This window comes from Isoptericola sp. NPDC019693, from assembly GCF_044389085.1.
Classification (GTDB): Bacteria; Actinomycetota; Actinomycetes; order Actinomycetales; family Cellulomonadaceae; genus Isoptericola.
The window spans coordinates 227,798-273,323 of sequence record NZ_JBIRXP010000005.1 but is presented as its reverse complement, the minus strand read 5'-3'; the positions used below and the strand labels follow the sequence as shown (position 1 = coordinate 273,323).

The window sequence follows — 45,526 nt, the reverse complement described above, 5'->3', positions numbered from 1 at the left end:
GGGGTGCGGGGTAACGTTACCCCACCCCGAGTTCGCCCACCCGCCCCCGCGAGATTGCGGGGGGGGGGGGCCGCGAACGTTCGCGGCCCGCCCCCTCTTGATCTCGGCAGATCAGGCCTTCGGCTTGCGGGCCGGGGGCTCGCCCAGCTCGGACGCGGTGACGACGATGCCGCCCTGCACGTCCGGGTTGCCCTGCCCGTCGGTGGCCTCGACGACGTCGAGGGTGCCCGTGGCACGACCGGCGCCGCGCACGTCGTCCAGGGCCGACCGCACGCCGTCGAGCAGCGTGGCCGGCACGGCCATGGTGGCCGACAGGATCGGCGTGCGCATGGAGACCTTGGCCTCCGACTTGATCTTGCGCAGGGCGGCGAGCGCGTGCCCGGCGGCGGTGAGCTGGACCGGGTCCGCGTCGCCGGCGGCGCCGCGCAGCGGGGCGGCGACGGGCCACTCGGCGTGGTGCACCGACCCGGTGCGCCACCACGACCAGACCTCCTCCGTCGCGAACGGCAGGAACGGGGCCAGCAGGCGCAGCAGCGTGTCCACCGCGAGGGCGAGCGCCGTGCGGGCCGACTCGGTCTCGGCGGTCACCTCGGTGGCCGCGGCGCCGGCGCCGTACGCGCGGTCCTTGACCAGCTCGAGGTAGTCGTCGCAGAAGGTCCAGAAGAACGTCTCCGTGACCTCGAGCGCGCGCGTGTGGTCGTACGCCTCGAACGCGGCGGTGGCCTGCTCGACCACGTCCGCCAGACCGGCGAGCATCGCGCGGTCCAGGGCGACGGTGACGCGCGCCGGGTCGAGCACGATCTCGCCGGCGCCGGACTCCGGGTCGACACCGAAGGTCAGCGCGAACTTCGAGGCGTTGAGCACCTTGATCGCGAGGCGGCGGCCGATCTTCATCTGGCCGACCTCGAAGGCGGCGTCCGTGCCGAGGCGTGCCGCGGCGGCCCAGTAGCGCACCGCGTCGGCGCCGTGCTCCTCGAGCAGCGCCATCGGCGTGACGACGTTGCCCTTCGACTTCGACATCTTCTTGCGGTCCGGGTCGAGGATCCAGCCGCTGATGGCGGCGTGCTTCCACGGCAGCACCCCGCACTCGAGGTGCGAGCGGACGACCGAGGAGAACAGCCACGTGCGGATGATGTCCTGGCCCTGGGGGCGCAGGTCCATCGGGTACACGCGCGAGAACAGGTCGGCGTCGCGCTCCCAGCCCGACACGATGAGCGGCGAGAGGGACGACGTCGCCCAGGTGTCCATGACGTCGGCGTCGCCGACGAAGCCGCCGGGCACGCCGCGCTGCGACTCGTCGTAACCGGCCGGGGCCTGCGACGTCGGGTCGACGGGCAGCTCGGCCTCGGACGGCGCGATCGGGTGGTCATAGTCGACGCTGCCGACCTCGTCCACGCGATACCAGAGCGGCACGGCCACGCCGAAGAAGCGCTGACGGGAGATCAGCCAGTCGCCGTTGAGGCCGTTGACCCAGTTCTCGTAGCGCACGCGCATGAAGTCGGGGTGGAAGTCGAGCTCCTTGCCGCGCGCGAGCAGCTCGGCCTTCAGGTCGTGCTTCTCCCAGTCGCGCCCGCCGTTGCGGATGTACCACTGGCGGGAGGTGACGATCTCGAGGGGCTTGTCGCCCTTCTCGTAGAAGTTCGTCATGCGCTGGGTGGCGGTGGGCTCACCGTCCAGGTCGCCCGAGGCGCGCAGGGCGTCGACGACCGCCTTGCGGGCGCTGAACGTGGTCCTGCCCGCGAGCTCCTCGGCGTACAGGGCCTCGCCCGGTCCGCCGGCGATCCAGGCCGGCGTCTCGCGGGACAGGCGGCCGTCGCGCTGGATGACGGAGCGGGTGGCGAGCTGCAGCTCGCGCCACCACTGCACGTCGGTGAGGTCGCCGAAGGTGCAGCACATGGCGATGCCGGCGCCCTTGTCCATCGCGGCGGCCGGGTGCGCGAGCACCGGGACCTCGACGCCGAACAGGGGGGACGTGACGGTGGTGCCGAACAGGCCCTGGTACCGCTCGTCGTCCGGGTGGGCGATGAGCGCCACCACGGCGGGGATCAGCTCCGGGCGGGTGGTCTCGATGTACAGCGGGCTGCCGTCGGGGCGGTGGAACGCGACCCGGTGGTAGAAGCCGGGGTACTCGCGCGCCTCGAGCTCGGCCTGGGCGACGGCGGTCTGGAACGTCACGTCCCACAGGCCCGGCGCCTCCGCCTGGTAGGCCTCGCCGCGGTCGAGGTTGCGCAGGAAGGCTCGCTGGGAGGCCGCGCGCGAGGTGGCGTCGATGGTCTGGTAGTTCTGCGCCCAGTCCACGGACAGGCCGAGGCGGCGCCACAGCTCCTCGAACTGGCGCTCGTCGTCCGCGGTGAGCCGCTCGCACAGCTCGATGAAGTTGCGGCGGCTGACCGGCACCTGGTCGGCGGGCTTGACGTTCTTGCCGTCAGTGCCCTCGTGCGGCGGCTCGAAGCCCTCGACGTACGGCAGGGACGGGTCGCAGCGCACGCCGTAGTAGTTCTGCACGCGGCGCTCGGTGGGCAGGCCGTTGTCGTCCCAGCCCATCGGGTAGAAGACCTTCTTGCCGCGCATCCGCTGGAAGCGCGCGACCGTGTCCGTGTGGGTGTAGCTGAACACGTGGCCCACGTGCAGCGAGCCGGAGACCGTGGGCGGCGGGGTGTCGATCGAGTACACCTGCTCGCGCGTGGCGCTGCGGTCGAACGCGTACGTGCCCTCGGCCGACCAGCGCTCGTCGAAGCGCTGCTCCAGGCCGTCCAGGCTGACCTTGTCCGGTACCTCCCGGACCACCGCGCGCACGACGTCGCCGGCTACCGTGCCGGCGGGCGGGGTCGCTGCGGGGGTCTGCGCGGGCGCGGTCGGCGCCTCGGGGGTCGGGAAGTCGCTCATGGTCGGTCATTCTCCCAGATCTGCGGGCCTCACCGGGCATGCCTGTCTCGATCGGCGGACGGCTCGGGGACGCGCCCCGAAGTCTCTGACTAAAGTCAGAGGTGTGACGGTATCGAGGGGTGCGGGCGACGTGGGAACGGACCGGCAGGTCGAGGTCGTGCGGCGCTTCAACCGCGGCTACACGCAGCGGGTGGGAGCGCTCGAGGACTCGTTCCTCGGGACGGGGATGCCGCTCGGCACCGCGCGGCTCCTCTTCGAGATCGGCACCGAGCCGGGCACCACGCGCGACCTGCGCGACCGGCTCGGGCTGGACTCCGGCTACCTCAGCCGCCTGTTGCGCCGGCTCGAGTCCGACGGCCTGGTCGTCGTCGTGCCCGACGACGACGACCGACGTCGCCGGCGGGTCGACCTCACCGCCGCGGGACGCCGCGCCTGGGACGACCTGGAGCGCCGGTCGGTGGACCGGGCCCGCGACCTCGTCGCGCCCCTCACGGCGCGCCAGCGCGCCCGGCTCGCCGCCGCCCTCGCGGAGGCCGACCTCCTGGTGCGGGCCGCGACGGTCACCCTCGAGCGCGTGGACCCGGAGTCGCCGCTCGCCCGGCGGGCCGTCGCGGCCTACGTGGCGGAGCTCGACGAGCGGTTCCCCGGCGGCTTCGACCCCGGCCCGCCGCCGGCGGTCGGCGTGCGCGACGCCGAGGACGCGCGTCTCGTGCCGCCGTCGGGCGCGTTCGTGGTGGCGACCAGCGACGGCGAGCCGGTCGCGTGCGGGGGCGTGCGCACGCTGTCCGGGGGCGCCGACGGCTCAGGAAGCACCGAGAACGCCGAGAGCGCCGAGAGCCCGGCCGGCGGCGTGGGGGAGATCAAGCGCATGTGGGTGCACCCCGGCTGGCGCGGGGCCGGGCTCGGCTCCCGGCTGCTGCGCCACCTCGAGGGCGTCAGCCGCGACCTCGGCCACGGCGAGGTGCGGCTCGACACGAACGGGTCGCTCACCGAGGCGGTCGCGATGTACGAGCGGGCCGGCTACCGGCGCGTCACGCGGTACAACGACAACCCGTACGCCGAGCACTTCTTCGCCAAGCGCCTGGCCTGAGCGGGGCGGGCCGGGAGGGTGGCCCGGTATCACGTACCCGGTCGCCGGCCGGGGATAGGGTCGAGGCATGGCTGCGAACCCCGACCTGACCATCGGCTATGCCGCGATGCTGGAGCAGTTCCACCCCACCGACGTCGTCGAGTACTCGGCCTACGCGGAGGAGCACGGCTTCTCCGGCGTCATGGCCGCCGACCACTTCCAGCCGTGGGTGCCGCAGCAGGGCGAGGCGGCCTTCGTCTGGAACGTGCTGACGGCGCTCGGCGAGCGCACCCGCGGCGACCTGGGCCCCGGCGTCACCGCGCCGACGTTCCGCTGGCACCCCGCGATGGTCGCGCAGGCGTCGGCCACGCTCGCCGCCATGTACCCGGGCCGGCACTGGCTCGGCCTGGGCTCCGGCGAGGCGCTCAACGAGCACGTCGTCGCCGGCTACTGGCCCGAGGCCCCGGAGCGGATCAACCGCATGTTCGAGGCCATCGACATCATCAAGAAGCTGTTCGCGTCCGGCATCGACGGCAAGGACGTCAAGCACTCCGGGCAGTACTACAAGATGGAGTCCACGCGGCTGTGGACCATGCCCGAGGTGCCGCCCGAGATCCTCGTCGCCACGGCCGGCCCGATCACCGCGAAGCGCGCCGGCAAGCACGCCGACGGCCTCATCACCGTCGGGGCGCCGCTGGAGAAGATCGAGATGCTGTTCGGCAAGTTCGACGACGGCGTGCGGGAGTCCGGTCGGGACCCGCAGGGGATGCCCAAGGTGCTGCAGGTGCACATGTCGTGGGCGGAGACCGACGAGGAGGCGCTCGCGAACGCGATGACCGAGTGGCCCAACGGCGGCATGAAGTTCCCCAAGGCCGACATCCGCTCGCCGCACGACTTTGCGCAGATGGCCAAGCTGGTGCGCCCGGAGGACTTCGAGGGGCGCATGGTCATCAGCGCCGACCCGGACGAGCACCGCGCGGCCATCCAGAAGTACGTCGACCTCGGCTTCGACCGCATCTACCTGCACAACGTCGGGCGCAACCAGAAGGAGTGGATCGAGGTCTTCGGCCGCGAGGTGCTCCCGAAGCTGGTGCGGTGAGCGCTCGGCTCACGCTCTGGGCGCCCCCTGGGTTCCCGGAGGTGCGGCCCGGCGACGACCTGGCCCGGCTGGTGGGGGACGCCCTCGCCGCCGACGGCGCGGCGTCGGGTGACCCGCTCGCCGAGGGCGACGTCGTCGTCGTCACCTCCAAGATCGTGTCGAAGGCCGAGGGGCGCGTGGTGCGCGCCGCGGACCGCGAGCAGGCGATCACCGACGAGACGGTGCGCGTGGTCGCCACGCGCGAGCGGCCGGGCGGCCAGTCGCCCCTGCGCATCGTCGAGAACCGGCTCGGGCTGGTGATGGCCGCGGCGGGGGTGGACGCCTCCAACACCCCCGAGGGCACCGTGCTCCTGCTGCCCGAGGACCCCGACGCCTCGGCGCGCGCCCTGCGCGCCGCCCTGCGTGCGCGGTTCGGGCTGGACCGAGTCGGCGTCGTCGTCACCGACACCGCCGGGCGGACGTGGCGCGACGGGCTCACCGACATCGCGATCGGCGCGGCCGGGGTGGACGTCGTCGACGACCTGCGCGGCGGCGTCGACGCGCACGGGCGCCCGCTGTCCGTGACCGTCACCGCCGTCGTGGACGAGGTCGCCGCCGCGTCGGAGCTGGTGCGCGGCAAGGCGGAGGGGCGCCCGGTCGCGGTCGTGCGGGGCCTGGCCCGGCACGTGCGCGCGGGGGAGGGCCCCGAGGCGGACGGACCGGGGGCGCGCGCGCTGGTGCGACCCAGCGCCGACGACCTGTTCCGCGAGGGGAGCGCCGAGGCGTACGCCCGCGGGCTCGCCGACGGGGCGCGTACCGGTCCCGCGAGGACGTGAGAGCGCTCGCGAGGCCGCGCGCGTCCGGGTGAGCCGGCGCCGACCCCGCGCCTGCCGGGCGGTCGCGCGGGACGCTCCGGGAGATTCCGCTCGCACGGGCCCGACGCCGTCGCCTACGGTGCCGACATGCCCCCGCCCGAGACGTCCCTGCCCGCCGACTGGATCGAGCACCGCCGCCCCGAGGACCGCGAGGCGCTCGGGTGGCTGCGCCCCGACGGTGACTCCTGGGTCGCCGTCTCCCTGCTCGGCCGCGACGTGAGCGGTCCCCTCGACTGGACGGACGCCGAGGAGGCGCTCGAGGCGACCGGCCTGTCGTGGATGGCCGACGTCTGGACGCTCGAGCGCGACGCCGGCGGGCCGCTGCGGGTGCGGCTCGTCGAGGTCACGCCCGACCACGTCGTCGTGCAGACGGACGACTTCGGCGCGATCGACGCCGCCGTCGAGCGGTTCGAGCTGCCCTGGCCCGCGCCGGCCGCGCTGCGCCCGCGGCGCGAGGGCGACCCCGACGGCCGGGTGCTGTTCGCCCGCTAGGCGGGCCGACGGCGGTCATGGGGGTCAGCCGGCGTCGGTCGTGCCCTCGTAGAGGCCGATCCGGTTGCCGTCCGGGTCCTCGAGCACCGCGAACCAGCTTGTCGGGCTGATCTCGGACTTCGCCATGAGCACGGTGCCGCCCAGCGTGGTCACCTTGGCGAGCGTGTCGTCGATCGAGTCGACCTCGACGTAGCTGCGCGGCTGCTCGAAGCCCTCCCCGCGCGGAGCGAGCCCGCCACCGCTGACCTGGTTGGGGGCCTGCCACATCGGATAGTCCTCGAAGCCGGGCGGTGCGTCGATCTGCCAGCCGAACAGGCCGGAGTAGAAGCCCTTCGCGCGCTCCTTGTCCGTCACCGGGATGTCGAGGTGCGTGATGTCGCCGTGAGCCATCGTCGTGCTCCTGGTCGTCGGGATCGGTCGTCGGGGTGGGTCGGGTCCGGCCCGTCTCCACGCTAGTCGCGCGGCCCGGTCCGGCACGGCGGGTGCCGGGGGCAAGGTTTCTCGGCGCGTCGTCTGGTAGACGCCGTCGCACGTCGTGATACTCGGTCTCGGCGTTCAGCGTCGAACGCCTGCGGACACAACAAGGGAGTTGTCATGCACCTCGCTCGTCGCACTCGTCGTACCGTCCGGGCCGCCCTCGCCGCGGCGTCGGCCGTCGCGGTCGCGACCGCCGGCCTCGTCGCCGTCGCCGCGCCCGCCTCGGCAGCACCGGACCCGCAGAAGTACGTCGCCCTCGGCGACTCGTACTCCGCGGGGTCGGGCATCCTGCCGCCGGACCCCGACGCCCCGCTGGCCTGCCTGCGCACCACCCTCAACTACCCGAGCTTCCTCGCCGACCGCCTCGACGCCGACCTCGTCGACGTCACCTGCGGCGCGGCCCAGACCAAGGACCTCACGAGGGCCCAGTACCCGGGCGTCCCGGCGCAGCTCGACGCCGTCACCGAGGACGCGGACCTCGTCACCCTCACCATCGGGGGCAACGACAACAGCACGTTCATCGGCGCGCTGCTGGCCTGCGGCTCCGCCGGCGCCCTCACGGGCGGGCGTGGCAACCCGTGCGAGCGCACGTACGGCGACCGGTTCACCAGCCAGGTCGAGGAGTCCACCTACCCCGCCGTGCGGCAGGCGCTCGAGGACATCCAGGCCCGGGCCCCGCACGCGCGCGTGGCGATCCTCGGCTACCCGTGGATCCTGCCCGCGGAGAAGGGATGCTTCGCCAAGCTCCCCGTCGCGGCGGGCGACGTGCCGTACCTGCGTGACCTGCAGACCACCCTCAACGACGTGATCGAGCGGGCCGCCGACGAGACCGGCGCGACGTTCGTCGACCTCGCCGAGCGCAGCGAGGGCCGCGACGCCTGCGCGCCCGCGGGCGAGCGCTGGGTGGAGCCGCTGCTGTTCGGCAGCAACGTGGTGCCGGTGCACCCGAACGCGCGCGGCGAGAGCGCCATGGCCGACGCCGTCCTCGACGCGCTGGGCCACTGATCCGGGCGGCGGACGGGCCGCGCCCCGGCCGTCACTCCGCGGGCGGCACGACCGGCGTCGGCGTGCCGCCCGTGATCCGCACGAGCTCGTCGTAGGACGTGGGGAACACGGTCCTCGCGTGCCCGGCCGCGGCCCACACCACGTCGTGCCCCCGCAGGTCGACGTCCACGAGGGTCCGCACCGGGGCGGGGTGCCCCACGGGCGCGACGCCGCCGATCACCTGACCGGTGGCGTCGCGCACCGTCTCCTTGCTCGCCCTCGCGAGCCGGCCGCCGAGACGGGAGCCCAGGAAGTCGGTGTCGACGCGGTGGGCGCCGCTCGTCAGGACGAGCACGGGCTCGTCGTCGAGCGTGAAGACCAGGGAGTTCGCGATCGCGCCGACCGGGGCGCCGAGCGCCTCGGCGGCGCGCGCGGCCGTGGTGGCGTGGTCGTCGAGCCAGCGGACCTCGCCGCCCGCCCCGGCGGTCGCCAACGCCTCCCGGACCCGGTCGACGGCCGGGTGGGACGGCGCGCGGTCCGGCCCGGCCGGGCCGCCGGACGGCGAAGGCGTGTCCGCCACGGCGGCCGTGGTGGCCGTGCTGATCGTGGCGGACGTGGCGGGTCGCTCGTCCTCGGGGGTGACGTCGTCGCCGGAGAGCCACCGCAGCCAGACGGTGCGCGGGTCGCCCTCGAGGACGAGCGCCCGCACCAGCAGGGTCAGCGGGATCGCGAGGATGGCGCCGAGCGGGCCGATGACGAACGTCCAGAAGACCACGGACATGAAGCTGAGCGTGAGGCTGAGGCTCACGGCGTCGGAGACGAACTTGGGCTGCACGAGCACCTGGAGCACCACGTTGACGACGCAGTACACGGCGACGACGCCGAGGGCCAGGGGCCACCCGCCGACCACGAACGCCATGATGACGGGCGGGATGAGGCCGAGCACGAACCCGATGTTCGGGATGAAGTTGGTGACGAAGGCGAGGATCGCCCACACGACGGGAGCGGGGACGCTGAGCAGCGCGAGGGCGAAGCCGTCGATGATCGCGACGATCGCGCCGAACGTCGCGTTGACCACGAAGTAGCGGCGCACCCCGGTGCTGAACCGCGTCGCACGAGCGATCTGCGGCGCGTGGGTGGAGCCGAAGACGCGGGACGCGGTGGCGTACCGGGCGGCGTCGGCGGCCATGAAGATCGCGTACGCGAGCACGAAGAAGAAGGCCGTCGCGACCGACAGGACGCTGCTGCTCACGCTGCCCGCGAGCGACAGCAGGCGGGAGGGCTCCAGGAACGACGTCGCGGCGTCGGTCACCTGTGTGTCCAGGCCGAGCTCGGCCAGCTGCGCGGCGATCAGCGACACCGACTGCTCGAGGTCGCGGAAGTACTCCGTCACGAGGTCGGCGAACTGGAAGCCGGCGAAGACGAGCATCGCGAGCAGGGCCGCGAGGATGAGGTACGCGACCACGATCACGGCCGTGGTCGCCGCCCAGCGGGGCCAACCCCGGGCCTCGAGGGGCCGGCGCACCGGGTGGCAGATGATGACGATCACGGCGGCGAGGAACATCGGCGCCAGGACGTCCGACGCCCAGTGCACCCCCGCGAGCACGAGGACGGCCGCGCCGAGGGACAGGAGCGTGCGGGTGGCGGGGTTGAGGCCGCCGGGATCGGTGGTCGGTCCGCCGGGCGCGGCCGTCACGGTCGAGGTCACCCCGTGACCCTAGCGACCGCGACCGGCCTCGGCGCGCGCGACCACGCGGCGGCGGACGCTGCGGGACGGCTCAGATCCAGCGCTTCCACCGGAAGACGGCGAAGAGCGCCACGCTCACGCTGAGCATGGCCACCAGCGCCGCGGGGTAGCCCCACGCCCAGTGCAGCTCGGGCATGTCGTCGAAGTTCATCCCGTACACGGTGCCGACCAGCGTCGGGGCGAACAGGATGGCCGCCCAGCCGGAGATCTTCTTGACCTCCTCGCCCTGCCGGATGCTCACCTCGGTGAGGTGCGTCATCTCCTCGTTCTGCCGCTGGGCCACGAGCGTCGCGTTCACGGTGAGGATGTCGCGCAGGGCCGCGCGGAACGACTCGACCCGGTCCGCGACCTCGGTGAGGTGGTCGGCGACGTCGCGCAGGTAGGCCTGCATCTCCTCGGTGACGCCGTACTTCTCCGCGCCCTTGGCCAGCGACCCGCACACGCGCTGCAGCGGTCGCACCGCTCGCTGGAACTCGACGACCTCGCGCGAGAGCTCGTAGATGCGCCGCGACACCGCCGCGTCGCCGCCGAACACCTCGGACTCGATCTCGTCGATGTCGCCGTCGAGGCCGGCGACGACCGGGGCGTAGTCGTCGACGACGCGGTCCACGATCGCGTACAGGACCGACTCGGGGCCGCGGGCGAGCATGGCGGGGTGGGCCTCGAGGTGGGTGCGCACGCCCGACAGGTCGGGGCACGCGCCGTGGCGGACCGTGACGACGAAGTCGGGGCCGACGAAGACGTGCAGCTCGGAGAACTCGACCTCCTCCGCCTGGTCGAGGTAGCGGGCGGCGTGCAGGACGACGAACAGCGTGTCGCCGTAGCGCTCGATCTTGGGCCGCTGGTGCGCCACGATCGCGTCCTCGACAGCGAGCGGGTGCAGGTCGAACTCGCGGGCGAGCTGGGCGAGCTCCGTCTCGTCGGGGCGCTCGAGGCCGATCCACGCCATGCCGCCCGGGTGGGCGCGCAGCTCGCGGAAGGTGTCGGCGAGACGCGTGAAGCTCGCGACCCGGCGGCCGTCGGCGTCGTACAGGGCCGACTCGACGATCGAGGAGCGGCCGGTCACGTCGCGCCGGGCCGGCGCGGCGTCGGGGCGGGCGCTGCTGCCGATGCGGCCGCTCGCGCCGGAGGCGGGCGTGGCGCGGCGGGGGCGCAGCGCGCCGAGCAGGGGACGGGTGCGGACCGTGCGGGAACCGGTGGCGCGGGGCGAGGTGACGGACATGGCGGACTCCGAGCGTGCAGGCGCGCAGGCACGTGCAGGGGTGGGCACGGCGGTGCGGGCACAGGTGTGTGCGTGGACGAGGACGTCGGTCCCGCGACTGCGGCTGGGGGCGCCCCTGGTACGTCGGGGTGCTCGGAGATCGGCGGCGCCCGGCAGGGCCGGCACGCCGCGGCCGCCCGGCGCCGCCGGGCGGGGAGCCGTCAGTCGCGGCTCGGACTACTGGGAGGCTCGCTACGGGTCATGTGGCGTGCACCTCCCTCGTCGTCCTGCGGCGTCCGCCGCTGCTGCTCAGGCCGTCCGCCAGCATAGCCCCGCGGGTGCGTCCCGGCCACGGCGCCGGGCACGGCGGCGGGGTGATCTCCGCGACGTCGCGCCCAGGGACCGCGGCTCCTGGCTCAGCGGCGCGGGTCGACGACCACCATGCCGGAGCGCGGCGTGCCCGCGAGGCCCGGCAGGAGGGACGCGCCCTCGTCCAGGCCGACGACGCGGTCGACGAGGTCGGCCGGGCGCAGCGTGCCGTCGGCCACCAGCGCCAGCATCTCCGGATAGTCGGCCGCCGCCATCCCGTGGCTGCCCAGCACGTCCAGCTCCCAGCCGATCACGCGGGACATCGGCACGCGGGGGTGGCCGTCGACGGGCGGCAGCAGACCGACCTGCACGTGCCGCCCGCGGCGCCGCAGGCTGCCGATCGCGTCGGCGCAGGTGCGCTCGCTGCCGACGGCGTCGACGCTCACGTGGCAGCCGCCGGTGAGGTCCTGCACCGCGGCGGCGACCTCGACGTCATCGTCGGCGCGGAGGGTGTGCGCCGCCCCGGCCCGGCGCGCGGCCGCGAGCGCGCCGTCGTGCCGGTCGACCGCCACCACCTCGGCGCCGAGCGCCGCCGCGACCATCACGGCGCTCAGCCCCACGCCGCCCGCGCCCACCACGACCACCCGTTCGCCCGGACGCACGCGGGCACGGCCGGCGACCGCGCGGTAGGCCGTGGCGAAGCGGCACCCGAGGCTCGCCGCCGTCGCGTCGTCCACCCCGTCGGGCAGCGCGACGAGGTTCGTGTCGGCGGCGTGCAGCACCACGAGCTCCGCGAACGAGCCCGCGTGCGTGAACCCCGGCTGCGTCTGCTCAGGGCATACCTGCGCCTGCCCGGAGCGGCACCAGTCGCAGCGTCCGCAGCCGCACACGAACGGCGAGGTCACACGGTCGCCGACGCGCCAGCGCCCGACCCCCTCGCCCACCGCGGCGACGACGCCCGCGAGCTCGTGGCCCGGGACGTGGGGGAGGGAGGTGATGTCCGTGTCGTGGCCTGCCCAGGCGTGCCAGTCGCTCAGGCACAGGCCGCTCGCGTGGACGCGGACGACGACGCCTCCGGGCGGCGGCGCGGGATCGGGCACCTCGCGGACCGTGACAGGGCCGCCGAACCGGTCGAACGTCATCGCACGCACGGGGCGATCCAACCACGGCCGGCGACCACGTGGTGGACCTGTCGGCAGGTGGAGAGGGCGGCCCATACTGTCCTCAACCGATGGATTTACTCGGGAATTGTTCCGGGGTCTGGCCGGAGGAATTCCGTCGGCCTACGGTCTCGCTCCGACGTGACGGACGGGCGGGGCCGAGAGTGTCGGGCCGAGGGCAAGCGGAGGGGCGTGCTGTGACGGATTCTGCCAAGGACGAGGTCGGTTGCGACCGTCTTTTTGCCAGACCGTTGACGGAAAAATCCGGTGTTCGTAGCGTCGCCGCCATGTCGACGACGACAGGGGTGCACGCACTGGTGCGGCGCACCCACGAGGAGCGGGTCCTCGCCACGCTGCGTGCCGGAGGGGCGCTGAGCCGCGCCGATCTCGCGCGCCGGGTGGGGCTCTCGCGCACCACCCTGTCGGAGATCACGACGCGGCTGCTGCAGCGCGGGGCGCTGGTCGTGGTCGACACCGATGCGGGCACCCGCGTCGGCAGCGGCAGGCCGGCCGAGCGCCTCGCGCTGGACCCGGGGGCCGGGCAGTACCTCGGCGTCGACTTCGGGCACCGCCGGGTCCACGTGGCCGTCGCCGACGCGTCGCACGAGATCGTCGCCTCCGGGGTGCAGCCCTACGACGACGAACCGTGGCCGGCGCGGCTCGACCTGGCGTTCGCGCTGGTGGACCGGCTGACCCGGGAGCACGGGCTGCACCTCGGCGCGCTGCAGGCCGTCGGCATCGGCGTGCCGGGCCCGCACACCGGCGCCCCGGGCGGGTCGCGGGTGGCGTGGAACAGGCACGCGACCCCCGACGGCGTGGAGGAGTCGTTCGCCGAGCGCTTCGGCACTCCCGTGGTGATCGACAACAACACGCGGCTCGCGGCGCTCGCGGAGGCCGTGTCGCTCCCGGACGGGCCGAGCGACCTCGTCTACGTCCGGCTGTCCGACGGCGTGGGCGGCGGCCTCGTGGTGGCGGGACGGCTGGTCCGCGGCGCGCGGGGCTTCTCCGGCGAGCTCGGCCACGTCACGGCCGACCCGGTCGGCGCGCCCTGCCGGTGCGGCAAGCGTGGGTGCCTCGAGACGGTGGCCTCCGTCCCGGCCGTCCTGGCCGCCTGCCGTCGCCGCGGCGCGGCCGTGCGGGACCTCGACGACCTCGCCGCCGCCGTCGAGAAGCGCGACCCTGTCGTCGACGCCGTCCTGCGCGAGGCTGGCACGGCGCTGGGGAGGGTGCTCGGCGCGGCGGCCATGCTGCTGGACCCGGTGGACGTCGTCGTCGGCGGGGAGATCGCGCACGTGGCGCCGGTGATCGTCGAGCAGGCCGCCGCCACCCTGCGCTACGAGCTGTCCTCCGTGCCGACCGAGACGTCCCACGTGGTGAGCGCGAGCCGCCTCGGCGACCGTGGCGGCGCTCTCGGTGCCCTCGCCGCCGTCTTCCATCGTTCGCCCGTGCTCGCCGGGTACCCCGAGCCCTCGGGGGCCGGCCGTTCGTCGTCGAGCCGGGTCTCGAGCCCCACGTCCAGAAGGAGCGCACCGTGACCGTGTCGAGCACGGACCTGAACCGCGGCGACCCGCCACCGGGCGTCGCCACCCCCGCAGCAGAGGCGCCGCCCCGGCGTCCCGGGCGCCGGCGGACGTCGCGCCGGTCGATGCTGCGGCTGCTGAACGCCGTCTCGATCGTGGGCGGGATCGGCATCTGGTGGCTGCTGGCCCTGAGCGGCCTCCAGCTCCCCACCCCGCCGGAGGTGGCGAGCAAGGCCGTCGAGCTGTGGTCGAACGGCACCCTCGGCGAGGACGTGCTCGCGAGCCTGGGCCGGGTCCTGACGGGCTTCCTCCTCGGGTCGCTCGTGGCCGTCCCGGTCGGGTTCCTCATGGGCTGGTACACGGTGGCGCGCGGGCTGCTCGAGCCCTGGATCCAGTTCTTCCGGACGATCCCGCCGCTGGCGCTGCTGCCGCTCGTGCTGGTGCTGATGGGGATCGGCGAGCTGCCCAAGGTGTTCGTCATCTTCCTCGCGGCGTTCCTCGCCTGCGTGATCTCGACCTACCAGGGTGTGGTCGGCGTCGACCGCACCCTGATCAACGCCGCCCGGGTGCTGGGGGCGAAGGACGGCACGATCTTCCTCAAGGTGGTCGTGCCGGCCTCGACCCCGTTCATCCTCGTCGGCATGCGGGTGGGCCTCGGGTCCGCCTGGGCGACGCTCGTCGCCGCCGAGCTGCTGGCCGCGCAGGCCGGGCTCGGGTACCGGATGCAGCAGGCGCAGCTCTACTACGACATCGCGACGATCTTCGTCGGGATCGTCGCCATCGGGATCCTCGGGCTCGTGATGGACCGCCTGCTGCTGCTCGCGGAGACCAGGCTCACCGGATGGCAGGAGCGGCGATGACCACCACGACCCCCAGCACCCACGGCGCGTCTCCGACGTCGACCGCGAAGATCTCCGTCCGCGACGTCCGCAAGACGTTCGCGCTGCGGAACGAGGAGTTCGTCGCGCTCGACGGGGTCTCGCTGGACATCGCGGACAACGAGTTCGTCACGGTGGTCGGGCCCTCCGGGTGCGGCAAGTCCACGCTGATGAACATCCTCGCCGGGCTGGAGGAGCCGACGTCGGGGCACGCGCTCGTCGACGGCGCCGAGGTCTCCGGCCCCGGCCCGGAGCGCGGCGTCATCTTCCAGCAGTACGCCCTGTTCCCGTGGCTCACGGTGCGCAAGAACATCGAGTTCGGGCTCAAGGTCGCGGGGCTCGGCCGGGCGCAGCGGCGCGAGCGCGCCGACCACTTCATCCGCCTCGTCGGCCTCGAGCAGTTCGCGGACGCCCTGCCCAAGATGCTGTCGGGCGGCATGAAGCAGCGGTGTGCGATCGCCCGCGCCTACGCGGTGAACCCGTCGATCCTGCTGATGGACGAGCCGTTCGGAGCCCTCGACGCCCTCACCCGCGTCAACCTCCAGGAACAGCTCCTGGACACGTGGAGCCGCGAGCGGCGCACCGTCATGTTCATCACGCACGACGTCGACGAGGCGGTCTTCCTGGCCCGGCGCGTCGTGGTGATGGCGGCGCGACCGGGACGCATCTACGACGTCGTCGACGTCGACCTGCCGTACCCGCGCACCGAGGACGTGCGCCTCAGCCCCGAGTTCGCCGCGCTGCGCAACCGGGTGTGGCACTCCGTCTACCACCAGGACCCGGCGTCAGCCCGGCCCTGACCTCACCTCCACGCCCCCGAGCTGGCCCCGACCAGAAGGAACCCCCATGCGACTCTTCCGACCCTCCCGACGAGCGGCATCGCTGTCCGTCGTCCTCGCCGCCACGCTCCTCGCCACCGCCGCCTGTTCGGGCGACGACGCCGCGGGCGGCTCCGGCGACGACGTCGTCGAGGTGAACTTCGGCTACATCCCCGACTTCAACGGCACGAGCCTGCTCGCCGTCGCCCAGGACCAGGGGCTGTGGGAGAAGCACGGTGTCGAGGTGGAGGCGACGTCCTTCACCAACGGCCCGCTGCAGATCCAGGCCCTGGGCACCGGCGACCTCGACTTCGGCTACATCGGGCCGGGCGCCTTCTGGCTGCCGGCGTCGGGCCAGGCCAAGATCGTCGCGATGAACACGCTGGGCCAGGCGGACCGGGTGGTCGCCCAGCCCGGCATCGACTCGATCGAGGACCTCGAGGGCAAGAAGGTGGCCATCCCGGAGGGCACCTCCGGGGACATGATCCTCACCCTCGCGCTCCAGGACGCGGGGATGACCAAGGACGACGTCGAGATCGTCCCGATGGAGCCCGCGGCGATCGTCGCCGCCCTGTCCTCGGGCAAGGTCGACGGCGCGGGCTTCTGGTACCCCGCCCTCGCGACCGTGAAGAAGCAGGTCCCCGACCTGGTGGAGCTGGCGGAGAACGGCGACTTCGAGGACACGGTCGCGTTCCCGACGGCGTTCGTCGCGGGCAACGACGTCGTCGCCGACGACGAGGAGAAGGTGGACCGGGTGCTGGCCGCGCTGCGCGACGCCATCGCCTACCGGGCCGACCACATGGACGAGACGATCGAGCTCACCGCGGAGTTCAACGACCTGCCGGTCGCGGACGTGCGGGCGGACGCCGAGAACGTCCAGGTGCTCGACCTGGAGGAGATCGACGGGTACACGCAGGACGGCACGTTCGACACGTGGCTGTCCGGCATGCAGGACTACTTCGTGCAGTCCGGGCAGCTCCCGGAGGCGGTGGAGCCGAGCGAGTTCTACACCGGCGACCTGTTCCTCGGAGCCGGGGAGTGACGCCCGGGGGCCGGACCAACGTCCTGTTCCTCATGACGGACCAGCACCGGGCGGACACGCTCGGCGCGTACGGGAACGCGCTCGCACGCACGCCGGTGCTCGACGCCCTCGCCGCCACGGGCACCCGGTTCGACCGCTGGTACACCCCGACGGCGATCTGCACGCCGGCGCGCGCCAGCCTGCTCACCGGGCAGGCGCCGTTCCGCCACCGGGTGCTGGCGAACCACGAGCGCAACGTGGGGTACCTGGAGGACCTGGCGCCGGGCACCTTCACGTTCGTGGAGGCGCTGCGTGGCGCCGGGTACAACACGGGACTGCTCGGCAAGTGGCACGCGGGCACCACGCGGGACGCGGTCGCGTTCGGCTTCGAGGGGCCGGACCTGCCCGGCTCGGCGTGGCACAACCCGGTGGAGGCGCCGGACTACCTGGCGTACCTGGCCGAGCACGACCTGCCGCCGTACGTGATCAGCGACCGGGTCCGGGGCACGCTGCCCAACGGGGGGCCGGGCAACCTGTTGGCCGCGCGGCTGCACCAGCCGGTCGAGGCGACGTTCGAGCACTACCTCGCCACGCGCACGATCGAGCTGCTGGAGCGGTACGCCGACGACTTCCGGTCCGGGGCGCGCCCGTTCTTCCTGCAGCTGAACTTCTTCGGGCCGCACCTGCCGTACATCCTCCCGGACGAGTACTTCGACCTGGTCGACCCGGCGGACGTCGAGCTGCCACGGTCGATCGCGGAGACCTTCGCGGGCAAGCCGCCGGTGCAGGCGAACTACAGCGCGCACTGGACGTTCGACACCATGCCGATCGAGACCACGCGCAAGCTCATCGCCGTCTACTGGGGCTACGTGGCGCTCATCGACCGCGAGGTCGGCCGGGTCATGGACGCCCTGGAGCGGCTGGGCCTGGTCGACACCACGGCGGTGTTCTTCACGAGCGACCACGGGGAGTTCACGGGCGCGCACCGCCTGCACGACAAGGGCCCGGCCATGTACGAGGACATCTACCGGACGGCCGGGCTGCTGCGTGTGCCCGGCGGGCCGGCGGGGCAGGTGCGCACCGAGTTCGTGTCCCTGCTGGACTGCACGGCCACGATCCTCGAGCTGGCGGGGATGGACCCCGCCCCGGCGGTGGACTCGCGCAGCCTGCTTCCGCTGGCCCGCGGTGAGCGGCCGGCGTGGACGGAGGACATCGTGTGCGAGTTCCACGGCCACCATTTCCCCTACCCGCAGCGGATGCTGCGCACCGACCGGTACAAGCTGGTGGTCAACCCGGACTCCACGAACGAGCTGTACGACCTGGCCACCGACCCGGACGAGCTGAGCAACGTCTGCGCCCACCCCGAGATGGCCCCGGTGCGCGGGGCCATGATGCGGCGGCTGTACGAGGTGCTGCGCGAGCGGGGCGACAACTTCTACCACTGGATGACGACGATGTACGACGTCGGCGAGGTGGACCACGACCCCACGCAGTCCGGCCTGGACGAGACGACGTACGCGGGCGAGGCGACGGCGTGAGGCGCCCGAACGTCGTCATGATCCTCACCGACGACCACGCGGCCCACGCGATCGGCGCGTACGGGTCGGTCGTGAACACGACGCCGCGGATCGACGAGATCGGGGCCTCGGGGCGCCGTCTCGACCGGTGCTACGCGACCAACGCGCTGTGCTCGCCGAGCCGTGCGTCGATCCTCACGGGGACGTACTCCCACGTCAACGGCGTGACGACGCTGTCGACGCCGGTCGACGCGGGCCAGCCGACGTTCGTCTCGCAGCTGCGGGAGGCGGGCTACCGCACGGCCGTCGTCGGCAAGTGGCACATGGGCGACGGGGCGGGCCACGACCCGCAGGGCTTCGACTACTGGGACGTGCTGATCGACCAGGGGGAGTACGTCGACCCGACGTTCCGGTCGGCCGAGGGGCTGCGCACCGAGCCGGGGTACGCCACCGACGTCATCACCGACCTCGCGCTGCGCTGGGTGGACTCCCTCGAGGGCGACGACCCGTGGTGCCTGCTCCTCTGGCACAAGGCGCCGCACCGGCCCTGGGAGCCCGACGCGAAGCACGCCGGCCTGTACGCCGAGCCGATCCCGGTGCCGGAGACGTTCACGGACGACTACGCCACCCGGACGTCGTCGGCCCGGCGGGCCGCGATGCGGGTCGCCGACCACCTCACGACGACGGACCTCAAGGTCGACCCGCCGGCCGGGCTCTCCTACGACGAGCTGGCGCTGTGGAAGTACCAGCGCTACATGGAGGACTACCTGCGCTGCGTCGCGTCGGTCGACGACAACGTCGGCCGGGTGACGGACCGGTTGCGCGAGCGCGGCGAGCTCGACGACACGCTCCTGCTGTACTCGTCCGACCAGGGGTTCTTCCTCGGGGACCACGGCTGGTTCGACAAGCGGTTCATGTACGAGGAGTCGATCCGCATGCCGCTGCTCGTGTCGTACCCGCGCCGGCTGCCCGCGGGAGGCGGCTTCGACGGCATCGTCACGAACGTCGACCTCGCCCGCACCCTCCTCGACGCGGCCGGCGTCGACGCGCACCCGCGGATGCAGGGCCGCTCGTTCTGGGGGGACCTGGGCGGCGGGCGGGCTCCGGGCCGCCGCTCGGAGCCGACGCCGCCCGCGCGCGGCTTCTACTACCGGTACTGGGAGCACGACGACGCCCACCACCGCGCGCCCGCGCACTACGGGTACCGGGACGACCGGTACAAGCTCGTCTACTACTACAACGACGGGCTCGGCCTGCCCGGCACGGGGCCGGCCACCTACCCGGGGGAGTGGGAGCTCTTCGACACCGAGCTGGACCCCGACGAGCTGCGCAACGTGGCCGACGCCCCCGCCTACGCCGAGGTCCGGGCCCGGCTCGAGGTGGAGCTGTGGCACGCGCAGGCCGCCGTCGACGACGCCCCCCACCCCGGCCAGCCCGTCCCCGCGGGCGTGGCGCGCACCCAGCGCCGCACCGCCCCTGTCATGACCGACGACGAAGGAGCGAGAGCATGAAACGACGCGAGTTCATGGGAGCGGCGGCCGCAGGAACGCTGTCGGCCGTGGTGCTGGGCGGTGGGGCGGCGGCCGCGGCGCCGGCCGCCGGGCCCGCGGCCGGTGCCGGTGCACCCGGTGGGCCGTTCCCGCCCGCCTGGCCGGACCCCGAGCCCTACGGCGCCGCCGACGGCCGCCCGGAGCTGGGGCTGCGCGACGACAACTCGTTCGTCCTCGACCTCGAGCTGCGGCCCCAGGACGCCGAGCTGGGCCGGGTCTGGATGCGGGACACGTACGTCAACCGGTTCGAGGTGGACGGGCGCTCCGTCTACGTGGCGACCGGGACCACGAGGGCCGCCGGGCGGCCCAACGCCGCACCGTGGAACGACGGCCTGTACCTCTGGACGGCGCCCGCTCTCGAGGGCCCGTGGACCCTGGTCGACACCACGGGCCTGCGGCCCGACCAGACGAAGGGCAAGGTCTGGTCACCCGAGTTCGTGGGCGAGAACGCGCCCGGGCGCACCGTCGTCGCGCCCTGGCAGGAGTACTGGACCGACGACGGCCGGTTCGGCAAGCGTGGCAACGTGTGGGCACCCGAGGTGCACCGGTTCCGCGACACCTGGTACATCGTCGCCTGCATGGGCGACCACTCGACGAAGGTCGGGTCGTTCCTCCTGGTGAGCGAGGGCGGCATCGAGGGCCCGTACCGGCTGGCGCAGGGCAACGTGGCCAAGCCGTTCGGTGAGTCGTTCGTGGGCGGACCGGGCTGGATCGCGCCCGGTGCCTACCACCACATCGACGGCAGCATGTTCGTCGAGGACGACGCCGCGTGGCTCGTGCTGCACAACGACCTCTACGCCCGCTTCACCGACGACATGGAGGACATCACCACCCCGACGGACCTGCCGGAGTTCGTCCAGACGCCGTACGAGCCCGAGCCGTACCTCGAGGGCGCGTACGTGCAGAAGTACCGGGGTCGCTACTACCTCATGCACGCCGTGTGGGCGTGCCGCACCGGGACCGAGGACGACCCTGCCTGGTCGTACCTGGCGGGCAGCGGGCCCAAGGACCAGTACGACGCCGTCGTCGCCGTCGCGGACCGGTTCGAGGGGCCGTACTCCGAGCGGTACACCGCCGGTGTCGGGGCCGGCCACAACAACATGTTCGTCGACGAGCGCGGCGATGTCTGGGCCACGTTCTTCCGCAACCCGGCCAACGGGCACTGGGCGGACCCGTCGCGCATCGCTGACGGCGCGGTGCCCGGCGTCGTCCGCCTGGAATGGACCGGCCCGCACTCGCGCCGGCTGAACGCCGCCCGACCCCGGCGGTGAACCAGGTGGTCGGGCGTGCCGACCGCGGCCGCGACCGCCGTCGGGGCCGCGCCGGCGGTCCGGGCACATGGGCCGTCACGATTGGGCGACGGCGCGCGGGCGCCGCTAGCGTGCCCGGGTGACCCCGACCCGGTCGCGGGCGACGACGCTCGCGTGCTCCCTGTTCCTGCTCGTCCTGGTGGCACTCGCCGCCCGGTCGGTGCAGCCGCCGTCGCCGCTGCCCGCGGACGCCGCCGCGGACCAGTTCAGCGCCGAGCGTGCCTTCGCGACCGTCGAGGCGATCGGGGACGACGTCCACCCGCACGGCACTCCCGAGGCGGCGGCGGTGCGGGACGCGATCGTGGCCGACCTCGCGGGGCTCGGCCTCGACCCGGAGGTCACCGAGGGGGTCGGCATGTCCGGGCGCCTGGGCGACCAGAGCCGGGTGGCGGCCACCAGGAACGTCGTCGCCACCATCCCGGGCACCGGCTCGACCGGTCCCGTCTTCCTCGTCGCGCACTACGACTCCGCCGAGGTGTCGCACGGCGCCAACGACGACGGCGCGGGCGTCGCGACACTGCTGGAGACCGCCCGCGCCGTCCTCGCGGGCGAGCCGCTGCGCAACGACCTCGTGCTCGTCTTCACCGACGCGGAGGAAGCCTGCCTCTGCGGTGCCGAGGCGTTCGCGCACGCCGACCCGCGCGCGGCCGACGGCGGCGTCGTGGTCAATGTCGAGGCCCGGGGCTCGTCCGGCCCGGCGATCATGTTCGAGACCTCCGACGGCAACGCCGACCTCGTCGACGCCTACGCCCACGTGCCCTATCCCGTGGGCACCTCGATGGCGGTGGAGGTCTACCGGATCCTGCCGAACGACACGGACCTCTCGCCGTTCCTCGACGACCCGGACGGCCGGTTCACCGGCCTCAACGCGGCGTACATCGACGGCTCGGCCACCTATCACGCGCCCGAGGACACCCCGGACCGGATGTCGCGGGCGAGCCTGCAGCACCACGGTGCGAACATGCTGGCCCTGGCGCGCGAGCTGGGGGACGGCGACGCGGCGGCGCTCGCCACGCCGTCCGCGGGAGACGCCACCTACTTCCCGCTGCCGGGCGGCGTGCTCGCGCGCTACCCGGGGTGGCTCGTGCTGCCGCTGGCCGTGGCCGCGGCGGTGGCCGTCGGCGCGCTCGCCGTCGTCCTCGCCCGCCGGCGGGAGGTGCGCGGCGAGCGCACCACCGCCGGGACGCTCGTGCTCGGTTTCGTGTCCGCCCTCCTGCCGCTCGTGGGTGCCGTCGCCGGCTCGATCGCGCTGTGGTGGGTGATGGGTCTCGTGCGCCCCGGCTACGCCGAGATGCTCGACCCGTGGCGACCGTGGGCCTTCCGCGTCGCGCTGCTCGGTGTCGTCGCGACGGTGTGGACCGCGTGGTTCGTCGGGCTGCGCCGGTCGCTCGGCGGGCCGGCGCTCGCGGTCGGGGCGCTGGGCTGGCTCGCCGTCCTCGGGGTCGTGCTGGCCGCGGCTACCCCCGGCGGCTCGTACCTCGCGGCGCTCCCGGCGCTCGCGGGCGCCGTCGCGGGGCTCGTCGCGCTGACCCGGGCACGCGGGCTGGTCGGGCGCCGGGTCGCCGCGACGCTCGGGGCCGCGGTGGGGGTGGTCGTCCTCGTGCCCGTCGTACTGCTGTTCTTCCCGGCCCTCGGCCTGGCGACGGGCGCCGCCCCCGCGGTCGTCGCCGCGCTGCTGGGCCTGGCGCTCACGCCCGCCCTCGCGGTCCTGTGGCCGCGCGGCCGGCGCCGCGCGCTCGGCCTGGTGGGCGGGTGCGCGGCCGTGGGCGTCGTCGCGCTCGTCGTGGGCTTCGTCGCCGACCCGTTCGACGCCGAGCACCCCGAGCCCACCCGGCTCGCGTACGCGCTCGACGCCGACACCGGGTCGGCCCACTGGGTCTCCGACGAGGGCACCCCGAGCGACTGGACGGCCCAGTTCGTCGACACCGAGACCGACCTGTCGGAGCCCTTCCCGATGTTCGACCACGAGGTGCACGCCGGAGACGCCGCGGCGGCCGACCTGCCCGCTCCCGTGGTGGACGTGCTGGACACCGAGCCGGCAGGGAACGCCCGCGTCCTCACGCTGCGCGTGACCCCGGGCGACGGCGCCCCGGTCGGCACCGCCGGCGCCCTGAGGTACGTGCAGCTCAACGCCTCGGGCGTGGAGGGTGCCCAGGTCGCCGGGCGGACGGTCCCGGTCGACGGCGGCGTGCTCGACACCCGCTTCTACGCCCCGGGCGAGGACGGGTTCGAGGTCACGCTGACCGTGCCCGCCGGGCAGCCCCTGGACCTGCGGGTCGTCGCCGCCGGGGGAGGGCTGGAGGGCCTGCCCGGGTTCGTCGGGCGACCCGCCGGCGTCGGGGTGGCCGGGTCGCACACCTCCGAGCTGGTGCTGGTCGGGACGTCCGTCTCGCTGTGACCCCCGGGCGTCAGCCGGCCGTGCCGCCCTCCGGCCCGGGGCGATCGACGTCGTCGGCCAGCACGCGGGGCGCCTGGATGCAGTAGGAGTCGGTGAGCAGCTCGGCCATCTCCTCCCAGTCCGTGCCGTCGTCGAGGACCACGCCCACGACGTCGCCGCCCCAGCCGGCGCGGAAGTACGGGTGACCGAGGTGCTCGAAGGCCCGGACCTCCTGCGGCTCCGCGCGGAACGTCACCCGGAAGAGCTGGTCCTCGCCCCCGAAGACGTGCGCCACCGTGGCCTTGCGCACGCGCCACCGGACGCCGGTCCACGCCGCCTCCTCGCGGCACTCCGGGAAGGTGAGCAGGGGCCGCAGACGCTCGACGAGCGTGGGCGGGACGTCGGGGCGGTCGGGCATCTCCCGAATCTCGCACGGGGCACCGACAGGCCAGGACGCCAGGTCGGTGCCAGGCGGGTGCCAGGTGGGTGCCAGGTGGGTGCCAGGTCGGCACCGACGGACCGTAGACGGGCGTCCTCCGTGGTGGCACGATCGGCGCATGGCCAACGGTGACCACGCCCCTGCCCGCGAACCCGACGACCTCGGACGGCTGTTCGTCGAACGAGTGAACGACGGCGACCTCGACGGGCTCGTCGCGCTGTACGAGCCCGACGCGATCTTCGCGTTCCCTCCCGGGGAGCAGCAGGTCGGCCGGGACGCGATCAGGGCCGCACTCGCTCCGGTCCTCGCCGCGCGCCCGCGGCTCGCCCCCGGGGTGGCGGCGCCCGCGCTGGTGCAGGGCGACCTGGCGCTGACGTCCACCCGGCTGGAGTCGGGGGCCGTGACGGCCGAGGTCGCCCGCCGGCAGCCCGACGGGACCTGGCTGTGGGTGCTCGACCAGCCCGCCATCGCCTGACGGTCCGGCCGGCGGCCGTGCTCAGCCGAGGCGGGCGCTGAGCACCAGCTCCTCGCCGACGTCGAGACGCACGTCCGCGAGCCGGATACCCGGCGGCAGGGCGGCGGCCAGGTCGACGCGGCGGTTCGCCGCGGCCTCGACGCGGCCCCGGACGGCACCGAGCATCGCGGCGACGAGCGGGTTGCCGCTGGAGATGCGCACGTCCCCGACGGTCAGCACCATCGCCGCGTCGACCGACGCCGACGCGGTGGCGGAGACGCCCGCGGACAGGAACCCCTTGCGGATCTTCGCCTCGATCCGCAGGCCGGCCGCGCGGGGGCCGTGCGAGTCGAGGTGCACGTCCAGGTCGCTCAGCGTGATGCCCTGGGACTGCAGCGAGACGGCCAGCAGGCCGTGCACGGTCGCGACGAGACCGGCGCGGGAGACCGCCACGCGGGCGTGACCGGTCACCGGGTGGGCGTCGTCGGGCTCGACCGGCTCGAACCCGACCTGGCCGTCCGCGCCCTCGACCCACGCGAACCGCAGCCCCTCGGCCTCGGCGGTGACGTCCACGGGCAGGTCCACGGCCGTGAGCGGGTGGGCCTCCATGCGCAGCCGCCGCACCGTGCCCTCCTCGCGCGCGGTGATCGCGCCGGGCTGCCAGGCGACGCCGGGCGACTTGTGCTGCGCGCCGAACGCGACCCCCGTGAGGTCCGCCTCGAGTGCCGTGACGTCCGCGCCGTCCAGCACCACGGCAAGACCCGCCCGGTCCAGCCCCGTCACGCCCGGGCCGGCCGCCCGGGTCGCGAGTGCGCGAAGCCGGGAGGCGAGGTCCTCGCCCGTGGCGGGTCGCGGGGCAGGGCCGAGCGGCAGGGGGAGCGCTGAGGTCATGCGGTGAGCCTAGTAGGCGGCAGTCAGGTGAGCCGTCGTGGAAAGCTCGACGAGGGTCCGGTTGCGCCAGTCGTCGTCGTGGGCGAGGTGCGTGATGGCGCCCGGCGACGTGGCGAAGGTGGCGAAGCCGGCCGCCTCGACGGGGACGCGCAGCCAGGTCGTGACGACGAACGTGTGCGCGAACCCGTGCGTCACCACCACGTGGTCGTGGTCCGCGTCCGCCATGAGGCCCGTGACGCAGGCACCGACGCGCTCCGCCACCTCGCGGCGCGTCTCGGCCCCGGGTACCGGGCCGCGGTGATCGAGCCGATCGTCGTCGGGGGCGTGGACCCGCCGTGCGGCGAGCCACGAGTTCGGCCGCCCCTCGGCGTCGCCGAAGCTGATCTCACGCAGTCGCCCGTCGCGCTCGGCCGGGACCCCCACGGCCTGGGCGATGATGTCCGCAGCCTCCGCGGCCCTGGCGAGGTCGGAGGTCGTGACGCGCACCGGACGGCCGGGGTCCGGTCGGGCGTCCAGCCGCCGTCCGAGCTCCGCGGCCACCCGGTGTGCGTCGGTGCGGCCGCGGTCCGTGAGGTGCGAGTCGTACCACCCGCCCACGAGGTCGGCGGCGGTGTGCTCCGCGTGCGGGTGCGCGACGACGAACAGGTGGTGGCGGCTCATGCCACCATCTTGCCCGCGGCCGCGGGCGGCCGTCAGTGTGCGAGCCCCAGGAGGTCGCCGTCGACGGCACCGGCCGCCATCTGCCCGGCCGCCATCGCCGCGGTCACGGAGGCCAGCGGCATCGGGAAGTCGGCGGTGTGGGCCAGGTCCCCGGCGGCGAGGACGCCGGGCATGCTCGTGCGGCCCGTCGGGTCCACCGCCACGCAGCCCGACTTCCGCAGCTCCAGGCCCAGCTGTGCGGCGAACGGCGCGGCCTGGTGGAGGGTCGGCGCCACCATGACGCCGCCGAGCTCCTCGGCGGCGCCGCCCGCCAGCACGGCCCGCGCGCCGGGGTGGCCGCCAGGGAGCGCCAGCGGCTCGAGCCGTTCCACCTTCTCCGGTCGGATCGCGACGCCGCGGGCGTCGAGGGCCGCGCGGACCTCCGGGTCGACCTCGGCGCCGTCGGCGAGCACCACGACCCGGCTCGCGATCCGCTCCATCAGGCCGGCGACACGGGGGGAGTGCGGGCCGGCGCCGAGGATCGCCACGGGGGTGCCGGAGTACTCGTGCCCGTGGCAGTACGGGCAGTGCGCCGCGACCGTCCCGAACAGCTCCGCCAGCCCGGGTGTGCCGGGCAGCTCGTCGCGCACACCGGTGGCGAGCAGCAGGCGCCGGGCGGTGACGTCGCCGTCCTCCGTCCGCACGACGAACCCGTCGGCCGGCGCGGCGGGGTCGAGCGGGGCGACGTCGAGGGCGGTGGTGCGGCGCAGCTCGACCGTGTCGTACGCGGCCAGGGTGCGGTGCGCGGCGGCGCGGAACTCGGCGGGTGCCACGCCGTCGAAGCCGAGCACGTTGTGCATCGCGTCGGTGGGGTCGTTGCGGTAGCGGCCCGAGTCCAGCACGACGACGTCGCGGTGGGTGCGGCCCAGGGCGAGGGCGGCGGCGAGACCGGCCGGGCCGGCGCCGAGGACGACGGCGTCGTGCATGGCGTCGTCGTGCGGGGCGGTGCGGAGGTCGTTCATGGGGGCTCCTTCTGGGGTCGGCCGAGCGGTGCGGTTGCGTCGTGACCCCAGGGTGTGACTTCATGTCAACATGAAGTCAAGCGAGGTCGTGCCGGGCGACGGGTCGGCGCCCGTCTGGAGCGTCGGAGAGCTGGCGGAGCGCTTCGGCCTGGAGACGCACGTGCTGCGCTACTGGGAGGAGGTCGGCCTGCTCGCCCCCGCACGCGACGGCGCGGGCCGCCGCCGCTACGGGCCCGACGACGTGGTGCGCGTCGCCACGATCCTCAGCTCCAAGGTCGCGGGCATGAGCCTCGAGCAGATCCAGGTGCTGCTCGACGCCGGGTCCACGGGGCGCGGCGCGCGGGACCGGCACGAGGTGCTCACCGCGCACCTGGCCGAGCTCGACCGCCGGCAGGAGGAGATCGACCGTTCCCGGCACATGACGGAGCACGCCCTGTCGTGCCGGGCGCACGACATCGCCACCTGCCCGAGGTTCCGCGAGCACGTGCAGGACCTGGTCGACGGCAGCCGGTCGTGGCGCGACGTGCACCCGGAGCGACTCGTCCCGGTCGGGGAGAGGGCATGAGCCCCGCGGCCACCGGGCGACCAGGTCTGCGTGCCCTCGGCGTCGTCGTCGGCGCTCTGCCCACGGGCCGGGACAACGCGATCACCGACGTCGCGGGCGTGCGCGTCGGGCATACCACCCTGCACGAGGGCGAACGCCTCCACACCGGCGTCACCGCCGTCGTGCCGGACGCGCTGGGTGCCGGGCCGGGGCAGCGGCGCTCTCTGCCGTGCGGGCTGTTCGTGGGCAACGGGTACGGCAAGCTCGTGGGCGCGACACAGCTGGAGCAGCTCGGCGCGATCGAGACGCCGGTCCTGCTCACCTCCACGCTCTCCGCCTTCCGCGCCGCCGACGCGCTCGTCACGCACGTGCTCGCGTGGCCCGGCTACGAGGACGTGCGCACCCTCAACCCGGTCGTGGGGGAGACGAACGACGGGTACCTGTCGGACATCCGCTCCCGCCCGATCACGGAGACGCACGTGCTCGCAGCGCTCGACGGCGCGACGTCCGGGCCGGTGGCCCAGGGCTGCGTCGGCGCCGGTGCGGGGACGTCGGCGCTCGGCTACAAGGGCGGGATCGGGTCGTCGTCGCGGCGGGTCGACGTGGCGGGGACCACGCGCACCGTGGGCGCGCTGGTGCAGTCGAACTTCTCCGGCACGCTCACCGTGCGGGGGGTTCCGCTGCCCGCGGTGGATCTGCTCGGCACGGAGTCGATCTCTTCGGCCGGCCCCCGTGCCGACCAGATCGACGCGGTGCCGAAGGGATCCGGCCCGGCGGAGGGCAACTCCTGCATGATCGTCGTCGCCACGGACGCCCCGCTCGACGCCCGGCGGCTCGAACGGGTGGCGCGCCGCGCGGTCTTCGCGATGGGCCGCGTCGGCTCCGACTTCGCGCACGTCAGCGGCGACTACGGCCTCGCGTTCACGACGGCGGGCCACGACGAGGCGCTCGTGCCGGACGACGCGCTGGACCCGTTGTTCGGGGCCACGACGGACGCCGTCGAGGAGGCGCTGCTCGCGTCGGTCTTCACCGCCACGACGACGGTCGGCCACCGGGGCACCCGGTACGGGCTGCCGCACGAGCGCGCCGTCCGGCGGCTCCGGGAGGCCGGGGTGCTGGCCGGCTCGTGACCGTCAGCCCTGCTTCGCCGCCTTCGCCGCCGCCTTCTGCGCCTTCTTGAACGCGCGCACCTCGACGAGCGACTCGGCGCTCGTGACGTCGGCGATCGACCGGCGGGAGCCCTCGTCGCCGTAGTGCCCCGCGGCCTCCTGCCAGCCGGCCGGCCGGATCCCGCGCTGCTTGCCCAGCAGGGCGAGGAAGATCTTGGCCTTCTGCTCGCCGAAGCCCGGCAGTGCGCGCAGGCGGGCCAGCACCTCGGCGCCGGTGGCCGGACCCTCCGCGCCGGGTGCCGTCCAGAGCTTCGCGACGTCGCCGTCGTAGTCGTCCACGATCGCCCGGGCCAGCGCCTGCACGCGGCCCGCCATCGACCGCCCGTACCGGTGGATCGCCGGGGGAGTGGTGGCGAGGGTGACGAACTCGTCCGGGTCGGCGTCCGCCACCGCGTGCGGGTCGATGCTGCCGAGCCGGTCGCGGATCTTGCGGGGCCCCGCGAACGCGTGCTCCATCGGGTACTGCTGGTCGAGCAGCATGCCCACGAGCAGGGCGAACATGTCGTCGCTCAGCAGCGCGTCCGTCTCGGGGTCGCCGGTGATCCAGAGCTGTGCCGTCATGGGTTTCATCCTGTCACGCTGCGAGCTCGGTCATCCGGTACGAGATCGGTCGACATCCCTACCGATCTCGTACCGGATGACCGAACTCACGGAGCGGTTCAGGCGTCGCGACGCCGGACGGCGACGGCGGCCGCCGCGAGGACCGCGACGGCGTACCCGGCCAGCACGGCGAACCCGGCGCCCGGCGACAGGAGGCCGTCCGGCGTGGGGCCGGTGGCGATGACGCGCTCGCCGGCCACGGTCGGCAGGTAGGAGTACACGTCCTGGGCCCAGTCGGCCGACCCCGCGAGCACCTGGAAGATCAGCGGCAGCACGAGCAGCACACCCACGGCGGTGGCGATCCCCGCCGCCGTGCTCCGCCACAGGGCACCGATCCCGAGCGAGAATGCCGCGACCGCGACGAGATAGGCCACGGTGCCGCCCAGCGCGCGCAGCTGCTCGCCGGCGGACAGGTCCACGGCGAGCCCGTCGGCGGACAGGGAGGACGCCGTGGCGAGCCATGCGGCGGCCAGGCCGACCACCGCCAGGACCGCCGTCGTCGCCGCGACGACGAGGAGCTTGGCGGCCAGCACGGGCAGCCGTCGCGGGACGGCCGCGAAGGTCGCCCGGATCATGCCCGTCGAGTGCTCGCCGGTGATGGTCAGGACGGCGAGCACCGCCACGGTCAGCTGCGCGAACCCGTACCCGAAGGTCACGGCCGTGGTGCCGCTCGGGGCGGCGAGGCGCGGGTCGGCGCTCATCGTCTGCTGCATGTCGGGCGACGTCGCGGCCGAACCCAGGGCCGACGCCATCAGCACGGCCAGCCCGGCCATGAGCACGACCGTGAGGACGACGCCCCACCAGGTCGAGCGCAGCGACCACAGCTTCAGCCACTCCGAGCGCAGCACGTGGGCGAAGGTCACCCGGGTTCCTGCGGACGCCGCCCGCTCGTCCCGGTCGACGTCGAGGGAGGTGGTGGCGCTCATCGCTGGTCTCCTGTGCGTGTCGTGCCGGCCGTCGCCAGCGGGCCGGAGGGGTCGTCGGTGCGGTACTCGACGGCGTCGGACGTGAGCTCCAGGTAGGCGTCCTCGAGGGTCGAGGCCACCGGGGTCAGCTCGTGCAGGGCGACCCCGGCGGTGAGCGCGATCTCGCCGATCGCGGCGGCGTCGAGGCCGGTGACCTCGAGCGTCCCCTCGTGCGCGACGTCGGGCACGGCGACCGCGCCGCCCGCGCGCTCCACGGCGGTGCGCAGCGCGGACGGGACAGCGGTGCGCACCGTGACCGCGCGCCGCGACGCGGCCTCGACGACGTCCCGCACGGGCGCGTCGGCGAGGATGCGGCCGCGCCCGATGACGATGACGTGGTCGGCGGTGAGCGCCAGCTCGCTCATGAGGTGGCTGGACAGGAAGACGGTGCGGCCCTCGGCCGCGAGGCTCCGCGCGAGCCGCCGCACCCACAGCACACCCTCGGGGTCGAGGCCGTTGACGGGCTCGTCGAGGATGAGGGTGCGCGGGTCGCCCAGCAGGGCTGACGCGATGCCGAGCCGCTGGCCCATGCCGAGCGAGAACCCGCCGACCCGCTTGCGGGCCACCGAGGCCAGGCCGGTCAGGTCGATCACCTCGTCGACGCGCCGGTCGGGGATGCCGTGCGTGGCGGCCAGCGCGCGCAGGTGCGCCCGCGCCGTGCGGCCCGGATGGACGGCGCGCGCCTCGAGCAGCGCTCCCACCTCGGTGAGGGGGGAGCTGTGCCGCGCGTACGGGCGGCCGTTGACGGTGACCGAGCCCGCGGAGGGCCGGTCGAGCCCCATGATCATGCGCATGGTGGTGGACTTGCCCGCCCCGTTGGGGCCGAGGAAGCCGGTGACGACGCCGGGCCGCACCGTGAAGGTGACGCGGTCGACGGCGGCCTTGTTCCCGTAGCTCTTGGACAGACCCTGTGCCTCGATCATGCCGTCGAACGTACGGTGCGTGACCGGCGTCACAGCACAGGGAGGCCCCTGAAAGGGACCCTGGACGCGTCGCGATCGCCCGGGGGGTCCCCTGACGCCGCACCCCGGCCGGGCGGGCGGCCCACCGTGCCCGGGCCTCCGCGATCAGGACCGGTGCGTCAGGCGCGCCCCGGGCCGCCCGCCGGCCAGCGGCTGAGCCGACCGACGAGGAACTGCTCGATGCCGATCAGGCCCGTCGCCGTGCCGGCGAGGCCGCCGAGCATCCCGCGGGCCTCGTCGGCGTCCACGACGCGCAGCTGGTCCGCCCGATAGTCGACCCCCTTACGAGTGAGGCGGTACGAGCCGGCGGCGCGCACGTTGCGGCACCAGTCGACGTCCGGCCCCCAGGGCAACGGCGTGAGGACGAGGACGTCGCGGTACTCGCCGATCTCCACGGGGTCGCCGGACCGGGCGACCCGGGTGTCGATCGGCGCCCGGGCCGCGAACGCGACCACGGGGGTGTGGTACTCGCGGCCGCTCGTGCGACCGACGTGGTGCAGCGTGGCCCACGGCGGTACGCGCGAGCTCACCTTGAGGGCGTACGGGTTGAAGCGCCTCGTCGCCCTGGCGACGACGGGAGGAACGGGCATGGGCCCATCCTGCTGCGCTTGCGCCGCTCCCGCTGGTTGGATGGGCTCATGGACCTCTGGGACGTGCTCCTCGTGCTGACCGCCCTGGTCACCGGCCTGGCGGGCGGGGTGTTCGCGGCGTTCTCGACCTTCGTCGTCGCGGGCCTGCGCCGGCTCGACCCCGCCGACGCGGCCGCGGCCATGGCGGCGATCAACACCGACGCCGTCCGCCCGCCCTTCATGGCGCTCTTCGGCGCGGCCCTGGTGGTCCCGGTCGCCACCGCGCTGGTGGGTCTCGTCGCCGGGCACGACGGCGCATGGCTGGTCGTCGCGAGCGCGGTCGTCGTGGTCGTGGGCATGCTGGGGGTGACGGCGGGCGGCAACGTGCCGCTGAACAACGCCCTCATGGTGCACCGCGACGCCGCCGGATGGGTCGCGTTCGACCGGCCCTGGAGCCGGCTCAACCACGTGCGGACCATCGCCTGCGCGGTGTCGTGCGCGCTCGCGGGCGTGGCGCTGGCGATGGCGTGACCGCACGAACGGATCGGACGACGAGGGGGAACGCATGAGGATCAGGGACCCGCGGGACTGGAACAGGCCGATCGAGGTGCCGGTTGGACGAGGCATGAGCACGCCAGAGGCCACCGAGACCACCGCCGGCGTCGAGGCCACGATCGACCGCGTCCTCGACGAGACCACCACCTGGGCCGTCGTCGGCCTGTCCACGAACACCGAGCGCGCGGCGTACGGCGTCGCCGGGGTCCTGCAGCGCGCGGGCAAGCGGATCGTGCCCGTGCACCCGAGCGCCGAGACGGTGCACGGTGAGCAGGGCTACGCGAGCCTCGCCGACATCCCGTTCCCGGTCGACGTGGTCGACGTGTTCGTCCGCTCCGAGCTCGCCGGGGCCGTCGCCGACGAGGCGATCGCGATCGGCGCGAAGGCGGTGTGGTTCCAGCTCGGCGTCATCGACGAGGAGGCCGCCGCCCGGGTGCTGGCCGCCGGCCTCGACATGGTCATGGACCGCTGCCCGGCGATCGAGCTCGGCCGGCGGTAGCGGTCATCCCCGGGAGAACGTCAGCACCGGGCGACCCGTGCGCGGGTGGGTGAGCACCTCCGTGCGCACGCCGTAGACCGGGTCGAGGACGTCGGGCACGAGGACGTCGCGCACGTCGCCCGCCGCCACGACGCGGCCGTCCGCGAGCAGCACCACGTGGTCGCAGTGCTGGGCGGCGAGCTGCAGGTCGTGCAGCGCCGCCAGCACGGTGACGCCGCGGTCGGCGAGCTCGCGCAGCACGCGCAGCGCGTCGAGCTGGGCGGCGATGTCGAGATGGTTGGTCGGCTCGTCCAGCAGGATCAGGGCGGGCTCCTGCGCCAGCGCCCGGGCCATGTGCACGCGCTGGCGCTCGCCGCCGGAGAGGGTCGTGACCTCGCGGTCCGCCAGGTGGCCCGCACCGACCACGTCGAGGGCCCGCCGGGCGGCGGTGCGGTCGTCCGCCGAGTCGCCGGCCAGCAGCGACCGGTGCGGGATGCGCCCGAGCAGGACGGCGTCCAGCACGGTGACCGGCAGGTCGGTGGACGCCTCCTGCTCGACGAACGCGAGCGTCCGCGCGCGACGGCGGCGCGGCAGCGCGAGCAGGTCGTCCCCGGCGAACACCACCCGGGCCGCGTCCCCACCCGACGCACCGGCCCCCGACGGCGGCTGGACCCCCGCGAGCACGCGCAGCAGCGTCGACTTGCCCGACCCGTTGGGGCCCAGGAGGCCGCTGACCGCGCCCGCCGGGGCGGTGACGTCCACGCCGTCGAGGATGAGGCGGCCTGCCGTCGCCCAGGAGACGCGGGCCGCGTCGAGGCCGTCGGCCGCCCTCGCCACGCCCGGGGCGTCGTCGGCGCGGGCGACGCCGCGGGACCTCGTGCGGGCGTCCGTGCGGGCCTCGGTGGTCATGCGAGCCTCCGTCCGCGCCACAGCAGCAGGGCGAACACCGGCGCGCCGATCGCCGCCGTGACGATGCCGACGGGGACCTCGCGCGGCGCGAACACCGTGCGGGCCAGGGTGTCCGCCCAGACGAGGAACGACGCCCCGCACAGCGCGGACAACGGCAGCAGCAGCCGGTGCCGCGCGCCCGTCAGCAGCCGTACGGCGTGCGGCAGGATCAGCCCGACGAAACCGATCGACCCGCTCTGGGAGACCAGGGCGCCGGTGAGCAGCGCGACGCCCACCAGGAGCAGCCACCGCACCCGCGCGACGGGCACGCCGAGCGTGGCAGCGGCGGTGTCGCCGAAGGTGAACGCGTCGAGGATCGAGCCGGTCGAGGCGAGCAGGGTGCCCAGCACCAGCACGGCGACGCCCGTGATCGCGACCGACGTCCACGTCGCCCCGGCCACCGACCCCATGAGCCACGACAGGATCTCGCGGTACGAGTCGCCGGTCGCGGACCAGAAGATGACGAAGCTCGTCGCCGCCGCGGCGAGCTGGCTCACGGCGAGCCCCGCGAGCACGGTGCGGGTCGGGGTGATCGTGCCGATCGCCCCGGCCAGCGCGAGAGCGGCGGCGAGCGCCGCGACGGCACCGCCGAACGCCGCGACCGGCAGCAGCACCGTGAGCCCGGCGACGAGCACCAGCACGGCGCCCAGCGACGCCCCGGACGACAGGCCCAGCAGGTAGGGGTCCGCGAGCGGGTTGCGCGTGAGGGACTGCATGACGACGCCGCACACCGCGAGCCCGGCACCGACCGCCGCGGCGGTCAGCACGCGCGGCAGCCGCAGCTCCCAGACCATCCCGTCGGGCAGCGCGTCGAGCGGCTCGAGGCCGAGCACGCCGCCGAGCCCGACGTGCGTCGCGATCGAGCGCCACACGTCCGCGACGGAGAGGTCGGCCGGCCCGACGGTCACCGTGACCAGGACGGTCGCGACCAGCACCACGACCGACGCCGGCAGCCACCAGGCGGCGCCGCGGCGCGCGCGAGGCGTCGCGGACGGCGGCGCGGGGGCGCTCGTCGTGGCGGTCTCGACCTGCCGGGTCGTCGTCACCGTCCGAGCCCCTCCAGCCCGTCGAGCTGTGCGGCGAGGTCGACGACGGCGTCGACGTTGCGCACGCCCGCCTCCGTCGCCGGGAACGGCACGGTGAGGTAGCGGCCCTCCTGCACGGCGGACATGCGCGCCGTGGCGGGGTTGGACTCCAGCCGCTCGATCTTCTGCTCGGCGCTGTTCCACGTGGCGTCGACCAGGACGATGACGTCCGGGTCGGCGTCGATCGCCTGCTCCCACGAGAACGACGTCCACGTGTCGTGCACGTCGCCGGCGACGTTCTCCAGCCCGACGGCGTCCATGATCATCTGCGGCGCGCCGATGCCGGCCCCGACGTACGGGATGTCGTCGCCCGAGGAGTACCAGAGCGCGGTGAGGCCTCGGTCGTCGGGGGTGACCGACGCGAGCGCGTCCTGCTGCGTCGCGACCAGGTCGTCGGCGGCCTCGGCGGCGTCGAAGACCTCGCCCACCTCGTCGATCTCGGCGAAGACGTCGTCGAAGGTCAGCGGGTCGGGCATGTACTCGGGGGCCTTGCAGGCGGCGGGGGAGACGTAGGTCGCGACGCCGAGCTTCGCCAGCGTCTCGCGGTCGCCCGCGCCGTCAGCGGTGAGGTTGGACTCCCAGCCGGCGTAGACGAGGTCGGGCTCGAGGCCGAGCACGGCCTCCGCGCCGGGCACCTGCTCGGCCATGGGCTCGGCGACGGCGGGCACGTCGGCGGCGGTCTCGGCCAGCGAGTCGGGGACGGGCCCGTCGAGGAACGCCGAGCCGACGATGCGGTCGCCGAGGCCGAGCGCGAGCAGCATCTCCGTGGTGCTCGACTTGATCGTCACGACGCGCTGCGGCGCGGCGTCGACGGTGGTCTCGACGCCGCAGTTGTCGAGCGTGAGGGGGTAGGCGGTGCCGTCCGAGGACCCGCCGGACGAGGCGGCCGCCGACGGCGCGGCGTCGGCGGGGTCCTGGGCGCAGCCCGCGAGGGCGACGAAGGACAGGGCGAGCAGGGCGGCGCCGGGCACGGTGGCGCGAGGGAGGCGGGGCACGGGAAAGCTCCAGAGGTGTCGTGTCTGTGTCGTCGTCCGACGGCGCGCCATCTCGCGCCGGTGGAACCGCGGCCCACAGTCCGGGTCGCGCCGACGGGCCAGAGTCGTGCCCGTGATCCGCCGTCGAGCCTAGTACGCGCCGCCGACCACGTGTGCTTGCCTGGCGCCCGTGACGATCCCGCTCGGTACCTCACCCGCCGACGCCGCCCTCGGTGCATCCCCGCACGACCCCCGGGCGGTGCGCTGGGGCGCGCTGCCGAACGCCCGCGACCTCGGCGGGCTGTCCACCGCCGACGGCGGTCGCACCCGCGCAGGGCGATTCTTCCGCACGTCGCGGCTCGACACGGCGGGGCCCGACGGGCTCACCGCGATGGCCGCTGCCGGGGTCCGCACCGTCGTCGACCTGCGCAACGCGGCCGAGATCGAGCCGCTGGAGCTGCCGCCGTCGGTGACGCGGCACCACCACCCCGTCGAGGACCCGGACGACGCGGAGTTCATGGCCGCCTGGGCGCCGCACCTCGACACCCCGCGCTACTACGCGACCGTGCTGGAGCGGTGGCCCGACCTCGTCGCCGACGTCTTCTGCACGTTCGCCGCCGCGCCCGAGGGCGCCGTCGTCTACCACTGCGCGGGCGGGCGCGACCGGACCGGCATGATCACCGCCCTCCTCCTGACCCTGGTGGACGTGCCGCGCGACGCGATCGTCGCCGACTACCTGCTGGCCGTGCGCACCAACAACGAGCGCGGCGCCACGGAGCCCGGCTGGGACGAGCCGCACCGTGGCCCCGACGAGCTCGCCGCGTGGTGCGACGACGTCGCCGCCGCCCTGGAGGACTTCCTCGACGGCGTGGATCCGGCGCGCTACCTGCGCGCGCACGGCGTGACGGACGCGGAGCTCGACCGCGTCCGTCAGCGCCTCCTCGACGCGGGATGACGTCGGACGGGCGCGCGGGTTCACGCCCGCGTCGCGCGGACCAGCAGGTAGTCCCAGACCATCGTGCCGTCGTCGCGCAGGTGCCGGTCGCCGAGCGCGGCGAGCGCGTCGTCGAGCTTCGCGGCGCGGGCGTCGTCGTCCCCGAGGTGCCGGTACGTCGCGATCGTCGGCCCGTAGGTGGCCTTGAAGAAGTCGCGGAACGCCGCGCCGTCGGCGAACCGGTCGACGACGAGCCCGCGCACCTCGGCCCGGACGTCGGTGACGTGGTCGCCGAGCAGCGCCCGCACGTGCTCCTCGGTGCCCCACAGCGGCGGCGGGAGGGCGCCGGGCGGAGGCGGGGGCGCGTACGGCCTGAGCGTCGCGAACATCTCGCCGATGAACCCGGTCGGCGTCCAGGCGATGTCGCCGATCGTGCCGCCGGCCCGGGTCACGCGGACGAGCTCGCTCGCCGCGAGCTGGTGGAAGGGCGCGAACATCACGCCCACGCACGAGAGGGTGACGTCGAACGCGCCGTCGTCGAACGGGAGCGCGTGCGCGTCGGCCGGCTCCCACCGCAGCGTGGCGCCCTGGTCCGCGGCGCGCCGGCGTCCCGCCTCGAGCAGCTCGGGAGAGAGGTCGGTGGCGACGACGTCGGCGCCCGCCAGCGCGGCGGGGATCGACGCGTTGCCGGAGCCGGCCGCGACGTCGAGCACCCGGTCGCCCGGCCCGACGTCGCACGCCTCGACGAGGACGGCGCCCAGTGACGGGATGACCTGGTCCGCGACCGCGGGATAGTCGCCCGACTCCCACACGGCGCGGTGCTTGGTGCGGACCGTCTCGAGCAGCTCGACGGGGACGGTTCCGGGTTCGGTGACGCTCATGAGGGGCTCCTTCGCTCCTGCCGGGGTGTGCTGACCCCTTCACGCTCCGCCGGGCGAGATCGCCGGTCCAGTGCCGGATCTGGACCGGGCGAAGTCCTGGATCTGTACTGGCGGCGACCTGCCCGGCGGGCGTTCACTGGGGAGATGGCGGGCTACGGCCAGTTCTGCCCCGTCGCGAAGGCGATGGAGGTGCTCGACGAGCGGTGGACGCTGCTCGTCGTGCGGGAGCTGCTGCTCGGCAGCACCCGGTTCAACGAGCTGCGCCGCGGCAACCCGAAGATGTCGCCCACGCTGCTGTCCAAGCGGCTGCGGACGCTGGAGCGCGCGGGGATCGTGCGACGCGCCGGCGCCGAAGGGCACGTCCGCTACCTGCTCACCCCCGCGGGCGAGGAGCTGCGGCCGCTCGTCGAGGCGCTCGGGGCCTGGGGCACGCGGTGGGTCGGCGGGCTCGGGGAGGCCGACCTCGACCCGCACCTCCTGCTGTGGGACATGCGCCGCACGATCGACGTCGCCGCCTGGCCCCGCGAGCGCACCGTCCTGGCGATCACGCTCACGGACGTGGCACCGCGGGTGTCCCGGTGGTGGATCGTCGTGCGCGACGGCCAGGTCGAGGTGTGCGACTACGACCCCGGCTACGAGACGGCGGTGGTCGTGACGACGCCGCTGCGTGCCCTCACCCGGCTGTGGCGGGGTGACGTGACCTGGGCGAGCGCGCTGCGCTCGCACGAGGTGGCGCTCGAGGGGCCCGAGGACGTGCGCCGGCAGGTGCCGCGCTGGCTGGGGCAGTCGGTGTTCGCGCACGTGCCCCGGCCGGAGCCGGCCTCCGCGGGGGCGTGAGGGCGGCCGGTGGCGTTAGCCTTCGACGCCATGACGACTCCCCGGGTCCAGGACGCCATCTCCTGGCGGCGGCCGCGGCGGCAACGACGCGGGGTGCGGGAGAGCGCCGGCGCGGCGACGGGCCTCGTGCGGGCCGCCGTGGACCTCGCGCTGTCGATCGCGAACGGGAACGCCCCGGCGGGTGACGTGTCGAGCCTCGGGGACGAGCCGCCGCGGGTGCCGCGCGACCCCGCCGAGCCCGTGGCCGAGCTGCCGTGCGTCGTCACGGGCGGCACCGCGGACTGGCTCCGCCACGGCGGGGGCGAGCGCCCGACCCTGTGGGCCGCGCGCGAGCGGACCTGGGTCGCGCTGCCCGGTGACGCGGGCGACGTCGAGCTGGACCGCACGACGCTGAGGCTGCGGTCGCTGACGCTCGCACCGGGGGAGGACGGGCCGTGGACGCTGGACACGCCGTGCACCGCCACGCTCGCCGGCCCGGGGGCGGACCTCGTCGTCGAGGGGTCGTGGCTCGCGATCGCGTGGCTCGGGCACCTCGCCGCCTGGCCCGACCCGGGTGCCCCCGGCCCGCCCGCGGTGGGACGCTGAGGTCATGAGCCACGAGGCGCCGTGGGACGTCCGGTCCGCGGTCCCGGCCGAGCCGCGGCCGCGGGACGGCTGGTGGGCGGCGCTCGCGGGCGTCGTCGCGACGGCGGCCGGGCTCGCCGTCGCGGAGCTGGTCGCGGCGTTCGTCGACCCGTCGTCGAGCCCGGTCCTGGCCGCCGGCGGCGCCGTGGTCGACGGCGTCCCGGGCTGGCTCAAGGACCTCGCGGTGTCGTGGTTCGGCACGGCGGACAAGGCCGTGCTGCTCGCGACGATGGGCGTCGTCGCGCTCGCCGGGGCGGCGCTCGCCGGCTTCCTCGAGCGCCGCCGCCCGCCCTGGGGAGCCGTCCTGCTGGGCGCCGTCGGGGTGGTCGCGGCGGTCCTCGCCGCGCAACGGCCGGGCGCGAACATCGCCTGGGCGCTGCCCTCCCTGATCGGCGTGGTGGCGGCGATCGCCCTGCTCAGCGCCCTGCTGCGCCGCGTCGAGACCTGGTTCGCCGAGGACGAGCGGCCCGGCGCCGACCTGCGGGACGCGATCGACCGACGCCGCTTCCTGCAGTGGACCGGCGTCACCGCGGCGGGCGCCGTCGTCGTGCTCGGCGTCTCGCGCGTGGTCTCCGCAGGTGGCCGCGCGGTGACGGCGGCCCGGGAGGCGATCCGCCTGCCCAGGCCGGCGAGGGCGGCCCCCGCGGTTCCCGCGGGAGCCGATCTCGGCGTCGAGGGCGCCGCCCCGTACGTCACGCCGAACGCCGAGTTCTACCGGATCGACACCGCGCTGGTGGTGCCCCAGGTGGACCCCGGCACGTGGACCCTGAGCGTGACCGGCCTCGTGGACGAACCGTTCACGATCACCTGGGAGGAGCTGCTCGCACTGCCGCTCGAGGAGCACCACGTCACGCTGGCGTGCGTCTCCAACGAGGTGGGCGGCGACCTGATCGGCAACGCGCTGTGGCTCGGCTACCCCGTGCGCGAGCTGCTGAAGCGGGCACGGCCGCAGGCCGGTGCGGACATGGTGCTCTCGCGCAGCACGGACGGGTTCACCGCGGGCACGCCGCTGGAGGTGCTGCAGGAGGCCGACCGCGACTGCCTCGTGGCGGTCGGCATGAACGGCGAGCCCTTGCCCACCGAGCACGGCTTCCCGGCGCGTCTCGTGGTGCCCGGGCTGTACGGCTACGTGTCGGCCACCAAGTGGGTCACGGAGCTCAAGGTCACCCGGTTCGCCGACGAGCAGGGCTACTGGACGCCGCGGGGCTGGTCGGCGCTGGGGCCGGTCAAGCTGTCGTCGCGGATCGACGTGCCGCGCCCCGGCGACGACCTGCCCGCCGGTGCGGTGACGCTCGCCGGCGTCGCCTGGGCGCAGCACACGGGGATCTCCGCCGTCGAGGTCCGGGTGGACGACGGCGACTGGGTCACCGCGGACCTCGCCGACACCGTCGGCCCGGACACGTGGCGCCAGTGGCGCCTGGACTGGGACGCGGCCCCCGGCGACCACCACGTCGCCGTGCGTGCGACCGACGCCGACGGCGCCGTGCAGGTCGAGGCGGAGGCGCCGCCCGCGCCCGACGGCGCCACCGGCTGGCACACCATCGAGCTGACGATCACCTGAGCAGCCCGGTCACCGGGCCCCGAAGGCGGCCACGAGGCCGGCCCCCACGAACACGACCTGGAGCGCGGCCCTCGCCGGCAGTGGCATCGTGCGCATGCCCGTGGAGGCGCGCGCCGCGTGGACGTTGGCCGGGAACATCGCGACGAGCAGCAGCGCGACGCAGAGGCCCGCCGCCGTACGCGTCGCGGGCAGCGCGAGCCCGACGGCGCCCGCGAGCTCGAGCACGCCCGTCACGGTCACGAGGAGCGAGGGCCGCGGGAGGCGCGGCGGCACCATCGCGACGAGAGCCGCACGACGGGGCCGCGTGAAGTGGGCGCTCGCGGTGAGGAGCAGCATGGCTGCCAGGCCCGCGGTGACGGCGGCCGGCCAGGCGTCGAGCGGCGCGACGGCGAGGGCGCCGAGGCACCGTGCCGCGAGGGTGACGGTGACGAGGACGACGAGGGGTGCCATGCGCTCTCCCGGGGGCTAGAGTAGATCTAGACGGTGACAAGTTAGGTCCGCGACGCAGGACTAGTCAATGGCTAGATGGAGGTCGGATGGGAGAGGCGTATCACCACGGCGACCTGAGGGCCGTCGTGCTGTGCCAGGCGGCCGAGCAGATCGCGCAGGACGGTGTCGACCGTCTCTCGCTGCGCGGCCTGGCGCAGCGAGCGGGGGTCTCGCACGCCGCTCCGGCGCACCACTTCGGCGACCGTCAGGGGCTGTTCACCGCGCTCGCGACCGAGGGCTTCGACCTGCTGGCGGCGGAGCTCCAGGTGGCCGGCCCCGACCTGCGCGACGTGGCGGTCGCCTACGTCCGGTTCGCGCTCGCCCGCCCGGGGCACTTCGCCGTCATGTTCCGGTCCGACCTGCTCCGGGCGGACGACGCGGACCTCGCGGCCGCGCGCCGGCGTTCCGGGACGGCCCTGCGGGAGGGGGTCGACGGCCTCGAGGGGGTCGATGACCGCCGCTCGGTGCAGCTGGCGGCCTGGTCCGTCGTGCACGGGTTCGCGTCGTTGTGGCGCGAGGGCGCGTTCGCCGGGTCGGAGCTGGTGGACGCCTCCGTCGACCCGGAGGTCGTGGCACGGCGGATCGTGGACCGGCTGACGTTCACCTGACCCCGCGCCGGGCGTGCCTCAGGCGCGTGCGGTCGCGGCGAGACGCGCACCGAAGAGCAGCAGCACCCCGCCGGTGACGCGGTCCACCCACCGCACGGCGCCGGAGCGGCGCAGCCGGGGCCCGAACCAACCGGCGCCGAGAACGACGAGCGACAGCCACGCCGTCCCGAGCACGCAGTGCACCAGGGCGAGCAGCAGGCCCATGAGCAGCGGGTTGACCCCGTCGGGCACGAACTGGGGGATGGCCGCGACGTAGAAGACGCCGACCTTGGGGTTCATCAGGTTGGTGCTCAGTCCCAGCCCGAAGTCGCGCCACCGGCCGCCGGCCGGCAGGGGCACGTCGACCTCCGCGACGGCGTCGCGCGGCGACCGGAACGAGCGCCAGAGCATCGACGCCCCCATCCACACCATGTACGCCGCGCCGGCGACGGTGAGCACGCGGTACGCCGTCTGGCTGGCGGCGAGCAGGGCGGCCGCGCCGCCCGCGGCGGCGGCGCCCCACACCAGGGTGCCGACCTGGATGCCGCCCAGCGCCGCGAAGCCGTGCGACCTCGAGCGCGTCACGGTGCTGCGCAGCACCAGGGCAGTGTCGAGGCCGGGGACGAGGGTCAGGAGCCCCGCGACGAGGGCGAAGGCGAGCAGCGCCTGGAGCACGGTCACGGCGCCACGATACGAGCCCCGCGACGCCGCGTCACCGTCCGCTCGGTCCGCGCCGGACGTCCCGGGCCTGGCATGAGCCCCGCGCCACGACCCCGGCGGAATTGTCGCGACGACGTCGGCCCGGTCGTGCCAGCATCGCAGCCATGCTGATCCGCCGGGAGCTGCCCTCCGACGCCGCCGCCGTACGCGCGGTCACCGCTGCCGCGTTCACGGGGGCGCAGTACTCGGCACCGCCCATCGAGCCGGACGGCGCGCCCGGGGAGGCGACCCTCGTCGGCCTGCTGCGTGCCGACCGGTGCTGGATCCCGGGGCTCGCCTTCGTGGCCTGCGCGGGCGACGACGTCGTCGGCCACGTCGTCTGCACGCGCGCCCGGGTGGGCGAGCACCCCGCGCTGGTGCTCGGGCCGCTGAGCGTCCACCCCGACCACCAGCAGACCGGCGTCGGCTCCGCTCTCGTGCACACTGTGCTCGGTGCCGCTGACGCGTCGGGGGAGCCGGTCGTCGTGCTCGTCGGCGACCCGGGGTACTACTCCCGTTTCGGGTTCGTGCCCGGGTCGTCGTGGGGCATCGAGCCGGGCGACCCGGCGCTGGAGCGCTTCTTCCAGGTGCGGGCCCTGTCCGCGTACGAGCCGTCCCTGCGGGGGCTCTTCGCGGCGCCGGCGCCGTTCGGCGCGCTCGAGGACATGGCAGACGCCCTATCGTGAGCGGTCGGGGTTTGCCCGGGACGCCAGAGTCGCGACCCCGCCCACCTCTCGGTGCCCACGACTCCATCTCGCACAGGAGCCCCACGTGTACGACCAGCTCGCCGGCATCAACCGCCGGCCCGCGCTGTACTCCACCCGGACGACCACCGGGCTGTGGTCGGACCCGCACGTCTCCGAGCGGATGCTCGCCGCGCACCTCGACCCGCAGGTCGACCTCTCGTCCTATCGCGCGGACTACCTCGAGAGCATCGCCGCCTGGCTGATCGACCGGTTCGACCTCGACGCGGGCTCCACCGTGGCGGACTTCGGGTGCGGGCCCGGGCTCTACACGACGCGGCTCGCGCGCACGGGAGCCTCCGTCACCGGGCTCGACGTGTCGTCGCGCTCCCTCGAGCACGCCCGGACGCTGGCGCGCACCGAAGGGCTGTCGGTGCGGTACCTGCACCAGGACTACCTCGCCTACCGGGACGAGGCGCGCTACGACCTCATCATCATGGTCATGCGGGACTACGGCGCCCTCGCCCCGAGCGAGCGGCGGGCCCTCCTCGACACGGTCCGCACCCAGCTCGCCCCGGGCGGGACGTTCGTGTTCGACGTCGACCACGCGCCCGCCTTCGACGCCGTGGTCGAGCGGGCGACCTATGCCCCCGACCTCATGGACGGCTTCTGGTCCGCGGAGCCGTACTTCGGCTTCCTCAACACCCACCGGTACGAGGACGAGCGGGTCGCGCTGGACCGCTACGAGATCGTCGAGGCGGACCGGACGCGCACCTTCTGCAACTGGGCCCGCTACTTCACGCCCGCGGAGCTCACCGGCGAGCTGGCGGCCGCGGGCCTGGGCGACGTCGAGATCCTGGGCGACCTGACCGGGGCTCCGTTCGATCCCACGGCGGCGCTGTTCGCCGCAGCCGCGCAGACCGGATGAGCTGAGCCCACCCCGACCGCCCTTCGGCGGCCGGCGAGCCACGGTGTTGCACTCCGCCGCCCCACGACGATGTACGGGTGTGAGACAGAGGATGAGCCCGTGACGGCGCCCGCGGACACCGTGTTCAGCGAGGTCTTCCGTGCGCTGTACCCGGACGTGCTGAGGTTCGTGCAGCGGCGCGCCGACCCCGACGTCGCCGAGGACCTCGCGGCCGAGGTCTTCGCCATCGCGTGGAACCGCTGGGCCGACGTGCCGCGCGAGATCCGCCCGTGGTTGTTCGGCGTCGCGCGCAACGTGCTGGCCCAGGACCGGCGCGCTCACGGCCGACGGCACCAGCTCGCCCTGCGCATCGGTGCCGAGCGCGACGTGCCGCAGGACGCGATCGCCCATGCGACGACCAGGGTCGACATGCATGTCGCGTGGACGCGCCTGAGCGAGGCCGACCGCGAGGTGCTGGCCCTGGTGGCCTGGGACGGTCTCACCGGACGCGAGGCCGCCCAGGTCCTCGGGTGCACCCGCGCCGCCTTCTCGGTGCGCCTGTCCCGTGCGCGGCGCCGCCTCAGACATCTCCTCGCGGACGTCGACACCGATCTCCGCTCCGAGCCGGCCCCGTGGCCCGGTCGACGCCCGAGCCCCGACGTCGTGGAAGGAACGCAGCCATGAACCTCCTGACCGACCCCACGCTGCGTCGTCTCTCCGCGGCCAACCCGGCGGCGGCCGCACCGCTCACCGCCTCGGAGGAGACGCGCGCCGAGGAGACCCTGGGACAGATCATGACCGCTGCGCCGCGCCCCGCCCGGGCCGTGCGTGCGCGACGGCGCTGGTGGCCGCGTGTCGCCGCCGCCGGCACAGCCGTCGCGGCGATCGTCGCGGCCGGCGTGCTCGGTACCGCCCCTGCGTCTGCCGAGCTCGTGCTGCTCGAGGCAGCGGACGGCGCCGCCACCCAGCCCGTCGGGGACGGGGAGTACTGGTACGTGCACGAACAGGTGACCGAGTCGGGAATGGGACCCTACGAGCTGGGCCCGTACGACCGCGAGGTCTGGCGATCGCGGGACACCCTCCTCATCAAGGACGAGATCTCCGCAGCCCTCGCCGCTGCGGAGCACGGGGACTCGACGTTGGACCCCTCGCTCGTGCGGGTGCTTGACCTCTCCGACACCGTCGAAGGTGGCGGCCCTCCGGTGTTCGGAGGGAATCCTCAGTTCACCTGGGACGAGCTCGACGAGCTGCCGACCGAACCCGCGGCCCTGACCGAGCAGCTCACGGCCGGGATGCCGGCGAGCGATCACGGCTACGAATGGGACCTGTGGAGTCAGGCCGTGAGCCTGCTCCAGGGCAGCCCTGCCGGTCCGGAGCTGCGTCGCGCGCTGTGGCAGATCCTCGCCGGCATCCCCGACGTCGAGCTGATCGGCCACACCCCCGACAGCACCGGACGCGACGCTACCGCGGTCCGCGCGGACTTCTCCGACCGGGGACTCGGAATCGCAGAACTGCTGCTCGACCCGGTCTCCGGCGCGCTGCTGGAAACTCGCCTCATGGACAACGACGGCACCGTCATGCTGGGGACCACCGTGCTTGAGCAGGGCCCCCGCGACAGCGCCCCGGCGCCTGAGCCACCGCTGTGCGGGCCGGGTTCCGTCCCCGAGACGTCGTGCTGAGGTAGGCGAGGACGTGGGAACGGCCGGGCGGTGGCCACCTACAGGCGCTGGAGGAGAGACTCGACCAGGGTCGCGTCGACGG

At 74.5% G+C, this 45,526-nt stretch carries 47 protein-coding genes and 1 pseudogene (1 of these 48 only partly in view); 27 read left to right on the top strand and 21 right to left on the bottom strand.

Annotation, left to right across the window (positions count from 1 at the left end; translation table 11 throughout):
- Positions 1-111 precede the first annotated feature (111 nt).
- Positions 112-2,886, bottom strand: a complete 2,775-nt coding sequence (gene valS / locus ACH436_RS16390) for a valine--tRNA ligase (protein WP_430561261.1) — start codon at positions 2,884-2,886, stop codon at positions 112-114.
- 103 nt (positions 2,887-2,989) lie between these two features.
- Between valS and ACH436_RS16385 the strand changes: the two genes are divergently transcribed.
- From ACH436_RS16385 to ACH436_RS16370, 4 genes are all read left to right on the top strand, one after another.
- Positions 2,990-3,976, top strand: a complete 987-nt coding sequence (locus ACH436_RS16385) for a GNAT family N-acetyltransferase (protein ID WP_430561260.1) — start codon at positions 2,990-2,992, stop codon at positions 3,974-3,976.
- A gap of 67 nt (positions 3,977-4,043) precedes the next feature.
- Positions 4,044-5,054, top strand: coding sequence for a TIGR03557 family F420-dependent LLM class oxidoreductase (locus tag ACH436_RS16380; RefSeq protein WP_430561259.1), 1,011 nt, complete (start codon positions 4,044-4,046; stop codon positions 5,052-5,054).
- Entirely contained in the window at positions 5,051-5,869 is an 819-nt protein-coding gene (cofE, locus tag ACH436_RS16375) for a coenzyme F420-0:L-glutamate ligase (RefSeq protein WP_430561258.1), read from the top strand. Before ACH436_RS16380 ends, cofE begins: the two co-directional genes overlap by 4 nt.
- 126 nt (positions 5,870-5,995) lie before the next feature.
- Positions 5,996-6,400 carry a hypothetical protein gene (locus ACH436_RS16370; RefSeq protein WP_430561257.1) on the top strand — a complete coding sequence of 135 codons (405 nt, stop codon included), beginning with the start codon at positions 5,996-5,998 and terminating at the stop codon, positions 6,398-6,400.
- A gap of 24 nt (positions 6,401-6,424) precedes the next feature.
- Here ACH436_RS16370 and ACH436_RS16365 read toward each other — a convergent pair whose 3' ends face one another.
- Positions 6,425-6,790, bottom strand: coding sequence for a VOC family protein (locus ACH436_RS16365; RefSeq protein ID WP_430561256.1), 366 nt, complete (start codon positions 6,788-6,790; stop codon positions 6,425-6,427).
- Between the two features lie 204 nt (positions 6,791-6,994).
- Between ACH436_RS16365 and ACH436_RS16360 the strand changes: the two genes are divergently transcribed.
- Positions 6,995-7,882, top strand: a complete 888-nt coding sequence (locus ACH436_RS16360; protein ID WP_430561255.1) for an SGNH/GDSL hydrolase family protein — start codon at positions 6,995-6,997, stop codon at positions 7,880-7,882.
- A 31-nt stretch (positions 7,883-7,913) separates the two neighbouring features.
- Here the strand turns inward: ACH436_RS16360 and ACH436_RS16355 are convergent, their stop codons facing one another.
- From ACH436_RS16355 to ACH436_RS16340, 4 genes and pseudogenes are all read right to left on the bottom strand, one after another.
- Positions 7,914-8,354: a YbaK/EbsC family protein gene (locus ACH436_RS16355; protein ID WP_430561343.1), complete on the bottom strand. Its 441-nt coding sequence runs from the start codon at positions 8,352-8,354 to the stop codon at positions 7,914-7,916.
- A 261-nt stretch (positions 8,355-8,615) separates the two neighbouring features.
- Positions 8,616-9,455 (bottom strand): annotated as a pseudogene (locus ACH436_RS16350) (AI-2E family transporter); the annotation flags it as partial.
- A gap of 184 nt (positions 9,456-9,639) precedes the next feature.
- Positions 9,640-10,830, bottom strand: a complete 1,191-nt coding sequence (gene corA, locus ACH436_RS16345) for a magnesium/cobalt transporter CorA (protein ID WP_430561254.1) — start codon at positions 10,828-10,830, stop codon at positions 9,640-9,642.
- Positions 10,831-11,225: 395 nt separating this feature from the next.
- Positions 11,226-12,269: an alcohol dehydrogenase catalytic domain-containing protein gene (locus ACH436_RS16340; RefSeq protein WP_430561253.1), complete on the bottom strand. Its 1,044-nt coding sequence runs from the start codon at positions 12,267-12,269 to the stop codon at positions 11,226-11,228.
- 296 nt (positions 12,270-12,565) lie between these two features.
- Between ACH436_RS16340 and ACH436_RS16335 the strand changes: the two genes are divergently transcribed.
- From ACH436_RS16335 to ACH436_RS16300, 8 genes are all read left to right on the top strand, one after another.
- Positions 12,566-13,813, top strand: a complete 1,248-nt coding sequence (locus ACH436_RS16335) for an ROK family transcriptional regulator (protein ID WP_430561252.1) — start codon at positions 12,566-12,568, stop codon at positions 13,811-13,813.
- A complete protein-coding gene (locus ACH436_RS16330) occupies positions 13,810-14,658 on the top strand; it encodes an ABC transporter permease (protein ID WP_430561251.1) in 849 nt (282 codons plus the stop codon). Before ACH436_RS16335 ends, ACH436_RS16330 begins: the two co-directional genes overlap by 4 nt.
- Positions 14,655-15,476 carry an ABC transporter ATP-binding protein gene (locus tag ACH436_RS16325; RefSeq protein WP_430561250.1) on the top strand — a complete coding sequence of 274 codons (822 nt, stop codon included), beginning with the start codon at positions 14,655-14,657 and terminating at the stop codon, positions 15,474-15,476. Before ACH436_RS16330 ends, ACH436_RS16325 begins: the two co-directional genes overlap by 4 nt.
- 46 nt (positions 15,477-15,522) lie before the next feature.
- Complete coding sequence (locus tag ACH436_RS16320) at positions 15,523-16,536, top strand: aliphatic sulfonate ABC transporter substrate-binding protein (RefSeq protein WP_430561249.1); 1,014 nt, start codon at positions 15,523-15,525, stop codon at positions 16,534-16,536.
- Positions 16,533-18,053: a sulfatase-like hydrolase/transferase gene (locus ACH436_RS16315; protein ID WP_430561248.1), complete on the top strand. Its 1,521-nt coding sequence runs from the start codon at positions 16,533-16,535 to the stop codon at positions 18,051-18,053. The genes ACH436_RS16320 and ACH436_RS16315 overlap by 4 nt, the downstream gene beginning before the upstream one ends.
- Positions 18,050-19,543, top strand: a complete 1,494-nt coding sequence (locus tag ACH436_RS16310) for a sulfatase (RefSeq protein ID WP_430561247.1) — start codon at positions 18,050-18,052, stop codon at positions 19,541-19,543. Before ACH436_RS16315 ends, ACH436_RS16310 begins: the two co-directional genes overlap by 4 nt.
- Positions 19,540-20,853, top strand: a complete 1,314-nt coding sequence (locus tag ACH436_RS16305; RefSeq protein WP_430561246.1) for a family 43 glycosylhydrolase — start codon at positions 19,540-19,542, stop codon at positions 20,851-20,853. Before ACH436_RS16310 ends, ACH436_RS16305 begins: the two co-directional genes overlap by 4 nt.
- Before the next feature lie 118 nt (positions 20,854-20,971).
- The gene (locus ACH436_RS16300; protein ID WP_430561245.1) at positions 20,972-23,290 is read left to right on the top strand and encodes a M28 family peptidase; all 2,319 of its coding nucleotides are present in this window, start codon (positions 20,972-20,974) and stop codon (positions 23,288-23,290) included.
- Between the two features lie 10 nt (positions 23,291-23,300).
- Here the strand turns inward: ACH436_RS16300 and ACH436_RS16295 are convergent, their stop codons facing one another.
- The gene (locus ACH436_RS16295) at positions 23,301-23,687 is read right to left on the bottom strand and encodes an MmcQ/YjbR family DNA-binding protein (protein WP_430561244.1); all 387 of its coding nucleotides are present in this window, start codon (positions 23,685-23,687) and stop codon (positions 23,301-23,303) included.
- A gap of 139 nt (positions 23,688-23,826) precedes the next feature.
- Between ACH436_RS16295 and ACH436_RS16290 the strand changes: the two genes are divergently transcribed.
- Positions 23,827-24,183 carry a YybH family protein gene (locus ACH436_RS16290; RefSeq protein WP_430561243.1) on the top strand — a complete coding sequence of 119 codons (357 nt, stop codon included), beginning with the start codon at positions 23,827-23,829 and terminating at the stop codon, positions 24,181-24,183.
- A gap of 21 nt (positions 24,184-24,204) precedes the next feature.
- On the opposite strand, the gene ACH436_RS16285 is transcribed toward ACH436_RS16290, so the two are convergent.
- Genes ACH436_RS16285 through ACH436_RS16275 form a run of 3 tightly spaced genes read right to left on the bottom strand, consistent with a single transcriptional unit; the run spans position 24,205 to position 26,714 of the window.
- Positions 24,205-25,053, bottom strand: coding sequence for a hypothetical protein (locus tag ACH436_RS16285; RefSeq protein ID WP_430561242.1), 849 nt, complete (start codon positions 25,051-25,053; stop codon positions 24,205-24,207).
- A 9-nt stretch (positions 25,054-25,062) separates the two neighbouring features.
- The gene (locus ACH436_RS16280) at positions 25,063-25,713 is read right to left on the bottom strand and encodes a histidine phosphatase family protein (protein WP_430561241.1); all 651 of its coding nucleotides are present in this window, start codon (positions 25,711-25,713) and stop codon (positions 25,063-25,065) included.
- Positions 25,714-25,745: 32 nt separating this feature from the next.
- Entirely contained in the window at positions 25,746-26,714 is a 969-nt protein-coding gene (locus ACH436_RS16275; RefSeq protein ID WP_430561240.1) for an NAD(P)/FAD-dependent oxidoreductase, read from the bottom strand.
- A 70-nt stretch (positions 26,715-26,784) separates the two neighbouring features.
- On the opposite strand from ACH436_RS16275, the gene ACH436_RS16270 reads away from it, so the two are divergent.
- Together ACH436_RS16270 and ACH436_RS16265 are read left to right on the top strand one after the other, a co-directional pair.
- Positions 26,785-27,279 (top strand): MerR family transcriptional regulator, encoded by a 495-nt coding sequence (locus ACH436_RS16270; RefSeq protein WP_430561239.1) that lies wholly within the window; start codon positions 26,785-26,787, stop codon positions 27,277-27,279.
- Positions 27,276-28,388 carry a P1 family peptidase gene (locus ACH436_RS16265; RefSeq protein WP_430561238.1) on the top strand — a complete coding sequence of 371 codons (1,113 nt, stop codon included), beginning with the start codon at positions 27,276-27,278 and terminating at the stop codon, positions 28,386-28,388. The genes ACH436_RS16270 and ACH436_RS16265 overlap by 4 nt, the downstream gene beginning before the upstream one ends.
- A gap of 3 nt (positions 28,389-28,391) precedes the next feature.
- Here the strand turns inward: ACH436_RS16265 and ACH436_RS16260 are convergent, their stop codons facing one another.
- The 4 genes from ACH436_RS16260 to ACH436_RS16245 all read right to left on the bottom strand — a co-directional run bounded on the left by ACH436_RS16260 (position 28,392) and on the right by ACH436_RS16245 (position 31,544).
- Positions 28,392-28,988 (bottom strand): HhH-GPD-type base excision DNA repair protein, encoded by a 597-nt coding sequence (locus tag ACH436_RS16260; RefSeq protein ID WP_430561237.1) that lies wholly within the window; start codon positions 28,986-28,988, stop codon positions 28,392-28,394.
- A gap of 98 nt (positions 28,989-29,086) precedes the next feature.
- On the bottom strand, positions 29,087-29,953 hold the full coding sequence (locus ACH436_RS16255) for an ABC transporter permease subunit (protein WP_430561236.1): 867 nt from the start codon (positions 29,951-29,953) through the stop codon (positions 29,087-29,089).
- A complete protein-coding gene (locus ACH436_RS16250) occupies positions 29,950-30,915 on the bottom strand; it encodes an ATP-binding cassette domain-containing protein (RefSeq protein WP_430561235.1) in 966 nt (321 codons plus the stop codon). The genes ACH436_RS16255 and ACH436_RS16250 overlap by 4 nt, the downstream gene beginning before the upstream one ends.
- Before the next feature lie 158 nt (positions 30,916-31,073).
- Positions 31,074-31,544 carry a hypothetical protein gene (locus tag ACH436_RS16245; RefSeq protein ID WP_430561234.1) on the bottom strand — a complete coding sequence of 157 codons (471 nt, stop codon included), beginning with the start codon at positions 31,542-31,544 and terminating at the stop codon, positions 31,074-31,076.
- 48 nt (positions 31,545-31,592) lie between these two features.
- On the opposite strand from ACH436_RS16245, the gene ACH436_RS16240 reads away from it, so the two are divergent.
- Both ACH436_RS16240 and ACH436_RS16235 read left to right on the top strand, forming a co-directional pair.
- Complete coding sequence (locus ACH436_RS16240; RefSeq protein WP_430561233.1) at positions 31,593-32,054, top strand: DUF1772 domain-containing protein; 462 nt, start codon at positions 31,593-31,595, stop codon at positions 32,052-32,054.
- 94 nt (positions 32,055-32,148) lie between these two features.
- Positions 32,149-32,577 carry a CoA-binding protein gene (locus ACH436_RS16235; RefSeq protein ID WP_430561232.1) on the top strand — a complete coding sequence of 143 codons (429 nt, stop codon included), beginning with the start codon at positions 32,149-32,151 and terminating at the stop codon, positions 32,575-32,577.
- A 3-nt stretch (positions 32,578-32,580) separates the two neighbouring features.
- On the opposite strand, the gene ACH436_RS16230 is transcribed toward ACH436_RS16235, so the two are convergent.
- Genes ACH436_RS16230 through ACH436_RS16220 form a run of 3 tightly spaced genes read right to left on the bottom strand, consistent with a single transcriptional unit; the run spans position 32,581 to position 35,584 of the window.
- Positions 32,581-33,465: an ATP-binding cassette domain-containing protein gene (locus ACH436_RS16230; RefSeq protein ID WP_430561231.1), complete on the bottom strand. Its 885-nt coding sequence runs from the start codon at positions 33,463-33,465 to the stop codon at positions 32,581-32,583.
- Entirely contained in the window at positions 33,462-34,550 is a 1,089-nt protein-coding gene (locus ACH436_RS16225; protein WP_430561230.1) for a putative F420-0 ABC transporter permease subunit, read from the bottom strand. Before ACH436_RS16225 ends, ACH436_RS16230 begins: the two co-directional genes overlap by 4 nt.
- Positions 34,547-35,584 (bottom strand): putative F420-0 ABC transporter substrate-binding protein, encoded by a 1,038-nt coding sequence (locus ACH436_RS16220; RefSeq protein WP_430561229.1) that lies wholly within the window; start codon positions 35,582-35,584, stop codon positions 34,547-34,549. Before ACH436_RS16220 ends, ACH436_RS16225 begins: the two co-directional genes overlap by 4 nt.
- A gap of 169 nt (positions 35,585-35,753) precedes the next feature.
- On the opposite strand from ACH436_RS16220, the gene ACH436_RS16215 reads away from it, so the two are divergent.
- Positions 35,754-36,518: a tyrosine-protein phosphatase gene (locus ACH436_RS16215; protein WP_430561228.1), complete on the top strand. Its 765-nt coding sequence runs from the start codon at positions 35,754-35,756 to the stop codon at positions 36,516-36,518.
- A 20-nt stretch (positions 36,519-36,538) separates the two neighbouring features.
- Here the strand turns inward: ACH436_RS16215 and ACH436_RS16210 are convergent, their stop codons facing one another.
- Complete coding sequence (locus ACH436_RS16210; protein WP_430561227.1) at positions 36,539-37,378, bottom strand: class I SAM-dependent methyltransferase; 840 nt, start codon at positions 37,376-37,378, stop codon at positions 36,539-36,541.
- 144 nt (positions 37,379-37,522) lie between these two features.
- Between ACH436_RS16210 and ACH436_RS16205 the strand changes: the two genes are divergently transcribed.
- The 3 genes from ACH436_RS16205 to ACH436_RS16195 are packed head-to-tail and all read left to right on the top strand — an operon-like array spanning position 37,523 to position 40,400.
- Positions 37,523-38,215 carry a winged helix-turn-helix transcriptional regulator gene (locus tag ACH436_RS16205; protein WP_430561226.1) on the top strand — a complete coding sequence of 231 codons (693 nt, stop codon included), beginning with the start codon at positions 37,523-37,525 and terminating at the stop codon, positions 38,213-38,215.
- 30 nt (positions 38,216-38,245) lie between these two features.
- On the top strand, positions 38,246-38,800 hold the full coding sequence (locus ACH436_RS16200; RefSeq protein WP_430561225.1) for a hypothetical protein: 555 nt from the start codon (positions 38,246-38,248) through the stop codon (positions 38,798-38,800).
- A gap of 4 nt (positions 38,801-38,804) precedes the next feature.
- On the top strand, positions 38,805-40,400 hold the full coding sequence (locus tag ACH436_RS16195) for a molybdopterin-dependent oxidoreductase (RefSeq protein WP_430561224.1): 1,596 nt from the start codon (positions 38,805-38,807) through the stop codon (positions 40,398-40,400).
- A 9-nt stretch (positions 40,401-40,409) separates the two neighbouring features.
- Here ACH436_RS16195 and ACH436_RS16190 read toward each other — a convergent pair whose 3' ends face one another.
- Entirely contained in the window at positions 40,410-40,850 is a 441-nt protein-coding gene (locus ACH436_RS16190; protein WP_430561223.1) for a hypothetical protein, read from the bottom strand.
- An 86-nt stretch (positions 40,851-40,936) separates the two neighbouring features.
- Here ACH436_RS16190 and ACH436_RS16185 point away from each other — a divergent pair, with 86 nt between their 5' ends.
- A complete protein-coding gene (locus ACH436_RS16185) occupies positions 40,937-41,497 on the top strand; it encodes a TetR/AcrR family transcriptional regulator (RefSeq protein WP_430561222.1) in 561 nt (186 codons plus the stop codon).
- Positions 41,498-41,515: 18 nt separating this feature from the next.
- On the opposite strand, the gene ACH436_RS16180 is transcribed toward ACH436_RS16185, so the two are convergent.
- Positions 41,516-42,157: a LysE family translocator gene (locus tag ACH436_RS16180; protein WP_430561221.1), complete on the bottom strand. Its 642-nt coding sequence runs from the start codon at positions 42,155-42,157 to the stop codon at positions 41,516-41,518.
- A 143-nt stretch (positions 42,158-42,300) separates the two neighbouring features.
- Here ACH436_RS16180 and ACH436_RS16175 point away from each other — a divergent pair, with 143 nt between their 5' ends.
- The 4 genes from ACH436_RS16175 (at position 42,301) to ACH436_RS16160 (ending at position 45,444) form a co-directional block, all read left to right on the top strand.
- Positions 42,301-42,861: a GNAT family N-acetyltransferase gene (locus tag ACH436_RS16175; RefSeq protein WP_430561220.1), complete on the top strand. Its 561-nt coding sequence runs from the start codon at positions 42,301-42,303 to the stop codon at positions 42,859-42,861.
- Between the two features lie 85 nt (positions 42,862-42,946).
- The gene (locus tag ACH436_RS16170; protein WP_430561219.1) at positions 42,947-43,786 is read left to right on the top strand and encodes an SAM-dependent methyltransferase; all 840 of its coding nucleotides are present in this window, start codon (positions 42,947-42,949) and stop codon (positions 43,784-43,786) included.
- 99 nt (positions 43,787-43,885) lie between these two features.
- Entirely contained in the window at positions 43,886-44,449 is a 564-nt protein-coding gene (locus tag ACH436_RS16165; RefSeq protein ID WP_430561218.1) for an RNA polymerase sigma factor, read from the top strand.
- On the top strand, positions 44,446-45,444 hold the full coding sequence (locus tag ACH436_RS16160) for a CU044_5270 family protein (RefSeq protein ID WP_430561217.1): 999 nt from the start codon (positions 44,446-44,448) through the stop codon (positions 45,442-45,444). The genes ACH436_RS16165 and ACH436_RS16160 overlap by 4 nt, the downstream gene beginning before the upstream one ends.
- 38 nt (positions 45,445-45,482) lie before the next feature.
- On the opposite strand, the gene ACH436_RS16155 is transcribed toward ACH436_RS16160, so the two are convergent.
- Positions 45,483-45,526, bottom strand: partial view of a DUF1028 domain-containing protein gene (locus ACH436_RS16155; protein WP_430561216.1) — the end only. It continues 841 nt past the right edge of the window; 44 of the gene's 885 nt are visible here — the last part of the coding sequence; the start codon falls outside the window, past its right edge; it ends in the stop codon at positions 45,483-45,485.

Excerpts from the sequence above, each read along its gene's own strand:
- ACH436_RS16360 (WP_430561255.1), top strand. The coding sequence starts at position 6,995 with ATGCACCTCGCTCGTCGCACTCGTCGTACCGTCCGGGCCGCCCTCGCC.
- ACH436_RS16290 (WP_430561243.1), top strand. The coding sequence starts at position 23,827 with ATGGCCAACGGTGACCACGCCCCTGCCCGCGAACCCGACGACCTCGGA.
- ACH436_RS16160 (WP_430561217.1), top strand. The coding sequence starts at position 44,446 with ATGAACCTCCTGACCGACCCCACGCTGCGTCGTCTCTCCGCGGCCAAC.
- ACH436_RS16270 (WP_430561239.1), top strand. The coding sequence starts at position 26,785 with ATGAAGTCAAGCGAGGTCGTGCCGGGCGACGGGTCGGCGCCCGTCTGG.
- corA (WP_430561254.1), bottom strand. The coding sequence starts at position 10,830 with ATGTCCGTCACCTCGCCCCGCGCCACCGGTTCCCGCACGGTCCGCACC.
- ACH436_RS16265 (WP_430561238.1), top strand. The coding sequence starts at position 27,276 with ATGAGCCCCGCGGCCACCGGGCGACCAGGTCTGCGTGCCCTCGGCGTC.
- ACH436_RS16245 (WP_430561234.1), bottom strand. The coding sequence starts at position 31,544 with ATGCCCGTTCCTCCCGTCGTCGCCAGGGCGACGAGGCGCTTCAACCCG.
- ACH436_RS16365 (WP_430561256.1), bottom strand. The coding sequence starts at position 6,790 with ATGGCTCACGGCGACATCACGCACCTCGACATCCCGGTGACGGACAAG.
- ACH436_RS16285 (WP_430561242.1), bottom strand. The coding sequence starts at position 25,053 with ATGACCTCAGCGCTCCCCCTGCCGCTCGGCCCTGCCCCGCGACCCGCC.
- ACH436_RS16190 (WP_430561223.1), bottom strand. The coding sequence starts at position 40,850 with ATGGCACCCCTCGTCGTCCTCGTCACCGTCACCCTCGCGGCACGGTGC.
- ACH436_RS16325 (WP_430561250.1), top strand. The coding sequence starts at position 14,655 with ATGACCACCACGACCCCCAGCACCCACGGCGCGTCTCCGACGTCGACC.
- ACH436_RS16205 (WP_430561226.1), top strand. The coding sequence starts at position 37,523 with ATGGCGGGCTACGGCCAGTTCTGCCCCGTCGCGAAGGCGATGGAGGTG.
- ACH436_RS16175 (WP_430561220.1), top strand. The coding sequence starts at position 42,301 with ATGCTGATCCGCCGGGAGCTGCCCTCCGACGCCGCCGCCGTACGCGCG.
- ACH436_RS16235 (WP_430561232.1), top strand. The coding sequence starts at position 32,149 with ATGAGCACGCCAGAGGCCACCGAGACCACCGCCGGCGTCGAGGCCACG.
- ACH436_RS16305 (WP_430561246.1), top strand. The coding sequence starts at position 19,540 with ATGAAACGACGCGAGTTCATGGGAGCGGCGGCCGCAGGAACGCTGTCG.
- ACH436_RS16280 (WP_430561241.1), bottom strand. The coding sequence starts at position 25,713 with ATGAGCCGCCACCACCTGTTCGTCGTCGCGCACCCGCACGCGGAGCAC.
- ACH436_RS16320 (WP_430561249.1), top strand. The coding sequence starts at position 15,523 with ATGCGACTCTTCCGACCCTCCCGACGAGCGGCATCGCTGTCCGTCGTC.
- ACH436_RS16370 (WP_430561257.1), top strand. The coding sequence starts at position 5,996 with ATGCCCCCGCCCGAGACGTCCCTGCCCGCCGACTGGATCGAGCACCGC.
- ACH436_RS16200 (WP_430561225.1), top strand. The coding sequence starts at position 38,246 with ATGACGACTCCCCGGGTCCAGGACGCCATCTCCTGGCGGCGGCCGCGG.
- valS (WP_430561261.1), bottom strand. The coding sequence starts at position 2,886 with ATGAGCGACTTCCCGACCCCCGAGGCGCCGACCGCGCCCGCGCAGACC.
- ACH436_RS16380 (WP_430561259.1), top strand. The coding sequence starts at position 4,044 with ATGGCTGCGAACCCCGACCTGACCATCGGCTATGCCGCGATGCTGGAG.
- ACH436_RS16185 (WP_430561222.1), top strand. The coding sequence starts at position 40,937 with ATGGGAGAGGCGTATCACCACGGCGACCTGAGGGCCGTCGTGCTGTGC.
- ACH436_RS16255 (WP_430561236.1), bottom strand. The coding sequence starts at position 29,953 with ATGAGCGCCACCACCTCCCTCGACGTCGACCGGGACGAGCGGGCGGCG.
- ACH436_RS16260 (WP_430561237.1), bottom strand. The coding sequence starts at position 28,988 with ATGACGGCACAGCTCTGGATCACCGGCGACCCCGAGACGGACGCGCTG.
- ACH436_RS16295 (WP_430561244.1), bottom strand. The coding sequence starts at position 23,687 with ATGCCCGACCGCCCCGACGTCCCGCCCACGCTCGTCGAGCGTCTGCGG.
- ACH436_RS16230 (WP_430561231.1), bottom strand. The coding sequence starts at position 33,465 with ATGACCACCGAGGCCCGCACGGACGCCCGCACGAGGTCCCGCGGCGTC.
- ACH436_RS16335 (WP_430561252.1), top strand. The coding sequence starts at position 12,566 with ATGTCGACGACGACAGGGGTGCACGCACTGGTGCGGCGCACCCACGAG.
- ACH436_RS16195 (WP_430561224.1), top strand. The coding sequence starts at position 38,805 with ATGAGCCACGAGGCGCCGTGGGACGTCCGGTCCGCGGTCCCGGCCGAG.
- ACH436_RS16210 (WP_430561227.1), bottom strand. The coding sequence starts at position 37,378 with ATGAGCGTCACCGAACCCGGAACCGTCCCCGTCGAGCTGCTCGAGACG.
- ACH436_RS16240 (WP_430561233.1), top strand. The coding sequence starts at position 31,593 with ATGGACCTCTGGGACGTGCTCCTCGTGCTGACCGCCCTGGTCACCGGC.
- ACH436_RS16250 (WP_430561235.1), bottom strand. The coding sequence starts at position 30,915 with ATGATCGAGGCACAGGGTCTGTCCAAGAGCTACGGGAACAAGGCCGCC.
- ACH436_RS16275 (WP_430561240.1), bottom strand. The coding sequence starts at position 26,714 with ATGAACGACCTCCGCACCGCCCCGCACGACGACGCCATGCACGACGCC.